Origin of the sequence: Stenotrophomonas cyclobalanopsidis (assembly GCF_008710035.1) — a bacterium.
Taxonomy (GTDB): domain Bacteria; phylum Pseudomonadota; class Gammaproteobacteria; order Xanthomonadales; family Xanthomonadaceae; genus Stenotrophomonas; species Stenotrophomonas cyclobalanopsidis.
In genome coordinates this window covers 1-51131 of sequence record NZ_VYKI01000020.1, presented here as the reverse complement: position 1 = coordinate 51131, position 51131 = coordinate 1, and the positions used below count along the sequence as shown (strand labels likewise).

The 51131-nt window shown below is 68.7% G+C and carries 33 protein-coding genes and 1 pseudogene; 13 read left to right on the top strand and 21 right to left on the bottom strand.

Features of this window, described 5'->3' with window-relative positions; genetic code table 11:
- Positions 1-153: 153 nt before the first annotated feature.
- Both FJU31_RS14475 and FJU31_RS14470 read right to left on the bottom strand, forming a co-directional pair.
- Entirely contained in the window at positions 154-897 is a 744-nt protein-coding gene (locus FJU31_RS14475) for a FadR/GntR family transcriptional regulator (protein WP_150455370.1), read from the bottom strand.
- Between the two features lie 102 nt (positions 898-999).
- Positions 1000-3891 (bottom strand): TonB-dependent receptor, encoded by a 2892-nt coding sequence (locus FJU31_RS14470; protein ID WP_150455369.1) that lies wholly within the window; start codon positions 3889-3891, stop codon positions 1000-1002.
- A gap of 240 nt (positions 3892-4131) precedes the next feature.
- On the opposite strand from FJU31_RS14470, the gene FJU31_RS14465 reads away from it, so the two are divergent.
- From FJU31_RS14465 to FJU31_RS14445, 5 genes are read left to right on the top strand one after another with little or no spacing between them, the layout of a single operon-like run.
- A complete protein-coding gene (locus FJU31_RS14465) occupies positions 4132-5571 on the top strand; it encodes a polysaccharide lyase 6 family protein (RefSeq protein WP_150455368.1) in 1440 nt (479 codons plus the stop codon).
- The gene (locus tag FJU31_RS14460) at positions 5568-7796 is read left to right on the top strand and encodes an oligoalginate lyase (RefSeq protein WP_150455367.1); all 2229 of its coding nucleotides are present in this window, start codon (positions 5568-5570) and stop codon (positions 7794-7796) included. The genes FJU31_RS14465 and FJU31_RS14460 overlap by 4 nt, the downstream gene beginning before the upstream one ends.
- Positions 7793-9097 (top strand): MFS transporter, encoded by a 1305-nt coding sequence (locus FJU31_RS14455; RefSeq protein WP_150455366.1) that lies wholly within the window; start codon positions 7793-7795, stop codon positions 9095-9097. The genes FJU31_RS14460 and FJU31_RS14455 overlap by 4 nt, the downstream gene beginning before the upstream one ends.
- Before the next feature lie 45 nt (positions 9098-9142).
- Positions 9143-9895, top strand: a complete 753-nt coding sequence (locus tag FJU31_RS14450; protein ID WP_079222850.1) for an SDR family NAD(P)-dependent oxidoreductase — start codon at positions 9143-9145, stop codon at positions 9893-9895.
- 18 nt (positions 9896-9913) lie between these two features.
- Positions 9914-11101 (top strand): GDSL-type esterase/lipase family protein, encoded by a 1188-nt coding sequence (locus FJU31_RS14445; RefSeq protein ID WP_150455365.1) that lies wholly within the window; start codon positions 9914-9916, stop codon positions 11099-11101.
- 309 nt (positions 11102-11410) lie between these two features.
- Here FJU31_RS14445 and FJU31_RS14440 read toward each other — a convergent pair whose 3' ends face one another.
- Genes FJU31_RS14440 through nudE form a run of 4 tightly spaced genes read right to left on the bottom strand, consistent with a single transcriptional unit; the run spans position 11411 to position 13944 of the window.
- Complete coding sequence (locus FJU31_RS14440; RefSeq protein ID WP_079222853.1) at positions 11411-11737, bottom strand: YnfA family protein; 327 nt, start codon at positions 11735-11737, stop codon at positions 11411-11413.
- Complete coding sequence (gene mazG, locus FJU31_RS14435; RefSeq protein WP_150455364.1) at positions 11734-12567, bottom strand: nucleoside triphosphate pyrophosphohydrolase; 834 nt, start codon at positions 12565-12567, stop codon at positions 11734-11736. The genes FJU31_RS14440 and mazG overlap by 4 nt, the downstream gene beginning before the upstream one ends.
- A gap of 13 nt (positions 12568-12580) precedes the next feature.
- Positions 12581-13384: a 3'(2'),5'-bisphosphate nucleotidase CysQ gene (gene cysQ, locus FJU31_RS14430; RefSeq protein ID WP_150455363.1), complete on the bottom strand. Its 804-nt coding sequence runs from the start codon at positions 13382-13384 to the stop codon at positions 12581-12583.
- Positions 13381-13944 (bottom strand): ADP compounds hydrolase NudE, encoded by a 564-nt coding sequence (nudE, locus tag FJU31_RS14425; protein WP_108769684.1) that lies wholly within the window; start codon positions 13942-13944, stop codon positions 13381-13383. The genes cysQ and nudE overlap by 4 nt, the downstream gene beginning before the upstream one ends.
- A 77-nt stretch (positions 13945-14021) precedes the next feature.
- Here nudE and bioA point away from each other — a divergent pair, with 77 nt between their 5' ends.
- Complete coding sequence (gene bioA / locus FJU31_RS14420; protein ID WP_223176415.1) at positions 14022-15413, top strand: adenosylmethionine--8-amino-7-oxononanoate transaminase; 1392 nt, start codon at positions 14022-14024, stop codon at positions 15411-15413.
- Positions 15404-16141, top strand: coding sequence for a 16S rRNA (uracil(1498)-N(3))-methyltransferase (locus FJU31_RS14415; RefSeq protein WP_150455361.1), 738 nt, complete (start codon positions 15404-15406; stop codon positions 16139-16141). The genes bioA and FJU31_RS14415 overlap by 10 nt, the downstream gene beginning before the upstream one ends.
- A gap of 141 nt (positions 16142-16282) precedes the next feature.
- Here FJU31_RS14415 and FJU31_RS14410 read toward each other — a convergent pair whose 3' ends face one another.
- The 7 genes from FJU31_RS14410 to pilG form a co-directional block, all read right to left on the bottom strand.
- Entirely contained in the window at positions 16283-16747 is a 465-nt protein-coding gene (locus tag FJU31_RS14410; protein ID WP_150455360.1) for a chemotaxis protein CheW, read from the bottom strand.
- Positions 16744-18096, bottom strand: a complete 1353-nt coding sequence (locus FJU31_RS14405) for a chemotaxis protein CheB (RefSeq protein ID WP_150455359.1) — start codon at positions 18094-18096, stop codon at positions 16744-16746. Before FJU31_RS14405 ends, FJU31_RS14410 begins: the two co-directional genes overlap by 4 nt.
- Positions 18083-24790, bottom strand: coding sequence for a hybrid sensor histidine kinase/response regulator (locus FJU31_RS14400; RefSeq protein ID WP_150455358.1), 6708 nt, complete (start codon positions 24788-24790; stop codon positions 18083-18085). Before FJU31_RS14400 ends, FJU31_RS14405 begins: the two co-directional genes overlap by 14 nt.
- 100 nt (positions 24791-24890) lie before the next feature.
- On the bottom strand, positions 24891-26927 hold the full coding sequence (locus FJU31_RS14395; protein WP_150455357.1) for a methyl-accepting chemotaxis protein: 2037 nt from the start codon (positions 26925-26927) through the stop codon (positions 24891-24893).
- 41 nt (positions 26928-26968) lie between these two features.
- Positions 26969-27499, bottom strand: a complete 531-nt coding sequence (locus tag FJU31_RS14390; protein ID WP_150455356.1) for a chemotaxis protein CheW — start codon at positions 27497-27499, stop codon at positions 26969-26971.
- Positions 27499-27861: a response regulator gene (locus FJU31_RS14385; protein ID WP_108769692.1), complete on the bottom strand. Its 363-nt coding sequence runs from the start codon at positions 27859-27861 to the stop codon at positions 27499-27501. The genes FJU31_RS14390 and FJU31_RS14385 overlap by 1 nt, the downstream gene beginning before the upstream one ends.
- Positions 27862-27879: 18 nt before the next feature.
- On the bottom strand, positions 27880-28281 hold the full coding sequence (pilG, locus tag FJU31_RS14380; RefSeq protein WP_005418455.1) for a twitching motility response regulator PilG: 402 nt from the start codon (positions 28279-28281) through the stop codon (positions 27880-27882).
- Between the two features lie 239 nt (positions 28282-28520).
- Between pilG and gshB the strand changes: the two genes are divergently transcribed.
- A complete protein-coding gene (gene gshB, locus FJU31_RS14375; RefSeq protein ID WP_150455355.1) occupies positions 28521-29468 on the top strand; it encodes a glutathione synthase in 948 nt (315 codons plus the stop codon).
- Positions 29468-30352, top strand: a complete 885-nt coding sequence (locus FJU31_RS14370) for an energy transducer TonB (protein WP_150455354.1) — start codon at positions 29468-29470, stop codon at positions 30350-30352. Before gshB ends, FJU31_RS14370 begins: the two co-directional genes overlap by 1 nt.
- Before the next feature lie 583 nt (positions 30353-30935).
- Here the strand turns inward: FJU31_RS14370 and tsaB are convergent.
- The 4 genes from tsaB to mrcB form a co-directional block, all read right to left on the bottom strand.
- Positions 30936-31649, bottom strand: coding sequence for a tRNA (adenosine(37)-N6)-threonylcarbamoyltransferase complex dimerization subunit type 1 TsaB (tsaB, locus tag FJU31_RS14365; protein ID WP_150455353.1), 714 nt, complete (start codon positions 31647-31649; stop codon positions 30936-30938).
- A 9-nt stretch (positions 31650-31658) separates the two neighbouring features.
- Entirely contained in the window at positions 31659-33713 is a 2055-nt protein-coding gene (gene yoaA, locus FJU31_RS14360) for a DNA repair helicase YoaA (RefSeq protein WP_150455352.1), read from the bottom strand.
- A 451-nt stretch (positions 33714-34164) separates the two neighbouring features.
- The gene (locus FJU31_RS14355; RefSeq protein WP_150455351.1) at positions 34165-34698 is read right to left on the bottom strand and encodes a hypothetical protein; all 534 of its coding nucleotides are present in this window, start codon (positions 34696-34698) and stop codon (positions 34165-34167) included.
- Complete coding sequence (gene mrcB / locus FJU31_RS14350) at positions 34698-37139, bottom strand: penicillin-binding protein 1B (protein WP_150455350.1); 2442 nt, start codon at positions 37137-37139, stop codon at positions 34698-34700. Before mrcB ends, FJU31_RS14355 begins: the two co-directional genes overlap by 1 nt.
- Positions 37140-37235: 96 nt before the next feature.
- On the opposite strand from mrcB, the gene FJU31_RS14345 reads away from it, so the two are divergent.
- Positions 37236-39335: a glycosyltransferase gene (locus tag FJU31_RS14345; protein ID WP_150455349.1), complete on the top strand. Its 2100-nt coding sequence runs from the start codon at positions 37236-37238 to the stop codon at positions 39333-39335.
- Here FJU31_RS14345 and FJU31_RS14340 read toward each other — a convergent pair.
- A complete protein-coding gene (locus FJU31_RS14340; protein WP_150455348.1) occupies positions 39332-40897 on the bottom strand; it encodes a hypothetical protein in 1566 nt (521 codons plus the stop codon). The genes FJU31_RS14345 and FJU31_RS14340 overlap by 4 nt on opposite strands.
- A gap of 30 nt (positions 40898-40927) precedes the next feature.
- A complete protein-coding gene (locus FJU31_RS14335; RefSeq protein WP_150455347.1) occupies positions 40928-43087 on the bottom strand; it encodes a RelA/SpoT family protein in 2160 nt (719 codons plus the stop codon).
- A gap of 177 nt (positions 43088-43264) precedes the next feature.
- On the opposite strand from FJU31_RS14335, the gene FJU31_RS14330 reads away from it, so the two are divergent.
- Positions 43265-43789, top strand: coding sequence for a hypothetical protein (locus FJU31_RS14330; protein ID WP_150455346.1), 525 nt, complete (start codon positions 43265-43267; stop codon positions 43787-43789).
- Between the two features lie 47 nt (positions 43790-43836).
- On the opposite strand, the gene hrpA is transcribed toward FJU31_RS14330, so the two are convergent.
- Positions 43837-47919 carry an ATP-dependent RNA helicase HrpA gene (gene hrpA / locus FJU31_RS14325; protein ID WP_150455345.1) on the bottom strand — a complete coding sequence of 1361 codons (4083 nt, stop codon included), beginning with the start codon at positions 47917-47919 and terminating at the stop codon, positions 43837-43839.
- 86 nt (positions 47920-48005) lie between these two features.
- On the opposite strand from hrpA, the gene FJU31_RS14320 reads away from it, so the two are divergent.
- Both FJU31_RS14320 and recQ read left to right on the top strand, forming a co-directional pair.
- Complete coding sequence (locus FJU31_RS14320; protein ID WP_150455344.1) at positions 48006-48554, top strand: Dps family protein; 549 nt, start codon at positions 48006-48008, stop codon at positions 48552-48554.
- A gap of 554 nt (positions 48555-49108) precedes the next feature.
- Complete coding sequence (gene recQ / locus FJU31_RS14310; protein WP_150455343.1) at positions 49109-50914, top strand: DNA helicase RecQ; 1806 nt, start codon at positions 49109-49111, stop codon at positions 50912-50914.
- Positions 50915-51027: 113 nt separating this feature from the next.
- Here the strand turns inward: recQ and FJU31_RS14305 are convergent.
- Positions 51028-51131: pseudogene (locus FJU31_RS14305) on the bottom strand (IS110-like element ISStma4 family transposase); the annotation flags it as partial.

Genomic DNA, 51131 nt, shown 5'->3' with positions numbered 1-51131 from the left:
TCGCGGGACCGTTGGCGCCATGGATGGCGCCATCGAGCCTCCAGGGACGGATTCACGGCGTGTCCCGCGAACCCAACCCGCCCGACCCAACACACAGACCCCGATGCATCAAGCGACCACCCCACGAGGGGCTGCGCCGTTGGCTGGAAACCCTCAGATGCGCGTGGTGGCCAGGAAGCGCTCGCGGTCCTGCTGGGTGCGCCGTCGGATTTCTTCCAGCGCCTGGCTTTCGGTCGCTTCCAGCATCGCCTCGAACAGGCGCTGGAAGTGGTAGCGCATGGCATTGCGCGCGGCCACCGGATCACGGCTGCGCAGCGCCTCGAAGATCGCCATGTGCTCGTCGGCGCGGCTGGCGCCGTCGTCGTGGCAGACCCGCGCGTAGACCTCGGCCACCCGCGGCAGATCGCTGCGCATGCGCCAGATCTGCTGGATGAAGTACTCCACCACCGGGTTGCCGGACAGGCGGGCGATGGTCAGGTGGAAGCGGCGGTCGAAGTCGCCGGCCTCCTCATCGGTCAGGTCGCGGCGGCACAGGGCCTGGGCCAGCACCTGCAGTTCGGCGATGCCGGCCTCGTCGACGTTGCTGGCAGCCAGCGCCGCGGCCTCGGCCTCGAACACCGCGCGGGCGGCAGTCAGATCGAAGGCGCTGACATCGGGCAGGCCACCGGCGGCCTGCGTCGGGCGCGGCTTGACGTACACGCCCGAGCCGATGCGTATGGCGATCCAGCCCTGGGCTTCCAGAGCGATCTCGGCTTCACGCACGGTCACCCGGCTGACGCCGAAACGTTCGGCCAGCTCACGCTCGCCCGGCAGGCGCGAGCCCGGCGGAAATTCGCCGTCCTCGATCAGCTTGCGGAGCTTGGCGGCGATGGTCTGGTAGAGGCGGTTGGCGGACATGCGGCTGACCCTTGGCGGTTCCCTCCAGGCCCGTCCCGGGCCACCGTGCGCGGTGCGGGTCCGGATGGAGCGACGGCGCGACCACTGGCCGCGCCGCCCTGTTCAGAACTTGTATCGTACACCGAAATACGCTCGCCGCCCGTAGGTCACCACTTCACGGAAATTGCCGTAAAGCGGCTGGTACGCCACGCGCGGTTCGTTGGTCAGGTTCATCAGCTCCAGCGACAGCGACAGCTGCTTGTTGACCTTGTAGCGCATGCGCAGGTCGACGCTGGTGTTGTCGTCGTAGTAGCGGTTCTGCTGCGCGGTGTTGCCGGTGAAGTCCTGGTAGTAGTGCGAGCGGAACTTGCCGATGGCCTGGATGTTGAAGCGGCCCACGTCCCAGTAGATGGAACCGGACAGCACGTGCCGCGAGAAACCGCTGAGACCGGCCGGCGGCACGATGGCCGGGATGACGGTGCCATCGGCGGCCAGCTGCTCGCCCAGTCGCGAATCCTGGGTCTCGTAGTCGGCATCGGCGTAGTTGTAGCTGACCTTGAAACCCAGCCCATCGAACGGCTTGGGCAGGTAGGACAGGCGATGGGTGACGCTCAGTTCCAGGCCGGTCAGGGTGCTGTCATCGTCGGTGGTCACCTGCTGGCGCACCGGCACGGTCACGGTCTGCCCGTTGATGGTGTAGGTCTCCGGCTCCAGCGCGGTGGCGGTGCCGCCGTTGAACTGCTTCCAGTACACCGCGCCGGCCAGCAGGGTGTCCGGGTTCGGGTACCACTCCAGCGACAGATCGCCGTTCCAGGACATCAGCGGCTGCGCGGCCGGGTTGCCGCTGGCGCTGATGTCGTCCAGCGCATCGGCCAGGTTGCCGTAGGTGGCATCGCTGCTGACATTGATGGTGCGGCCGGCACCGAGCGCCGCGATGTCCGGGCGCGACATCGCACGGTAGGCGCCGACGCGCAGCAGTACGTCCGGACGCAGTTCGAAGGCCGCGTTCAGGCTGGGCAGCAGCTTGTCGTTGCCGGCCTTGAACACCTGGGTGGTGTAGTTGCCGGTCGGCTGCAGGCGGATCGTGCCGTCGCCGTTGTCCTCGATCTGCAGGTCGGTGCGCACGCCTTCCGAACGTACATCGGTCTTGACCCAGCGCAGGCCGACGTTGCCGGTGACCGGCAGCCCGAACAGGCTGCTGCTGAACTCGCCCAGCAGGTACAGCGCGCGCGTTTTCTCGGTGATGTCGACGTTGTTGGGATCCTGGAAATCCGGATCCAGGCCGCTGTCGAGGCTGCCACGGAAGGACTGGTACAGGCAGTCCGGATCGAAGTAGGCCCAAGAGGAGATCGTGTTGCCGCTGGCGGCATCCATGAAATCGCTCTGCGGGAACGGTGCGCGGCAGGCCTGGTTGGCGGCGATGATCTTTGCCTTGTCGGCGGCGACGCGCTGGTCGTAGTCGGTCACCAGGGTATTGTCGCGCAGGCGGTAGTCGGCCTGGCTGGCGCGCACGCCGCCCTTGATGCGGGTGAAGAAGCCCGACTCCGGCATGAAGCTGGCGTCGAAGCGGCCGGCCTTTATCCTGTGGTCGTTCTCGGTCGCGCTGGAGGTGACGCGGGCCGCACCGGAGTACGCATCCCAGTTCTGCACGTTGAAGTTCGGCGCCAGGGCCACGCTCGGCACTTCGCCATGCCAGTCCCAGTCGTAGTCGACATAACCGGTGGTGCCGCTGCTGATGCCCGGCACGATGGCATTGTTGATGTCGCGCTGGTTGGCCCGCAGGCGGGTCATGCGCTCGCTGTCCAGGCGGTTGGTGTGCGAATAGGACAGATCGGTGGACAGTTCCCAGGCCGGGCTCGGGCGCACGATCAGGTTCAGGCCGCCACCGGTGTATTCCTCGCCGCGCCAGTAGCGGTTGGAGGTGGAATCGATCGAGGTACTGCCATGCAGGTGGCGGACGATGCCATTCTCGTCCACCTCGCGCTGGGTGATGCCACGGCGCGCGTTGGACAGGCTCAGGTCGCTGCGGTTTTCATACCAGTTGCGCTGGGTGTGCTCGAAGTCGACGTTCACTTCGACCACATCGTTGGGCCGCCACTGCACCGCAGCGAACTCGCTCTGGCGGTCGTTGCGTTCCTGCTTCAGGCGGTAGATGCGGCTGCTCGGCACCAGGTAGTACGGCGCACCGTTGGCGATGGCCTGCGCGCCCACTTCGGAACAGTTGGCGTTGGCCACGTTCTGGTTGCCATCGCAGGCATACCAGGTGGAACCGCTGGTGATGCTCTCTTCCGGGTCGGTGCCGTCCAGGCGCTGGAAGCCCAGCGAAACACCCAGCTTCTGGCCGTCGCCGAACTCGAACTGGTCGATGTAGCTGGCGGTGCCGCGGTAGCCGATGCCATCGTCATCGCGGTACTTCTTGTCATACTCGGCCCAGCTGCCGCGCAGGTCGAACTGCACCGAGCGCTTGCCGTATTCCAGCGGCTTGACCGTCTCCAGGCCGATGGTGCCGGCCACGCCGCCTTCGATGATGTCGGCGCGCTGGGTCTTGTAGATGGCCACCGTATTGATCAGCTCGGCCGGGAACATGTTGAAGTTCACCGAGCGGTCGCCGCTGCCGTTGGTGATCTCGCGGCCGTTGAAATTGGTGCTGCTGAGGAAGGCGCCGAGGCCGCGGATGGAAATCTCCGAAGCACCGGTCTTGTCGCGGGTCGAGGCGGCGCCGGTCAGCGTTTCGATCGCATCGGCCAGCGACGGCGCCGGCAGGTCGCCGATGTCATCGGCAGAGAGTACGTCGGCGACGACCGTGTCGTCGCGCTTCTTGTTGATCGAACTCTGCATCGATTCGCGGATGCCGGTGACCTGCACCTGGTCCAGCGTGGTGGCGTCCTGCCCGGCGCTGCCGGTGGTGGACTGTGCCTGCGCCAGCGGAGCGGCGGCCAGCGCGGCAAGCAAAGCCACGACGAGGGGGGTGGGTGACAGCGTGATGGTGCGTACAGCTCCGGCAGATTGCCGCATGGTTTCCTCCTCCCAAAGGATCGCCTGGTTGGCAGGCGTGGACGCAGCTTCGACATGCAGACACAGAAATGTCAACCAACTGGACTGGATTTTTCTTAATACCTTTGTTTCATACCACTTGGCCGTCATTAAATGTGCTGATGCAGCATGACTTTGCGCGAAAGCTGGCTTACAACAGGCCCCGCAAGTGGTATGCACACCCACCCGAAACGACGGCCCGGCCGTCCCTGGAAGGACTTCATGCGCACCGAATCGACTTCGTACCGCCCGTCCAACCGGTTTCCCGGATCATTCCTTGCAACTGGTCTGTCAATCTGCCTGACCACTTCGTCGGCACAGGCCACCAGCTGGCTGGTCTACGATGCCGCCGAGTTCACCACCGCCGCGGCTGCCCTGCAGCCCGGCGATGAAATCGTGCTGGCCGACGGCACCTGGACCGACACCCGTCTGTTGCTGAAGGGACAGGGCACCGAGGCCGCGCCGATCACCCTGCGCGCGCAAACCCCGGGCAAGGTGATCCTCAGCGGGCGTTCGGACCTGCGCCTGGCCGGCAGCTACCTGCAGGTCTCCAATCTGGTGTTCCGCAACGGCTACACGCCGGGCGATGCGGTGGTGGCCTTCCGCGAATCGAGCAAGGCGGTGGCCAGCCACAGCCGGGTGACCGGCCTGGTCATCGACGACTACACCAACCCCGATGCCAGCGACCAGGACTACTGGGTATCGCTGTATGGCAGCCACAACCGGTTGGACCACAGCCAGCTGCGCGGCAAGACCAACGCTGGCCCCACCGTGGTGGTGGTGCGCGATGCCACCCAGGGCCTGGACAACCAGCACCGCATCGACCACAACTGGTTCGGGCCGCGCCCGCTGCTCGGCGTCAACGGCGGCGAAACGATCCGCGTCGGCACCAGCGATACCTCGCTGAGCGATTCCAACAGCACCGTGGAAAACAACTGGTTCGAAAGCTGCGACGGCGAGACCGAGATCGTCTCCAACAAGTCAGGTGGCAATACCTACCGCGGCAACGTCTTCTATCGGTCGGCCGGCGCGCTGACCCTGCGACACGGCAACGGCAACCGGGTGCTCGACAATGTCTTCCTCGGCGACGACAAGGCCGGCACCGGCGGCGTGCGCATCATCAACGCCGACCAGACTGTCAGCAACAACTACTTCGAGCGCCTGGCCGGTTCCAGCAACCGCTCCGCGCTGGCAATCATGGACGCACAGGCCGATCCGCCGCTGTCCGGCTATGCGCCGGTGGTCAACGCCACCATCAGCCGCAACACCTTCGTGGATGTGGCGAAGATCAGCTTCGGCGTCGGCCATGACGTGGCCAAGGGCATCGAGGTGGCCGCGAGCAACAGCCGCTTCAGCGCCAACCTGATCGTCAACCGCACCAGCAAGAACCCACCCACCGCCGCCAGTTCACTGGCCGGCATCGCCTTCAGCGGCAACGTGCAGTCGCCGCAGGCAAGCACCGCGTTTCCCAGCGGCGTCGAAAGCCGCAGCGTGACCCTGCAGCAGGCCGCCAGCGGCCTGTGGACGCCCACCCCGGCCCTGCCCGCCACCGGTGCCGATCCGGCGCTGGCAATGACCGCGCGCGAGGCCACGGGGGTGGACTGGTATCCCAAGGTGGGCGAGGTTGCCCTGTCCCGCACCAGCACCGGAGTTGATCGATGAGGTTGCAGCCGCTGTTTGTTTCCCTGGCCCTGGCCGTCCCCTTTGCCCTGCTGCCGGCCGCACCGCTGCTGGCGGCCCCGGCCGCCGCCGCGCGCCAGGCCGACACCGCGCCGGTGCTGGTGACCGCTGCGCAGTGGCAGCAGATGGCCAGCGAAGGCAGCCGCTACCCGTGGTTCGCCAAGGAACAGGCGCGTACGGAAAAGTCACTGAAGAAGATGATGAAGGCCGGCATCGACGTGCCGGTGCCCAAGGACAAGGGCGGCGGCCGCACCCATGAACAGCACAAGCGCAACTACCAGGCGCTGCTGGCGGCCGGCACGCTGTATCGGCTGACCGGTGACAAGGCCTATGTCGACTACTCGCGCGACATGCTGCTGCAGTACGCCAAGCTCTACCCGACCCTGGGCCCGCACCCGGAAGGCCGCGGGCAGATTCCCGGCCGCGTGTTCTGGCAGGTGCTCAACGATTCGGTGTGGCTGGTCAACGCCATCCAGGGCTACGACGCGATCCGCGACGCGCTGTCCGCACAGGACCGGCAGACCATCGAGTCGCAACTGTTCCGGCCGATGGCCGAATTCCTGATCAGCGAGCCGAAGAACTACGACCAGATCCACAACCACGCGACCTGGGCGGTGGCCGCCACCGGCATGACCGGCTACGTGCTGCGTGACCAGGAACTGGTGGAGCAATCCCTGCGCGGCAGCCAGAAGGACGACAAATTCGGCTTCCTGCGGCAGATCGACCTGCTGTTCTCGCCCGATGGTTATTACGAGGAAGGCCCGTACTACCAGCGCTATGCACTGGCGCCGTTCCTGCTGTTCGCCAACGCCATCGAACGCAACGAGCCGCAGCGGAAGATCTTCGCGCGCCGCGACGGCGTGCTGCTGAAGGCCGTGGATGTGCTGGTGCAGACCAGCTACGACGGCCTGTTCTTCCCGATCAACGATGCGATCCTGGACAAGGGCATCGATACCGAGGAGCTGGTGGCTGGCATCGGCATCGCCTATGCACGCACCGGTGATGACCACCTGCTGTCGGTGGCCCAGCAGCAGAAACGCCTGCTGCTCTCGCCCGAAGGCCTGCAGGTGGCGCAGGCGTTGGCGGCCAACAAGGCCAAACCCTTCGATTACAAGCCGATGCTGCTGCGCGATGGTCGCGACGGCGACCGCGGCGGCCTGGCGATCCTGCGCATGAACGGCGAGGACGGCCAGGCGCTGGTGCAGAAGGACACCATGCAGGGCATGGGCCACGGCCACTTCGACAAGCTCAACTGGCTGTTCTACGACAACGGCAAGGCCGTGGTGACCGACTACGGCGCAGCGCGCTTCCTCAACGTGGAAGCCAAGCGCGGCGGCATCTACCTGGCCGAGAACCGCAGCTGGGCCAAGCAGACCGTGGCCCACAACACCCTGGTGGTGGACGAGCTGAGCCACTTCAAGGGCGACTGGAAACGCGGCGAGGAACATGCACCGCAGGTGCGTTTCTTCCAGGCCGACACCGATACCCAGATCGCCTCGGCGACCATGCGCGATGCCTACCCCGGCGTGGTGTTCACCCGCACCCAGGCGCTGCTGCGCCACCCCGAACTGGGCCTGCCGGTGGTGCTGGACCTGCTGCAGGTGCACGGTGACAAGGCCGCGCGCTACGACCTGCCGCTGCATTTCAACGGCCACATCGTCACCACCGGTTTCGAGGCCGAACACTTCACCAGCCAGCGCCCGGTGCTGGGCAAGGACAACGGCTACCAGCACCTGTGGCTGGACGCACGCAGCAAGCCCGGCAGCGAGCCGCGCACGCTGGCCTGGCTGCTGGATGGCCGCTTCTACACCTATCGCTTCGGCAGCAGCGCGCCTGCGCAGGCGCTGCTGGTGGAAAGCGGTGCCAACGATCCGGAATTCAACCTGCGCCGCGAACCGGCCCTGCTGCAGCGCGTGGAAGGCCAGAAGGACGTGACCTTCTTCAGCGTGCTGGAGCCGCATGGCGAGTACAACGGCACCGCCGAGTACGTGCACGGCGCCGACAGCCGCATCAAGGATATCGTGCGCACCCGCGGCAGCGATGCCGAGGTGATCGAGCTGCGCCTGGCCAGCGGCGCCCGCATCGCCCTGGGCGTGGCCGATGACAGCAACGCCAAGGGCGAGCACAGCGTGACCGTCGATGGCCACGCCTACCGCTGGAGCGGCAGCCACGCGCGCATGGACCGCAGCAAGGGTGACGCGAAATGAACGGCCCTGCGGTGTTGAGCCCGCTGCGCAAGGTGCCGGTGCGGTCGGCCGTGCGCTGGCTGATCGTCGGCCTGATCGCCGTGGCCACGGTCATCAACTACATCGACCGCAATGCACTGGCGGTGATGTGGCCGGAAATCGCCAAGGAAGTGGGCGCGACCAAGGATGACTACGCGCTGCTGGTGACGGTGTTCATGCTGTTCTACGCCGCCGGCCAGTTCCTGTTCGGCCGCCTGTTCGACATGATCGGCACGCGCCTGGGTTTCGCGCTGTCGATCAGCGTGTGGTCAATCTCCATCGCCCTGCATTCGGTCACCCATTCGATGCTGTCCTTCAGCGTGGTGCGGGCGATGCTCGGCATCAGCGAGGCCGGTGCCTGGCCGGGCGCGGTGAAGGCCAATGCCGAGTGGTTCCCGGCGCGCGAACGCGCACTGGCGCAGGGCGTGTTCAACGCCGGCGCATCAATCGGCGCGATCGTGTCCGCACCGGCCATCGCCGGCCTGTACCTGTGGCTGGGCTGGCGCGGCACCTTCGTGCTGGTCGGTGCCATCGGCTTCCTGTGGCTGCTGCCGTGGCTGTTCGTCTACCGCGCCGGCCCGGACAAGCACCCGTGGGTGAGCGATGCCGAACGCCGCCTGATCATGGAAGACCAGGCCGGGCAGCAGGATGCCGCCGCGACCAAGGTGAGCGTGCGTTCGCTGCTGACCCACCGGCAGAGCTGGGGCATGCTCGCCTGCCGCTTCCTGCTGGACCCGATCTGGTGGCTGTTCGTGTCCTGGCTGCCGATCTACCTGGCCGAGACCTTCGGCTTCGACATCAAGCAGATCGGCCTGTTCGCCTGGGTGCCCTTCGTGGGCGCGATGCTCGGCAGCCTCAGCGGCGGCTGGCTGTCCGGACGCCTGATCCGTGCCGGGCGGAGCGTTGACCGCGCACGCAAGCTGTCCATCACCCTGGGTTGCGTGATCATGGCCCCTGCCCTGCTGGGCGCGATGCTGGCCAACCAGCCGTTGTTCGCAGTGCTAGCGATTGCCGCGGTGCTGTTCGGTTTCCAGGTCGCCATCGGCAACATCCAGACCCTGCCGGGTGATCTGTTCGATGGCCGCTCGGTCGGCACCCTCGCCGGCCTCGGTGGCCTAGCTGCGGTGGCCGGCACGCTGATCACCACCTGGCTGGTGCCGGTGCTGACCCGCCATTCCTACGCTCCAATCTTCATCCTCGTCGCCGCGCTGGTGCCGCTGTCGCTGGCCGCGCTGTGGTGGTGGACCGGACCCATCCACAAGCTCGACCGCCGTGGCGGCTGAGCCTGCTTTTCCCTTCATTCCCCCGCAAGCCAAGGAGTTTCCCGCATGTCGTTCCAGGACAAGGTGGCCATCGTCACCGGTGGTGGCCGTGATATCGGCCGTGCCGTCTCGATCAAGCTGGCCGCTGCCGGCGCACGCGTCTGCATCAACTACGCCAACGATGAAGCCAGCGCCAACGAAACGCTGGCGCAGATCCAGGCCGCCGGTGGCCAGGCCATCGTGCACCGCGCCGACGTGACCGATGCCGCCGCCGTGGCCGGCCTCGTCGCCGCGACCCAGGCCGCGTTCGGCGAGCGCATCGACCTGCTGGTGAACGTGGCCGGCGGCATGGTGCAGCGCCGCCCGCTGGCCGAGATCGACCCGGCGTTCTTCCACACGGTGATGGACCTCAACCTGACCTCGACCTACCTGACCACCCACGCGGTGGTGCCGCACATGGGCGAAGGCGCAGCCATCGTCAATTTCGCCTCGCAGGCCGGCCGCGATGGCGGTGGCCCGGGCGCGTCGATCTACGCCACCGCCAAGGCGGCGGTGATGACCTTCACCCGCGCCATGGCCAAGGAACTGGGGCCGAAAGGCATCCGCGTGAACGCGCTGTGCTGCGGCATGATCGCCACCCGCTTCCATGACGAATTCACCAAGCCGGAAGTGCGCACCGCGGTCGCCGGCAACACCCCGCTGCGCCGCCAGGGCGTGCCGGACGAAGCCGCCGATGCGGCGGTGTTCCTGGCCTCCGATGCAGCGGCGTTCATCACCGGTGCGAACCTGGACGTCAACGGCGGCACCTACTTCTCCTGACCTGAGCGGACACCTGCCATGCAGCGCTGGATCACCCTGCTTTCGCTGGCCATCGGCGCTGCCGTGGCCGCACCCGTCGCCCAGGCCGCTCCGGTCTGGGTGACCGCCTGGACCGCCTCACCGGCACCGGACCGCAAGGACGGGAAGCCGGAGGCGCCGGTACAGTTCGCCGCGCAGACCGTGCGCCAGGACATCCGGGTCGGCAGCCGTGGCGAGGCGTTGCGCCTGCGCATCAGCAACGAGCTGGGCGATGCACCGCTGCACGTGGAGGACATCCGCGTGCGCCTGAAGGATGGCAGGGCTGCGGCGCTGTCGGTCACCGTCGCTGGCCGCCGTGCCATCGACGTACCGGTGGGTGCCGCGCTGCTGAGTGATCCGGTGGTATTGCCGGTGGGCGCACTGCAGGAGATCAGCGTGACCGCGTACTTCCCGCAGCCGGCCCGGCCGGCGGTGCGGCGTACCGTGGTGCGCGTGGTCGATGGCAGGCAGGAGGCGGTAGCCGACACGGTGCGCGTCAGCTACCAGCAGAATGTGTTTTCGGCGGTGATGGTGCAGCGTGAGCAGCGGCCGTCGGTCATTGTTGCGTTGGGTGATTCGATCACCGAAGGCGCGACCGCCACGCGCGGTTCGTTCAACCAGTGGCCGGAGCGGCTGGCGCAGCGCCTGCAGCAGGCCTGCCCGGACCGCTTCGTGGTGCTCAACCAGGGCATCAGCGGCAACAAGGTGCTGGACCATGGCCGCAGCCACAGTGCGCTGTCACGCCTGGACCGAGACGCGATCGCGGTGGCCGACGCCGACCAGGTGATCCTGTTCGAAGGCATCAATGACATCCGCCACGGCGGCGGTGCGCAGCCGCTGCCCGGGCGCAACGCACCGGACATGCTGCTGGGTTACCAGCAGGTGGCCGCGCGCCTGCACGCGCATGGCATCCGTGCCTACCTCGGCACGCTGACGCCGTTCGGCGGCTCCGAGCGCTATGAGCCGGTCTCGGCCACCACCCGTGCCTCGATCAACCAGTGGGCGCGCGGCAAGGACAGCGGCTTCGATGGGGTGGTCGATTTCGATGCGGCGCTGCGCGACCCGAAGCAGCCGGAATCGCTGCCGGCCAACATCACCCGCGACCACCTGCACCCGAACGATGAAGGCTACCGGCGCATGGCCGAGGCCATCGACCTGAAGATGCTGGGGTGCGAGGCCCCGCGCTGACGCGGTTTTGTAGAGCCGAGCCATGCTCGGCTGCCCGGGATTCGTGTAGAGACGAGCACATGCTCGGCTGCCCGGGATTCGTGTAGAGACGAGCACATGCTCGGCTGCCCGGGATTCGTGTAGAGACGAGCACATGCTCGGCTGCCCGGGATTCGTGTAGAGCCGAGCCCATGCTCGGCTGCCGTTGCTTCGTAGAGTCGAGCTTGCTCGACTGCCTCTGCCAAAAGCAGTCGAGCAAGCTCGACTCTACAGAAGATCGAAATCAGCCGAGCATGGCTCGGCTCTACAGGAAGCAACAGCCGCCGGGCATCACACCGGCTGGCGCGGCCCGAACATGATCACCGCCATGCCGGCCAGGCACAGGGCGGCGCCCAGCAGGTCCCAGCGGCTGGGACGGATGCCATCGACCAGCCACAGCCAGAACAACGCGGTGCCGATGTAGACGCCACCGTAGGCGGCATACACGCGGCCGCTGGCGGTGGGGTGCAGGGTCAGCAGCCAGGCGAACAGGGCCAGGCTGGCCGCGGCCGGCAGCAGCAGCCACACGCTGCCGCCCTTGCGCAGCCACAGCCACGGCAGGTAGCAGCCGACGATCTCGGCCAGCGCCGTCAGCAGGAACAGGGCGAGGGTCTTCACGCCTTTTCCGCGGCCTTGGCGTGCTGCCACAGCGCTTCCTGCGTATCCAGGTCCAGCGCGGCCAGGCTCTCACCCTGCGCGCCCGCCTGCGCTTCCATGGCACGGAAGCGGCGTTCGAACTTGTGGTTGGCAACACGCAGCGCCGCGCCCAGGTCGATGTCGGCATGGCGGGCCAGGTTGGCGCAGACGAACAGCAGGTCACCCAGCTCTTCCTGCAGCCGCGCCTTGTTGCCGGCGATGTCGCCGCGCTCGAATTCCTCGCGCAGTTCCTGCAGTTCTTCAGCGGCCTTGTCCAGCACCGGCAGCGGACCGGGCCAGTCGAAGCCGACCTTGGCCGCGCGCGACTGCAGCTTCACCGCTCGCTGCCATTCGGGCAGCCCACGCGAGATGCCGGCCAGCGCCGAGGTGTCCTGGTCGCCCTTGGCCGCGCGCTCGGCACGCTTGATCGCGTCCCAGTTGCGCATCACGCCATCGGCATCGTCCACGCTGACATCGGCGAACACATGCGGATGGCGGCGCTGCATCTTGTCGCTGATCGCGCGCGCCACTTCGGCGAAGGCGAACGCGCCCTGCTCTTCGGCCATGCGCGCGTGGAACACCACCTGCAGCAGCAGGTCGCCCAGTTCATCGCAGAGGTCGTCCAGATCGCCGCGGTCGATCGCATCGGCGACCTCGTAGGCCTCTTCTATGGTGTACGGGGCGATGGTGGCGAAGTTCTGCTCCAGGTCCCAGGGACAGCCATCCTGCGGATCGCGTAGGCGCGCCATGATCGCCAGCAGGCGCTCCAGTTCGGTGCTGGCGGCACTGCCGGCAGTGGGGGTGTCGCTCATGCGGGCTCCAGGGTCAGTCGGACAGCCAGTCCCGCCACGGCAGGCTGGTGTCGCCAAGGGCGATGAAATCGCCGTTCAGCAGGGTGCTGCGGCGGTTGTAACGGAACGGCTTGCCACTGCTCGCCGAGAGCACCGCGCCACCGGCCGCGTGCAACACGCACTGGCCGGCGGCGGTATCCCATTCGGAGGTCGGGCCCAGCCGCGGGTACACGTCCAGCCCACCTTCGGCGATGCGGCAGAACTTCAGCGACGAGCCCTGCGCCACCGTTTCGATCTCACCCATGCGCTCGAGCAGGGCGATGGTTTCCGGCGAGCGGTGCGAGCGGCTGGCAGCTACCCGCAGCGGCGCGGTAGCCGGCGTACGCGTGCGCAGCACGCTGTCGTGCAGGCCCTGGCGGCGGTAAGCCAGCTCGCCACGCATGGCGTGCCAGACGATGCCGGTCACCGGCGCCTGGACCACGCCGAAGGCCGGCGCGCCCTGGTAGATCAGCGCGATGTTGACGCTGAACTCGCCGTTGCGCTTGACGAATTCGCGGGTGCCATCCAGCGGGTCGACCAGCCAGTAGGCGCCCCAGTGCTGGCGCTGTTCCCACGGCACCAGCGCCGACTCCTCGGAGAGGATCGGCAGGTCGGGGGTGAGCTGGCGCAGGCCCTGCTGGATGACCCGGTCGGCGGCGAGATCGGCCGCGGTCACCGGGCTGTCGTCGGCCTTCAGGGTGACGTCGAAACCATCGCTGTAGACCTGCATGATCGCCTGCCCTGCTTGCTGGGCGATGGCGATCGTGGTCTCGCGCAGCTCGGTGGTCAGCTTGATCATCGGCGCCCCTGCAGCCACTGGCGCGCGATGAACAGCGCGGCCAGCGAGCGCCCTTCCGAGAAGTCCTCGCGCAGCATCAGCTGGTCCAGTTCGGCCAGCTTCCACGGCACCACTTCCAGCTCTTCCGGCTCGTCGCCGGCCAGCTTTTCCGGGTACAGGTCGCGTGCCACCACCAGCCACGACTGGTGGCTCATGTAGGTCGGGGCCAGGGTCATCGCGCGCAGCACGTCGACCTGGCGTGCGCCGTAGCCGGCCTCTTCCTTCAGTTCGCGGTCGGCAGCCTGTTCTGGCGTTTCACCGGCATCGATGCGGCCCTTGACCAGGCCCAGCTCGTAGCGGTGCACGCCGGCGGCGTATTCACGCACCAGCAGCACGGTTTCCTCGTCCAGCATCGGCACCACCACCACGGCGCCATGGCCACGGCTCACCAGGCGCTCGAAGCGCCGGTGTTCACCGTTGGAGAACTCCAGGTCCAGGTGCTGGCGCTGGAACGGGCCGTTCTCCTCGTCGGTGATCCGGTGGATGATCGGCAGGCGACGGCCGCTGCGGTCATCGTTCATGCGGAATCTCCGCGGCGGCCGGCGCGTGCGCCGGGGCCGATAGAATGTGCAGGCAGCAACATGTTCATGAGCCCGAAATGCTAGCAGACCCAACCCCCTCCCCGCTGGCCCGGCAGTGGCGGCAACGCGACCTGCAGGTGCTGTGGCACCCGTGCACGCAGATGCGCGAGCATCCGGACACCCTGCCGCTGGTGCCGATCGCGCGTGGCCAGGGCGCCTGGCTGATCGACCATGACGGCAACCGTTACCTGGACGCGGTCAGCAGCTGGTGGACGAATCTGTTCGGTCATGCCGAACCGCGCATCGGCGCGGCCATCGCCGCCCAGGCCGGGCAGCTGGAGCAGGTGATGCTGGCCGGGTTCAGCCATGAACCGGCGATCACCCTGGCCGAGCGCCTGCTGGCGCTGGCACCACGCCAGCCCGGACGCGCGCCGCTGGCCAAGGTGTTCTACGCCGACAACGGCTCGGCCGGGGTGGAAGTGGCGCTGAAGATGGCCTTCCAGTACTTCCAGAACCGCGGCGAGACCCGGCGCACGCGTTTCATCGCGCTGGAAAACGGCTACCACGGCGAGACCTTGGGCGCGCTGGCGCTGGGCGACATCCCGCTGTACCGCCGCGTGTACGCGCCGCTGCTGGCCGAGGGCCTGTTCGCGCCCTCCCCCGATGCCTACCTGGCCGAACCGGGGCAGAGCGCGGCCGACCGTGCGCGGCAGGCCGCCGATGGCCTGGCCACCCTGTTCGACCAGCACCCCGGCGAGATCTGCGCGGTGATCCTGGAACCGCGCCTGCAGTGCGCCGGCGGCATGCGCATGCATGACCCGGTCTACCTGCAGCGCGTGCGCGAGCTGTGCGATGCGCACGGCGCGTTCATGATCGCCGATGAGATCGCCACCGGCTTCGGCCGCACCGGTACGATGTTCGCCTGCGAACAGGCCGGGGTGATGCCCGACCTGATGTGCCTGTCCAAGGGCTTGACCGGCGGCTTCCTGCCGCTGGCCGCGGTGCTTGCCACGCAGGCGCTGTACGACGCCTTCCTCGATGATTCGCGCGAGCGCGCCTTCCTGCATTCGCACAGCTACACCGGCAACCCGCTGGCGTGTGCGGCGGCACTGGCCACGCTGGACATCTTCCGCGACGAGGACGTGATCGCGCGCAACCGTGGCACCGCCGCGGTGATGGCCACGCTGGCCGCGCCCTTCGCCGACCACCCGCACGTGGCCGATGTGCGCCAGGCCGGCATGGTGGTGGCCTTCGAACTGTCGCGCGACGGCAACCGGCGCACGCCGTTCAACCCAGCGCTGCGGCTTGGCCTGCACGCCTACAAGGCCGCGCTGAAGCGCGGCGTGGTACTGCGCCCGCTGGGCGACGTGCTGTACTGGATGCCACCTTACTGCGTGGATGACGAACAACTGGAGCTGCTGGCACATACCACGCTGGCAGCCATCGACGAGGCGATTGCATGCGCGTGACCCGCTGCCCCATCGACCTGGCGCTGCACAGCGGCCAGACCGTGACCCTGCCGGAAGAGACGGCCAACCACCTGGTACGGGTGATGCGCCTGCGCGAAGGCGATGCCTGCGTGCTGTTCAATGGCGATGGCCACGACTACAGCGCCACCCTGACCGTGGCCGGCAAGCGCGAGGTGCAGGTGCGCATCGACGCGGCGCAGGCGGTGGACAATGAATCGCCGCTGGCGATCACCCTGCTGCAGGGCATTGCGCGTGGCGAGAAGATGGACCTGATCCTGCAGAAGGCCACCGAACTGGGCGTCAGCGCCATCGTGCCGGTGAATGCCGAACGTACCGAGGTGAAGCTGGACGCGGCGCGTGCCGAGAAGCGCGTGGCGCACTGGAACAACGTGGTGACCTCGGCCTGCGGGCAGTCCGGGCGCGCGCGCATCCCGCAGGTGGGTTCGCCGCTGTCCCTGGCGCAGGCGGCGGCTGCGCTTCCGGCCGATACGCTGCGGCTGACGCTGGACCCGCAGGGGGTGCACCGGCTGTCGACGCTGGACGCCGCACCGGCGGGGGGCGTAGTCATCGCGATCGGTCCGGAAGGTGGCTGGTCACCGCGTGACCGTGACCAGCTGGCCGCTGCGGGCTTCCAGGGCCTGCAGCTGGGGCCACGCATCCTGCGCACGGAAACCGCCGGCCTGGCCGCGATCGCGGCGCTGCAGGCGCGGTTGGGGGATCTGGGGTAAGGGTCGGATCGCGCGACCGCTGCGATCGCCGGGCATGGCCCGGCGCTACCACCCGGAACCGAACCCTGTTACCGCTGCGCTCGCCGGGCATGGCCCGGCGCTACCACCGTCCGGTAGCGCCGGGCCATGCCCGGCGGATGGTCAGGCGGCCAGCGAATCCAGCGCCGATTCCAGCGCGTCCAGGTTCGGCAGCAGCGCGCTCTTTTCACCCAGCAGCACGCGCATGTGCACGATCTCCGGCAGGGTTTCTTCCGAAGCATCGGCCAGCAGGCCGTCGCGCGGCACCGAGATCAGCTGCGGGAAGTTCTGCGTCACCAGCGCGTAGTACGGGCGCTGCGCGTTGCCGCTGAGAGCCTTCAACACCACGACCTTGTTGTGCCCACCCACCACTTCTTCGCCCAGGCCGGACAAACGGGCGAAGGACAGCAGCGGCACCTGCCAGCCGTGCCAGGCGATCTGCCCGACCAGCCAGCGCGGCGCATCGGCCACCGGTTCCACCGCCACGCGCGACATCATTTCGGCCACCGTTGCATTCGGCAGCAGCACACGCTCGCCACCGGACTGGATCAGGACGCCACGGATCTCATCGTTGTTTGCGTAGCTCATGGCGTCTCTCCGTTGTCCTCGTCCACGGCCCAGCGCGCGGCGATGGCCTGCGCCAGTTCCTGCGGTTCACCGGCCACCATGCCAGCAGCGACCACGGCGGTTGCCGCGGCGGGGTCATAGCAGCCTTCACCCACCTGCCCTGCCACCCAGGCACCGGCCTCGGCCAGGTCCAGGGCCGGGCCGACATGGGCCAGGTCGGCGCCACTGAGCAGGACCAGGGCGCTGTGTTCGGCCGGCAGCGCGGCAATCGAGATACCCAGCGGGTCGGTCTGGAAATGCAGGCCATCGGCGGCGGCACGCACGCCGATGTCGTCGGACAGGATGTGGACCTCGCCCGGCGTCGCGCGGCGGCCGGCCTCGGCCAACTGCACCGGCAGCGGCGATACCCGTGCCATCTGCTTGACCAGGTTGCCGTAGCGGCCCCCGTCCAGGCGCATGTGGACCAGCACCGGCACGGCCAGCCCGGTCGGCAGCGCGCCCAGCAGGCGGCGCAGCGCATCGGGTCCACCGATGCCGGCCAGCACCAGCAGCGCCCCGGCGCGTGCACCGGCGGGCAGGCCGGCATCCAGGTCGACCAGGCTCAGGCGGCCGGTGTCGAATGACGGTGCGGCCGCCGGCCCGTCGCGCGTGGGCGCGGCGGCGGCCGGTGTGTCGGCGGCTTCGTCGACCAGCGACCAGGCAGTGTGATCGAAGGACACCGGAGGCGGCACGGGCGAATCGTCCGTTGCCGCCTCCACTGCATCGGCAGCGGGCTCCGGCGTCTGCGCCTGCAACGCGGCCAGGTGCTGTTCCAGCGACAGCGGTTCAGCGAACGTCGCCGGCGGTGCAGGTGTGGTGTACAGGCTGTCGGCCGGCACGTCGTCGGCCCAGTCCTGGGCCTGCTCCATGTGCGCGTGCAGGACCTCATCCTTCGGCGGTACCGGCGGCGGCGAAGGCCGGCCCGGTTCCAGCTGCAGGCTGGGTTCGGGTTCGGGTTCGTCTTCGGCGCCCGGCGGCAGCACCTGCTGGTGGCCGTGCAGCTTGGCCGACAGATGGCGGCCCCAGCGCTGCGCTTCCCAGCCGTCGCGACGCGCGGCCAGTTCGGCCTCGTCGAACACCAGGGTCAGGCCCGGCGCCGACAACGCGGGCTCCAGCCGCTCCAGCGCGTCCTCGATGGCCGCTTCCAGGGCGATCACCACGAACTGCGGATGCGCATCGGCCAGCGCCTGCGGCTCCAGCGTGATCGGGTCATCTTCCAGCACGATCTGCACATCGGCATGCGCCAGCGCCTCGCGCAGGCGCTCACGTGCAGCACCCGGGCGGGCCAGCAGGGCAACGGCCGGAACCGGATTGACGTCACTCACGGACACGGGCGATCCCCAGCAGGTCATACACGTTACGCATCAGGTCCAGCTCCTGGTATGGCTTGCCCAGGTAACGCTGCACGCCAATCTCGAAGGCGCGCTGGCGATGCTTGTCACCGCTGCGCGAGGTGATCATCACGATCGGCACGTCCTTGTAGCGCGGGTCGGCACGCATCGCGGTGGCCAGCTCGTAACCGTCCATGCGCGGCATTTCGATGTCCAGCAGCATCAGGTCGGGCACACGCTCTTCCAGCTGCTCGAGGGCCTCGACGCCGTCGCGGGCGACGCTGACCTCGAAGTTGTGGCGTTCCAGGATGCGGCCGGTCACCTTGCGCATGGTCAGCGAATCGTCGACCACCATCACCAGCGGAACCTGGCGCTCCTGGCGCGGCGCGTTGTCCTGCACCGGCGCGATCGGGTTGGCCAGATAACGGCGCACCAGTGGGGCCACGTCGAGGATGACCACCACACGGCCATCGCCGGTGATGGTGGCACCGTAGATACCCGGCACCGAAGCGATCTGCAGGCCGACCGGCTTCACCACGATTTCGCGGTTGCCCAGCACCTGATCGATCGCCACGGCGGCACGCAGGTCGCCAGCGCGGACCAGCAGCAGCGGCACCTGGTCCTGGCCGTCGGCACGCGCCGGGGCCTGGCCGACCAGGCTGCCCAGGTCGTACAGCGGATAGTCTTCGCCGCTGTAGCGGTAGCTGCTGTCGGCGGCTTCGAAACGCTCGCGCGACAGGCGGCCGATACCACTGACCGACGCCACCGGCACGGCAAACGTGGTTTCGCCGATCTGCACGAACACGGCCTGGGTGACGGCCAGGGTCTGCGGCAGGCGCAGGGTGAAACGCACGCCCTGGCCACGCACCGACTGGATGTCGACCGAGCCACCGAGCTGGCGCACTTCGTTGCGCACCACGTCCATGCCCACGCCGCGGCCAGCCAGCTGGCTGACCTGGTCGGCGGTGGAGAAGCCGGCGGCGAAGATCAGGCTGTCCAGCTGCTGCTCGTTCGGCGACGCATCGGCGGCCAGCAGGCCACGGTCAATGGCGCGGCGACGGATCGCCTCGCGGTCCAGGCCGGCACCGTCATCGGCCACTTCCAGCACGATTTCCGAGCCTTCGCGGTGCAGGCGGATGGCGATCTCGCCTTCTTCCGGCTTGCCGGCGGCGCGACGCTGTTCCGGTGCTTCCAGGCCATGGGCCACCGAGTTGCGCAGCATGTGCTCCAGCGGCGCGACCATGCGGTCCAGGACGTTGCGGTCCAGTTCGCCGTGGGTACCTTCCAGGGTCAGGTGCACCTGCTTGCTGGTGTCCATGCCGGCCTGGCGGACGACACGGCGCAGGCGCGGCACCAGGCCGTCGAACGGCACCATGCGCGCGCGCATCAGGCCATCCTGCAGTTCCGAGCTGACGCGCGACTGCTGCTGCAGCAGCGAATCGTACTGGCGCGACAGATCGTCCAGCACGCCCTGCAGGCCGCCAAGGTCGGCTGCCGATTCGTTCAGCGCACGGCTCAGCTGCTGCAGGGTGGAGAAGCGGTCCAGTTCCAGCGGATCGAACTTCTGGTCGGCCTGGTCCTGCTCGCGCTGGTAGCGGGCGACGATCTGCGCCTCGGTTTCCAGGTCGAGTCGACGCAGCTGGTCGCGCAGTCGCGCATTGGTGCGCTCCAGTTCGCCCATGGCGCCACGGAAGGCACCCAGCTGCTGCTCCAGGCGCGAGCGGTAGATCGCCACTTCACCGGCGTGGTTGACCAGGCGGTCGAGCAGGTCGGCGCGCACGCGCACCTGTTCCTGCTGCGGACGCGCCAGCGGATCTTCCTCGGGCGCGCCTTCCACGGGCAGCGGTGCCGACAGCGGCGCGTCGGCCAAGGCCAGCGGCGCGGTTGCCACCGGTGCCTCGTCAGCCTGGTCGGTGCTGGCTGCCACCGCCTTGGCAGCGGCGGCCGCATCGCTGCGGGTGCGCGCTTCAAAGGCGTCCACCAGATCCTGCGGCGGCTCGACCACGCGGTGGTCACCGGTGCGGGTCAGAAGCTGGTGCAGGCGATCGAAACCACGCTCCAGCAGCTGCACGTCAGGACGTTCGATTTCGGTGCGGCCAGCGGCCACGGCTTCCAGCAGCGATTCGATGCTGTGGCCGAGGTCGCCGATGGCATTGATGCCGGCCATGCGTGCACCGCCCTTGAGCGTGTGCAGGTCACGCTGCAGACCGGCCACGACCTCGCGGTCCTGCGGTGCATCGCGCAGTTCGCTGATCAGGCCATCGCAATGGTCGAGCAGGTCCTTGCCTTCCTCGACGAAGATGTCGACCAGCTCACGGTCGTAGACAGTGAAGTCGAGCTGATCGGCTTCGGCTTCGACGGACTCGGCTTCGATGGCTTCCGATTCAACGGCTTCGGCTGCGATGGCTTCAGGTTCAACGGCTTCGGCTGCGACGACCGCGACTTCGGCGGCGTCCTGGCTGTGGCCCGGCGCCTCTTCCATCTCGAACAGACGCACCGGTGCGGCTACCTCGGCCACCTCATCGGTCGACGGGTCGTCAACCAACACGTCGTCATTCACCGTCGCCGGGGACGGCAGGTCGGCGCTCTCTCCTTCACCGACCGCCGCCTCCCCGCCGACGTCCGCATCCTCGGCAAAGGCTTCCGCCTCGCCCGGCGCGAGTTCGCTGGCCTGCAGACCGAGCACGGGCCACTGGCCATCCTCGTCCTGCGCCTGTTCGTCCTCGATCACGTGCAGGCCGGCTTCGAGCGCGGCCTCCAGCGTGACCGGTTCTGCGAAGCCCGGCACAGCCATTTCATCCTGAAGGCTGGTTGCGTCGCTGTCGAGCGCCAATGCCTCGATGTCTTCGTCAACCGCTTCTACGACCGGCGCCTGCGGCAGCGGGCTCAGGTCAATTGCGTCATCTTCCGCCGCAACTCCGGCGTCTTCCAGATCACGGTCATCCACCGGCAGCGCGCTGGCGTCCAGGTACGGCGACAGATCGTCGACGGCGGTCAGGCCGGCGGCGTCCACATCGATCGCAACTGGCGCGACTTCAGCGGTGTCCTGGTCGGCTTCAGCGGTTTCAGCAACGCCATCGGCTTCGATGCCTTCAACGGCAGCGTCCGCTTCGATCACCGTCGGCAGCGAGACAGCGGCCTCCGGCATCGACGGCCAGCCGGCGTCGAAGTAGCGCGACAGGTCTTCGCCCCCCGTCAGTTCGGCAGTCTCCAGGCCGGCCTCGGGCACGGCGGCGTCAGCAGACGCTTCAACATTGGTCGCGACCTCCGCTTCAACCTCGACATGGCGCTGCACATCGACCACGTCGATGTCGGCGGCACTCGCCTCGGCCTCGGCCTCGGCTTCGGCTTCGTCGAAATCTTCGTCGTCCATTTCCAGACCGACCATCGGCCAGCGCGCTTCCGGCAGTTCACCGGCCAGCGCCTGCAGGCGCTGTGCCAGCTCGGCCTGCGGCACGATGCGCGGCTGTTCGGCCTGCAGCGCGTCCATGGTGGTGCTGATCGCCTGCGCGGTGGCTTCCAGCGCACCCAGCGCCTCGGCACCCGGCACCACTTCGGCGGCCAGCGCACGCTTGATGTAGGACTCGGCGGCACCGGTAACGGCGGTGATCTCCGGCACTTCGGTCATCGCGAAGGCGCCGTTCATGGTGTGCACGGCGCGCAGCAGCGCATCGTTCACCGGCTGCTCGGCCTGCTGCGCCGACTGCAGCCACTGCTGCAGGGTCGCCAGGTGGACTTCCACCTCGGCTTCCAGGATCTCGCGCAGCACGCTGTCGATGTTGGCTGGCGTACCGGCCAGCTCGGCCACGGTGTCGGCGGCAAGCGCCTCTTCCACGGCAGCGGCGTCGTCCAGCACCGGCACGTCGGCCACGGCTTCGGCCGGCGCCACCGGCTGCGGCGCGGCGGCCACCGGCAGCGGCACGTAGAAGGTTTCCTCACCGGCGGCAACGCGGTCGGCGATGGCCTGCATTGCCTGCAGGTCCACGGTGACGCGCTGGCCATCGCGCAGCGCGGCATTCAGCTGCGGCAGCGCGGTGTTGGCATGGTCGACCATCGCCAGCACGGCCGGGCTGGCCGCACGGCTGCCATCGAGCACGCGGTTGAGCATGCCCTCGATCTTCCAGGCGAACTCGCCCAGGGTGCGGGCGCCGACCAGGCGGCCACTGCCCTTGAGGGTGTGGAAGATGCGGCGGATCGGACGCAGCCGGTCCATGTTGTCCGGCTGCATGCGCCAGGCCGGCAGCAGCATGGCGAGATTGCCCATCTCGTCATCGAACTCTTCCAGGAATACCTCGCGGATGTCCTGGTCGATGTTCTCGGCATCGTCGTCGAAGCCCGCCTCGAAGCCGGTGGCTTCGGCAGCCACGGCAGCGACGTCCGGTGCCGGGGTGGCCGGCGCGGCCTGCGGATTGAACTCGGCGGCAGCCGCACCCAGTTCGGCGAAGAACTGCGCATCGGCCTCGCTGAAATCGATCGGCGCGATGGTATCGACATCGACCAGGGACACGGTCGCGGCAGGCGCGGCGGCAGTGGCCAGGACCTCGTCCGCGCCGGTCTCGGCGGCGGCCAGGGCCTCTATCATTTCAACCGGTGCCGCTTCGGCAACCACATCGGCCAGGTCGATCTGCTCGACCGGCTCGATCGTCGCGGTGGACTCCAGCTCCAGTACCTCGACCGGCGCGGCTTCAACGGCGTCGGCGATCTCAAGCACCGGCAGCTCCGCGCCGTCTTCCTCGTCCAGCGACAGCGTTTCCATCGCCTGCAGCGACAGCACGTCGTCGGCGTTGTCCAATGCGCTGTTGTCGAAGTGGAACACCACCTCGTCGGCCAGCACGGCCGGGCCATCATGCTCGGCAGCCACCGGATCGAACCCGGGCACGGCCGCCAGCTCCAGCGAAGCGCCTGCGGCGTCGTCCAGCGCGGCAACGCCGAAGTCCTCGACGCTGTCTTCCAGCACCAGCGCGTGCCCATCATCGGCCTGCGCCGCTGCGACGTCGGACAACGACCACTGCGCGGCCACGTGCTGGGCCGCGCCGTTGTGTTCGAAGCTGACCGGATCGAAGCTGTTGAAGGTCGGCGCGAGCTCATCGGCGACGGGGGCGGCGTCATTGCCACCCAGCTCCCACTGCGGCACGCTCGGCACCGGCGCGGTGGAGGCGGCGAACAGCAACGGTGCCGGTTCGGTCTGCTCCGGCGTGGATGCGGCGATGTCCTGCCCGCCCAGCGCGCCGAACATCAGGCTGTTGTCGGCCAACGGCGCAGCCGGCAGCGGATCGAAGGTGAAGTCCGGCAGCAGCGGCGGGATCGCGCCTGGCGCCGGTGCGGCAGGCTGCACGGCGATCTCCACCGGCTCCAGCTGCAGCGCAGCGGCGGCCAGCGGCACGCTCTCGCGCTCGATCGGCTGCAGCGGATCCGCGTCGCCCCCGGTCTCGGCTGCGGTGCTGCTGCGCTCGGGCAGCGGCCAGTAGCGCAGGGTTTCCAGGCTGCTGCGGGTGATGTCGAGGATGTCCTCGCGACCCGGGCGGCGGTCACGCAGCGCTTCCAGGTAGTACTCCAGGCTGGCCATGGCATCGGCCAGCGTGTCCAGCTGGCGGCCACTGGGCACGCGCTGGCGGCCGATCAGTTCGGCTTCGATATACTGCTGCACGCCGCGCAGGTAATCGGCGGCGGTGCCCAGGTCGAGCATGCGCAGCGCACCGGACACGTCGCCCAGCAGGCGCGGTACGTCCTGCAGTTCGGCGTGGTTCCAGCTGGTTTCGATGAAGGCAACGAAATGCTCGCGGGCAGCAGCGAAATTGGCGATCGCCTCGTGCGCCAGCACTTCCACCGTGCGCCGGTTCTCCACCGCGCCCGGGTCATCCTCGCCACTGCCGCCGGCGCCCAGGTGGGCGACCTGGTCGTCCAGCGAAGCATCGACGTACAGCAGCGCGCCGGCGATATCCAGCAGCATGTCTTCGTCGATCTGCTGGCGGCCTTCGACCACGGCCAGCAGCGCATCGCGCTGCTGCGCGACCACGCCGCGGGCAGCGCCCAGGCCCATCATGCCCAGCGTGTCGCCGACCGCGCCCAGCTTGGTCACCTGTTCCTGCAGCTGCTGCGACGCACCGCCGGTACGCAGGTGCAGGTCCAGGGCATCCTTGACCTGCAGCAGTTCTTCCTTGACCGCGCTGCCGACAGTATCAAGCAGCTCGCGGTTGCGGCCGCTCAGACTGCCACGGGCGTGGTCCAGTTCGGCCTCGGTGGCGCTGACGCTGTCCGGCGCGAAAGCGAACAGCACGCTGTCATTGACGCCTTCTTCGCCACGCGCGGCACGGATCTCGTTCAGCAGCGGCATCAGCACGATCGGAATATCGCGGTGGCCGTTCTGCAGGCGTTCCAGGTAATCGGGCAGCAGCACGCTGCCACGCATCAGCGTGGCGCAGGCTTCATCGCGGTCGGCCACGCGGCCTTCGCCGACGGCCACGGCCAGCTGTTCCAGTTCCTCTGCCACCATCGCCGGGGCATACAGCTCGACCATGCGCAGGGTGCCCTGCACCTGGTGCAGGTAGCCGGCGCAGATGCGCATGCGGCTGCCGTCAGCCGGGTCCTCGGCGAAGTACTCGACCTCGTGGCGCACCTGGCGCAGGGTCTCGTCCAGCTCCGGCTTGACCCAGCCCAGCGCTGCATGGCTCATCGCATCGCGCAGGCTGCTCATGGACGCGCTCCGGTCGCCACCGCGCGGAGGTCGCGCGTGTTCTGGCGTGGGAAATGGAAATGCTTCATCGAATGATTCCTTGCTCGCCGCCCTGCCCGCGTCACGCCGGCAGCTTGAAGTCGGCGACCGAACGACGCAGGTCGGCCGCCAACTGCGCCAGGTGGCCGATCGACTCGGCGGTCTGTCCGGCACCCTGCGAGGTCTGGCCGGTGATCTGGCGGATCACGCCCATCGTGCGGGTGATGTCCGAGGCCGCAGCGGACTGCTGCTGGGCGGCGATGGAGATGTTCTTGATGAGGGTGTTCAGGGCGTTGGACACCCGCTCGATCTCGGTCAGTGCGGTACCGGCGTCCTCGGCCAGGCGCGCACCGGAGACCACTTCGGCGGTGGTCTGCTCCATCGAGGTCACCGCTTCGTTGGTATCGGCCTGAATGGCCTGAACCAGGTTTTCGATGCGTCGGGTCGCACCCGAGGTACGTTCCGCCAGGCGCTGCACTTCGTCGGCCACGACCGCGAAACCGCGGCCGGCTTCACCGGCCGACGCTGCCTGCACGGCCGCGTTCAACGCCAGGATGTTGGTCTGCTCGGAAATGTCGTTGATCAGTTCCACGATCGAGCCGATCTCCTGCGAGGACTCGCCCAGGCGCTTGATGCGCTTGGAGGTTTCCTGGATCTGGTCGCGGATCTGGTCCATGCCCTGGATGGTCTCGCGGACCACGCCGGCACCCTCGGCGGCGATGACCACCGAGCGCTGTGCCACGTCGGCCGACTCGGCCGAGTTGCGCGACACCTGCTCGATGCTCGCTGCGATTTCGCCGATGCGGTCCGAGGCCGAGGTGATCTGGTTGGCCTGGTGGCCGGCGGCCTCCGCCAGCTGCATGGCGGTGGCCTGGGTTTCCTGGGTGGACACCGCGACCTTGGCCGAGGTGTCGTTGATGGTGGTCACCAGGTGGCGCAGTTCGTCCACGGCGTAGTTGATTGCGTCGGCGATGGCGCCGGTCATGTCCTCGGTCACCGAAGCCTTGACGGTCAGGTCACCCTCACCGAGCGAGGAGATTTCGTCCAGCAGCCGCATGATCGCCTGCTGGTTGCGGCTGTTGAACTCCACCTGGGTCTGGTAGCGCAGTTCCTGTTCGCGCGAACGGCTACGCACGCTGGTGGAAACGAAGCCGATGATCGCGATCAGCGACAGCGCACCGGAGATGACGCCGATCCAGAAGTTCGGGAACAGGCGGGTATCGGACACCGAGCCGAACGAGGAGAACGCCTCGAACAGCTTGCGGCTGTCGTCCAGCATGCGCGAGGAGCCCTGGCCCAGCGCGTTGGCGGCGGACTGCGCGGCGAACAGCTGGCGCGAGCTGGCCAGGATCGCGTCGGCGTCCTGCTTCATCGCTTCCCACTTCTGCTGCGACTGTTCCAGCGCAGCGACCGCACCGGCACCGCGCACGGCGGTGATGCCGAGGTCTTCGTTGCCGTTGCGCAGGCCATCGAGCACCTGGGAGAACACGGTGATGTCGCGGGCCAGCGCGTCGCCCGAGGCGGCCGCGGCGGCGCCACCGGCGCGCATTTCGGTCACGCGGCGGGCCATCGAACCGGCCACCACGACCTGCTGCAGGGCGCTGTACACCTGTGATGCGGGCGCACCGGAAGCGGACATCGCGCGCACCAGCTCGTTCAACTGGGCCTGCAGGCCCGGCACCGCGCCGGTGAAGTTGTTGGCGTTGCCGGCCAGCGCCAGCACCGCCGGCTCGCTGGCGACCAGCTGGCCGGCCTGCTTGCCCAGCGGCGCCCAGGTGTCGGACAGCGTGGTGATCGCCTTGGACACGCCCGGCTCGTTGCCGTAGCGGCCCTGCAGCGTGGACACGTTCTCTTCGATGGCGTTGCGGGTGGCCTTGAAGGCGGTGAACGCCTGCGCGTTGCCGCCCACGGCATCACGGCCCTGGTTGGCCAGCTGCTGCGAGAGCACCTGCAGGTCGGCGGCCTTGGAACCGGCATCGGCCAAGCGGCTGCCCTGCCAGGTGGAGACGCCGGTGTTCACACCGAACAGGATCATCGACAGGGCCAGCAGGGCCAGCCAGAGGTTGCTGCCGCCCAGCCGCAGCTTGCCGGTCTTGGGGGCGTCCGAAGCAGTACTCATCGTTCAACCTCGATCTTCAATGCAGGGGGCGTTGCCCGGCCTCAGGCCGCGGCTTGCCGGAATTCAGGGGTGCGCGACAGCAACGAGAGCGAGAACACGCCCCAGTCATGGCCGTCGGCATGGAAGGCGCGATCGACGAAATGACCGTAGCGGCCTTCGGCCAGGGTGCCGGCCTGGACCTGCTGGCCCAGTTCGAAACTGCGCTGGCCGAACAGCTCGTCGATGGTCAGGGCGACGTCGCCGCCGGCCTGGCGCATGATCAGCACGCGCTGGCCTTCCTGCTGCACGGTGCGCGTGCCTTCCAGGAAGTACTTCAGGTCGACCACCGGGAACAGGTTGCCGCGCAGGTTGCCCACGCCCAGCAGCCAGGGCTGCGCGCAGGGTACCGGGGTCACCGGCGGCATCGGCACGATTTCCACCACTTCGCGGAAATCGGACACCAGCCGGCGCTGGCCCACGCGGAAGCCGACGCCACGCCAGAGGTCCTCGGCGAACTGCCGCCCGGGCAGCTGCACTGCATGGGACAGGCTGCGCCGTTCGTAGGCTTCAAGAATGTCGAAAGGCGAACGCATCAGGCCACCAGTTCGTTGATCCGCGCGATCAGGTCTTCCTCGCGCGGCGGCTTGACGATGTAATCGGCCGCGCCCTGGCGCAGGCCCCATGCCTTGTCGGTTTCCATCGCCTTGGTGCTGACGATGATCACCGGGATGTGCTTGATCGCCGCATCGCGCGACATCGCGCGGGTGGCCTGGAAGCCGCTCATGCCGGGCAGGACCACGTCCATCAGCACCAGCTGCGGAACCTGGTCACGCACCAGCTGCAGGCCATCCTCGGCGTTGTCCGCTTCCAGCACCTCGTGGCCGGCACGGCGCAGCCACTGGGTGAACACCGCGCGGTCGGTCGGTGAATCCTCGATCAGGACGATACGAGCCATTGTGCCTTTCCCCCCTGGTCAGGCGTTGACGTATGTGCGGATGGCACCCAGCAGTTCTTCCCGCGTGAAAGGCTTGGTCAGGTACTGTTCCGAGCCGACGATGCGTCCGCGGGCCTTGTCGAACAGGCCGTCCTTGGAGGACAGCATGATGACCGGCGTTGCCTTGAACAGCTGGTTGCCCTTGATCAGCGCGCAGGTCTGATACCCGTCGAGACGGGGCATCATGATGTCCACGAAGATGATCTGTGGCTGCTGGTCGGCGATCTTGGCCAAGGCCTCGAAGCCATCGGTCGCGGTCACCACTTCGCAGCCTTCGCGCTTCAGCAGCGTTTCCGCAGTCCGGCGGATGGTCTTCGAGTCATCGATGACCATCACCCGGAGTCCTGCGAGCTCCCCGCCCGCAGTCGTGTTTTCAGTCATTGCCGTTCCCCAAGCGCGCGACCCTTCTGTGCTGGGGGCCGCTACGAAGGCGTATCTATATCGCACTTCCGCCGCCCGCTTCAAGCGGCATCCACGGCGCATGGGGCCGCGGCCGACTGAACGTGACCGGATTGGCAATGACTGCGCAGGCGGCGGAGCGACGCAGCGTTGCAGCACCCCGGGCAGGCACGCGGGGGGCGTTGCCGCTACCATCAACGCCTTGCCTGACAGGTGCAGCCATGCCGTTGAACGTCATCGTGGTGATGGACCCCATCGCCCACATCAAGATCGCCAAGGACACCACGTTCGCCATGCTGCTGGAAGCCCAGCGCCGCGGCCATGCCCTGCACTATGTGCGGCCGGGCGGCCTGGCCCTGGAAGGTGGCGTGGCGGTGGCCCAGACCGCCCCGCTGCAGGTCCGCGACGACCCCGCCGGCTGGTACGAACTTGGCGCATTCAGCCGCACCGCGTTCGGTCCAGGCCAGATCGTGCTGATGCGCAAGGACCCGCCGGTCGATGCCGAATACGTCTATGACACCCAGGTGCTGGACGTAGCCGCCGCCGCCGGTGCCTGCGTGGTCAACAACCCGCAGGGCCTGCGCGACTACAACGAGAAGCTGGCCGCCCTGCTGTTCCCGCAATGTTGCCCGCCGACCCTGGTCAGCCGCGACGCCAAGGCGCTGAAGGCCTTCGCCCTGGAACACGGCCAGGCCGTGCTGAAGCCGCTGGACGGCATGGGTGGCCGCTCGATCTTCCGCAGCGGCCAGGGCGATCCGAACCTGAACGTGATCCTGGAAACCCTGACCGACGGCGGTCGCAAGCTGGCGCTGGCCCAGAAGTTCATTCCCGACATCACCGCCGGCGACAAGCGCATCCTGCTGGTCGACGGCGAACCGGTGGACTACTGCCTGGCGCGCATCCCGCAGGGTGACGAGTTCCGCGGCAACCTGGCCGCCGGTGGCCGCGGCGAAGGCCGCCCGCTGAGCGAGCGTGACCGCTGGATCGCTGCCCAGGTCGGGCCGGAGATGAAGCGCCGCGGCATGCGTTTCGTCGGCCTGGACGTGATCGGCGATTACCTGACCGAAGTGAATGTGACCAGCCCGACCTGCGTGCGCGAGCTGGACGCGCAGTACGGCCTGAACATCGCCGGCACCCTGTTCGACGCGATCGAGGCCGGCCTGCGCTGATGGACGCCGCGCCCGCCGTGCCTGCCCCACCGCCGCGCGAAGCGCGGCGGCTGGGGGCCACCCTTGCCCTGTCGGTCATCGTCCACGCCCTGCTGATCCTGGGCGTGGGCTTTGCCGTGAAGGGCGAGGCACCGCTGGTGCCGACGCTGGAAGTGATCTTCAGCCAGACCCGCACGGCGCTGACGCCGAAGCAGGCCGATTTCCTGGCCGCGGCCAGCCAGGAAGGCGGCGGCGAGCATGACCGCGCGCAACGCCCGCGCGACAACCAGACCGGCATCGTGCCGCAGGCGCAGAGCGGGCTGAGCCCGGTGCCGCAGCAGCAGCAATCGGCCGCGCCGGTGCCACCGCCGCAGGCGCGGGTGGTCAGCAGCCGCAATGGCGAGGACACCGTGGCGCAGGCGCAGGCCCGCCCCACCCCGCTGGAGCCGACCCCGGACGCGGCGCAGACCGCGCGCGAGCAGCGTGATGCGGAAATGGCCCGGCTCGCCGCCGAGGTGCACCTGCGCTCGGCGCTGTACGCCAAGCGCCCGAACCGCAAGTTCGTCTCGGCCAGCACGCGTGAATATGCCTATGCCAACTACCTGCGCGCGTGGGTGGACCGCGCCGAGCAGGTGGGCAACCTGAACTACCCGGACGAAGCGCGCCAGCGCCGGCTGGGGGGCCAGGTGGTGATCAGCGTGGGGGTGCGCCGCGATGGCAGCGTGGAAAGCAGCCGTATCCTGAAAACCAGCGGCACGCCGTTGCTGGATGAGGCGGCCTTGCGGGTGATCGGGCTGGCGCAGCCATTCCCGGCGCTGCCGAATACGGATGATGGCGTGGATATCCTGCAGGTGACCCGCACCTGGGTATTCCTGCCGGGTGGCGAACTGCGCGACGACCGGTAGGGGTTTTTTTCACCCGGGACTGCGGCCCGGGACCCGCTGGACGTCAACGTCAAGGTCAAAAGCGGCGGCTGGACTGTTGGTCTGGCGGGGCGGTGTGGCCCACCTCTGACAGATCGCGGCGCGTATTCGCTCTTGGTAGGTGTCGACCTTGGTCGACACACATCCACGCAACGCGTGGATGGGAGCGAAGCGATCGGCTTCTGACTTTGACTTTGATTATTCTTTTTTCGATTTCCCGTGGCGGACGCGCACGGAAACTCTCAGAGGTCGGGCGGGTGGGTTGCGCAGGGGCGTGAGCCGCATGGGCCCGAGGCATGCCTCGGGCGGGTTGGGCAGGACGCCCAGCCCCGGTCTTGCCGTGTGCGCAGGACAGCGCACACGAGCAAGCGGCGACCGAGCTTACAGGGGTGAGGGCGCTTTGCTTGCGAAGCACTGCTTCGCGAGCGACCGAACGCACAGCCGCCAGCGGCTGGGCCGGGCCCTGGAGGGGGACTTGCAGCGTCCCCTGCGCAGCCCACCCGGCCAGGCGCGGCTGTTGCAGTCGACTGACAGTCGACTCTACCGATCCTCTGCCACAAGGGGCTCAGCCGTTGGCTTTCGCCTTCGCCTCGCGGGCGGCCTGCTGCTCGACCAGAGTCAACGCCACGTTGTCACGCAGGTAGGCCGGCTCGACCCGCTCCGCCGCTACGCCTTCGCCTCTGGCAAACGCCGGCACCGCCAGCGCCAGCACGTCCGATGCGCGAGGCAACGCTGCTGCATCGAAGCCACGCAGGCCCGCACCCAGCTGCGCCACCAGCGCGCCGTCGGCTGCGCCGAAACCGGTGCCGATACCGTAGGCCTGCAGCCCCTCAGGCAACACCACCGCCGCCGGTGCGCACACGCGCTCGGCATCGCGGGCCACCGGCAGGCCATCCACGCGCTCGAAACGCGCCACGTACAACTCACCCATCCGCGCATCGATCGCCGACAGGATCTGGGTTTCCTCGGCCGGCGCGCGCAGCGCCAGCACCTGCAGCGTCGACACCGGCAGCAGAGGCCGGTCCAGCGCCAGGGCGATGCCCTGCGCGATCGCAATCGCCAGGCGCACGCCGGTGAACGCACCCGGCCCGCGGCTGAGGGCGATGCCATCGAGCTGGCGGCGGCTGATGCCGGCCTCGGCCAGCAGCGCTTCGGCCCACGGCAGACTCAGCTCGGCATGGCGGCGCGGGGCGATCTCGAAGCGCTCCAATACCTGCCCATCGACATGCAGGGCAACGGAACAGGCTTCGGTGGCGGTTTCAAAGGCAAGCAGTTTCATCGGAGGGAATCAGAACAGGGGGAACGTGGCGCCGGGGGCCGGCTGGGGGCCCGGCGCGGAGGCCGGGACGGTCGGGGCGGCGGCGTCGTCAGCCACAGGGGCCCATTGTGGCGCAAAGAAGGCCTGCACATCGGCCAGTGCGCGGGTGCGGCGGAACGGCGGCAGCGAATCGAGGAACACCCGGCCATAGCCGCGGTTGAGCAGGCGCGGGTCGCACAGCACCAGCACGCCGCGGTCGGTCTCGCTGCGGATCAGCCGGCCCACGCCCTGCTTGAGGGCGATCACCGCCTGCGGCAGCTGTTCGTCGCGGAACGGATTGCCGCCCTCGCTGCGGATCGCCTCCAGCCGCGCCTCGTAGACCGGGTCGTCCGGCGCGGCGAACGGCAGCTTGTCGATCACCACCACGCTCAGCGCCTCGCCCACTACGTCCACGCCCTCGCGGAAGCTGGCCGAGCCAAGCAGCACGCCATTGCCGGAATCGCGGAAACGCTGCAGCAACGTGGCGCGCGGCGCCTCGCCCTGCACGAACAGCGGCCACGGCCCGTCGCGCAGGGCCTCGGCGGCCTCGCGCAGCGCACGGTGCGAGGCGAACAGCAGGAACGCCCTGCCCTGCGAGGCCTGCAGCACCGGCTGCAGAGCCTGGATGAGAGCGGTACCGAAGCCACGCGCGGCGGGATCAGGCAGGCCCTCGGGCAGGTAGCACAGCGCCTGCTCGGGCCAGTTGAATGGACTGGGCTGGACCAGCGTATGCGGATCATCCAGGCCCAGGCGGGTGGCGATGTGATCAAAGCCACCGCCCACGGTCAGCGTGGCCGAGGTGAAGATCCATGCGGCGCGGCTGCGCTCACGGTGCTCGCGCAGCGGTCCGGACACATCCATCGGCGTGCGCTGGCAGCGGAACCCGCGCGGGGTGAGTTCGTACCAGAGCACGTCGGCGGCACTGGCCGCGTCGGCCGGGTCGGTATCAAAATCCAGGGTCGGCTCGTCGTCGCCCAGCCAGCGCGACAACCGCGAAACCGCTTCGCGCGCACGTGCATGGCAGGCGTCCAGTCCTGCAGCGGCTTCGCGAAGCGGCTGCAACGCCTGTTCCAGCACCACCAGGCAGCTCATCGCCGTATCGAAACCCTCGCGCACCTGCGGCATCGCCAACGCGCGCCACTGGGTACCGCGTGACGGCAGCCCTTCCATGGCCAGGCGCAGCGCCAGCAGCGCCTGCTGCAACTGGTCGACCGGCTCCTGCAGCGCCGACTGCGCACCGCCGACGCTACGCGCCTCGGCCAGGCAGTCGCGGGCCAGCTCCTGCCACGGGCGCATGCCGAAGCCCTCGCCGAAGAACTGCGCGGCGAGTTCGGGCAGCTGATGTGCCTCGTCGATGACGAAGGCCTGCGCACCGGGGAGCAGCTCGCCGAAGCCATCCTGCTTGAGCGCCAGGTCGGCCAGCAGCAGGTGGTGGTTGACCACCACCACGTCGGCCGCCTGCGCGCGTTGCCGCGCGTGCACGACGAAGCAGTCGTCCCAAAACGGGCAATCGGTGCCCAGGCAGTTGTCGACGGTGGAAGTCACCATCGGCAGCAGCGGCGAATCGTCGGCCAGGCCGTCCAGTTCGGCGATATCACCGAACTGCGAACGGCCGGACCAGGCGAGGATGCGCTGGAACTGCGCGGCCTGTTCGGGGCCGGAAAAACGCGGCTCGCCCCGCGCCTGCTGCAGGCGGTAGCGGCACAGGTAATTGGCGCGGCCCTTCAGCAGCGCACTGCGCAGGCCCACGCCCAGCGCCTGGCGCACGCGCGGCAGATCGCGGTGATAGAGCTGGTCCTGCAGCGCGCGGGTGCCGGTGGAGATGATGGTGCGCAGGCCGGACAGCAGGACCGGCACCAGGTAGGCGAAGGTCTTGCCGGTGCCCGTTCCGGCCTCGGCCAGCAGCAGGTCGCGCTGCTGCAGCGCGTCGGCGATGGCCTCGGTCAGGCGCAGCTGTGCGGGACGCGGGTTGAAGGCATCCAGGTGCGAGGCGAGCGCGCCGCCTTCGCTGAGGGCTTCGCGGCTGGCATGAACGAGGTCGGACATCAGACAGGAAGGATACCCGGCCGGGCGCTGCCCGGCACCCGTTTCAAGCCAAGGCGTAGGCAAAGGCAACAGCAACAGCGGTGTTCATGGCTCTGGGTTGCTGCGTGTTTGGCCGGGCGGGTGGGCTGCGCAGGGGCGTGAGCCGCATGGGCCCGAGGCATGCCTCGGGCGGGTTGGGCAGGACGCCCAACCCCGGTCTTGCCGTGTGCGCAGGACAGCGCACACGAGCAAGCGGCGACCGAGCTTACAGGGGTGAGGGCGCTTTGCTTGCGAAGCACTGCTTCGCGAGCGACCGAACGCACAGTCGCCAGCGGCTGGGCCGGGCCCCGGAGGGGGACTTGCAGCGTCCCCTGCGCAGCCCATCCGCCCGGCCCACCTCGCAAGGCCAGTCGACTAACAGTCGACTCTACCGACCGGCCAGCCACGAGGGGCTGCGCCGTTGGCTGGAAACTCAGTACCGCTTGATCCCCGGCACCGTGCACCCTTCAATCTGCGCATGCGCCGACACCGCATTCTCCTTCTCGCCCCGCGCCAGGCGCGACTGCTCGATCGTCGCCCAGTGCCGGCGGCACAACGGCCCCGTCTTCGAACCCAGGTCCACCGCCTTGCGCGCGAACGTCTCCGCCTCGGCCCACTGGCCCTGCAGCAGAGCAATCTCCGCGCGTTCCTGCAGCACCGCAGGGTCGCCCGCCACGATCTGCAGCGCCTGGTCCAGGCTGCCGGCGGCGGCGGCCAGGTCGTTGCCCTGGCGCTGGGCCAGTGCGGTCTGGCGCAGGTCTTCCACCTGCGAATCACGCAGCGGCTGCACCGACAGTTCCTTGTCGTCCGGGCCAGCGGCGCCTTCCACGTTGGCCAGGCGCTGTGCCGGCGTGGTGGTGTCCACCGGCTTGGGTGCCGGCGGCGGGCTGCTCACGCAGGCGGCCAGGGCCAGGCTCAGGCTGGTCACGGCCAGCAGCGGATACGGGGATCGAAGAGTCATCGGCATCACCGGCTGGGAGGAGGAGTGGCGGCAGCGGGCGCTGCGGCAGGTTCGGCGGCAGGCGGTTCCTGCTTGCGGTCCAGGCCGAACCAGCTGCGCCAGCCACCGCCTCCGCTTTCACCGCCCTGCTCGTCCGGCAACGCGGCCGGGGCGCAGGGGGCGTAGGCCGGCGCGTAGCCGACCACGAACGGGAAGCGACGGGCGTCCGGACAGCCTTCATCGGTGCTGTTGGTACCGGTGGCGGCCACCGACTGCCAGTCCAGGCCCTTGTTGCTGACCTTCAGCGGCGCACTCGGCAGGCGCTGGAAGATGCCCGACCACACACGCATCGCACCGGTGGCGCCGTACAGGCCAGCCTGTTCGTTCTGGTCGTTGCCCATCCAGATCACCGCCAGGTGGTCGCCGGTGTAACCGGCATACCAGCTGTCGCGGCCATCGTTGGTGGTGCCGGTCTTGCCGGCCGGCTGCAGGCGGCCCAGGCCATCGGCGTTCAGGCGCTGCGCGGTGCCGCTGGCGACCACCTGCTGCAGGCCGATGCTGATCAGGTTGGCGGCAATCGAATCGCCTTCCTGGGCCGGGGCCGGGGTCTTGTCGTAGCGCTTGAGCAGCTTGCCCTGCGGATCGAGCACGCCGCGCACCGCATGCAGCGGCTGGATCTCGCCACCGGAGGCCAGGAACTGGTACAGCTGGGCCATCGCGTACGGGCTCTGGTCGGTCGAGCCGAGGATCACCGCCGGGTTCGCCTCGGCCTTGATGCCGGCCAGCACGTGGATCAGCTGGGTCACCCGTTCCGGACCGACCTGCATGCCCACGCGCACGGTGGCCTGGTTGTAGGAATGGGCCAGCGCGTCGATCAGCCGCACCGTGCCGTGGCTGCGGTTGTCCGCGTTGCCGGGGCTCCAGTTGCGGCCACGGCCGAGCTGCACCGTCACCGGTGAATCATCCACCCAGCTGGCCAGCGAATAACGGTCCGGCTGGGCAAGGGCCAGCAGGTACACGAACGGCTTCAGCAGCGACCCGACCGGGCGCTGTGCCTCGATGGCGCGGTTGAAGCCGACCTCGGACACTTCGCGGCTGCCGATCACCGCCACCACGTCGCCGTTGTGCACGTCGGTCATCACCATGCCGGCCTGCAGCTCGGGACGACGCTTGCTCTCCAGCGACTTGATGGTGCGGGTGACCGCGCCTTCGGCGTAGGCCTGCGCGGACGGCGACATGCCGCTCATCACGCTCAGGCCGGCGCCCTGCAGCGCCGTTTCGGGGTAGTCATGGCCGAGCTGGCGACGCACCAGGTCCACATAGGCGGGGAAGCGGTTGGCCGCCACCAGGCCCGGGCTCTTGGGCACGCCCAGCGGCGCCTTCAGCGCACGCTGGTACTCGGCGTCGTCGATCAGGGTTGCTTCGTGCAGCTTGCCCAGCACGAAGTTGCGGCGGTCGGTCGCGCGCTCCGGGTTGCGACGCGGGTCGTAGTAGGACGGGCCCTTGACCAGGCCGATCAGCAGCGCGATGTGCTCGGTATCCAGCGAGGAGAGGTCGCGACCGAACCAGAACTCGGCGCCGGAGGACATGCCGTGGATCGCCTGGCTGCCGCGCTGGCCCAGGTATACCTGGTTGAGGTAGGCCTCGAAAATGGTGCGCTTGTCGTAGCGCGCTTCCATGATCAGCGCGTACAGCACTTCATTGAACTTGCGGGTGAGGGTCTGTTCCTTGCCGATGCCGAGCAGGCCGCTGCGGGCCAGCTGCTGGGTCAGCGTGGACGCGCCCTGGCGGCTCTGCCCACCGGAACGGATGGTCACCCACACCGCGCGCGCGATGCCGGACAGGTCGATGCCGTGGTGGCGGTTGAAGTCCTTGTCCTCCACCGCCTGCAGGCCGGTCACCAGCAGGTCCGGCGCTTCGTTCATGCGGATCAGGCGGCGCTCTTCCTGCTTCTGCCCGTACAGCGTCGCGATGCGCGCCGGATCCAGGCGGGCGGCCTTCAGTGCCTTGCGCGAATCGGGGTCACGCAGCGACGCGATGCTGCCGCCTGACAGCGACAGTTCCACGCGCTTGGCAGCGACGTGGCCATCGACATCGTTGTAGCCGCGGCTGGAAATGGTGAAGCGCCCGCCCTGCACCGCATAGGTGGCCGGGTCTTTGCCCTGGCCATCATCGCGGTAGGCCGAGGCGGCCAGTTCGGTCTTCAGCGTGGCCGCGTCCATGGCCTTGCCGGGCACCAGCACCAGCGGGCGCGCGTAGACACGTGTCGGAATCTGCCAGCGCAGTTCGCCAAAACGCTGAGTGACCTGTTGGTTCAGGTACAGCGTATAGGGAATGAGGAAACCCAGTCCCAACGCGACCGCCGCCATGGTCCAGGTGATCATCCGGCGGCGCCACAGGGGACCGGAGTCCTGCTGGTCGTCGTCGTCGAAATCGTCGATGTCGTCGGAATCGTAGCGTCGGGGCACGGGAATGCGAGAATGTAGGGTCAGGCGAGTCTACCCCAGCCACCGTGGCTGGCGGATTCCCCCGTGTTCCCCCGCTTAAGCTGGAGTTGCAACCGGATGGCGATGTCTTTGGCCGAAATCCGCTACCTGATCAATCGCCTGACGGGCCTGGCCCGGCGCAGCCTGGCCAGCCTGCGGACCCGTGGCTGGCGCGCCACCTGGCAGCGCATCCGGGTGCACAGCCAGCGTGCCGTGCCGGCCCCGCGTGCCCCGCTGTACCTGCCGCCCGCACAGGCGTTCGCGCCGTTCAGCGTGCCTTTCAGCGAATCGCCGGTGGTGAGCATCATCATCCCGGTCTACAACCACGCCGATCACACCCTGGCCTGCCTGCGGGCGCTGGCCGCACATCCGCCGGCGGCCGCCTGCGAGATCCTGGTGGTGGACGACGGCAGCAGCGACGCCACCGTGCAGTGGATGCCGCAGATTGCCGGCCTGCGTTACGAGGTGCGTGAGCGCAACGGCGGTTTCATCGACGCCTGCAATGACGGCGTGCAGGGCGCGCGCGGCCAGTACGTGGTGCTGCTGAACAACGATACGGTACCGCAGCCGGGCTGGCTGGACGCCCTGCTGGACACCTTCACTGCGGTGCCGGAGGCCGGCCTGGTCGGCAGCCAGCTGCTCTATCCCGATGGCCGCCTGCAGGAATCGGGCGGCGTGATCTTCGCCGACGGCAGCGGCTGGAGCTATGGCCGCTTCGAGGCCGCCGACGACCCGCGCTACGCCTGCCTGCGCGACGTGGACTACTGCTCCGGCGCGGCGCTGATGCTGCCGCGCGCCCTGTGGCAGCAGCTGGGCGGCTTCGATACCCGCTACCGGCCGGCCTACTACGAAGACACCGACCTGGCCTTCAGCGTGCGGGCGCTGGGCCGCCGCGTGCTGGTGCAGCCGGCGAGCCGGGTCATCCACGATGAAGGAACCAGCAACGGCACTGATACCGGCAGCGGGGTGAAGGCCTACCAGGTGCGCAACCAGGCCATCTTCGCCGCCAAGTGGGCCACCGAACTGGCGCGCCACCCGGCCGTGGGCGAAGTGCCCTCGCCTGCCCTGCTGTACCGCGGCCGCCGCCAGGTGCTGATCCTGGACGAGGAAGTCCCGCGCCCCGAGCGCGATTCGGCCTCGCTGCGCCAGGTCAACCTGATCCGCCTGCTGCTGCAGGCCGGGGCCCACGTGGTGTTCGTGCCGACCCGGCGCGAGCACGGCGGCGCGGCCACCGAAGCCCTGCAGCGGATGGGCGTGGAAGTCTGGTACGCACCGTTCATCGAGGGCGTGGCCGGCTGGCTGCGCAGCCATGCTGCGCGCTTCGACGTCGCCCTGCTGGTGCGCCACCACGTGGCCAACGAATGCCTGCCCCTGCTCAAGCGCTATGCGCCGCAGGCACGCAGCGTGTTCGACACGGTGGACCTGCACTACCTGCGCGAGCGCCGCGGGGCCGAGGTGGCCGGTGATGCCAGCCTGCTGCGTGCGGCCGAACGCACCCGCAGCAGCGAACTGGCGGTGATGGAGCAGTGCGATGTCACCGTGCTGGTCAGTGCCGCCGAGCGCGAACAGCTGCAGGCCGATGCGCCGGGCGTACGGGTGGAACTGATCTCCAACCTGCATGAAGTGGCCGGCGCGGGTGCGCCGTATGCACAGCGCCACGACCTGGTGTTCGTCGGCGGCTTCCGCCACCCGCCGAACCTGGATGCGATGGAATGGTTCATCGGCGAGGTCTTCGCCGGCATCCGCGCGCAGCTGCCGCAGGTGCGCCTGCACTGCATCGGCGCGGCCGCGCCGGACAGCCTGCTGGCGCTGGCCGCCGGCCAGCCCGGGGTGGAGATGCACGGCTTCGTCGAGGACATCGTGCCGTACATGGACGGTGCGCGCATCGCCATTGCCCCGCTGCGCTTCGGCGCCGGGGTGAAGGGCAAGATCAACCTGAGCATGGCCCATGGCCAGCCGGTGGTCGGCACCACGTGTGCGGTGGAAGGCATGCACCTGCAGCCGGGCCAGGACGTGCTGGTGGCCGATGACGCCACCGCGTTCGCGGCCGAGGTCGTGCGCCTCTACCAGGACCCGCAGCTGTGGCAGCAGCTGTCCGATGCGGGTCTGGCCAACGTCGCCCGGCACTTCTCGCTGGATGCGGCGCGGGCCACCGTGCAGCGGGTGTTCTTCGACTAATCCAGCCGCCCTCCGGCCTGCCGCAGGCGCTGTTCGAACGCGGCCAGCTCCGGCAGGTCCGGCTGCAGCTGGCGCACCTGGTCGACGGCGGCCGCGGCGAAGGCCACGTCGCCGCGGCCCAGCCGCTCACTGCCGATGGCCAGCCATCGCTGTGCCAACCGCACCCGTGCCGACGGCAGGCCCGCCGCGGTCGGCGCCAGGGTCTGCCAGGCCTGCAGGCAGGCGCCCGCGGCCTGCACCCGGTTCTGCCGCAGGTTGTCATCGAAACACTGTCGGCTGGCCGGCAGCAGGCGCGCGGCAGCCGCCCTCACCCGTGCGTCGCGCGGCGCCAGCGCCTGTGCCTCTCGCAGCGCGTCGAACGCACTGTGCCCGGGCGGGCTGATCCAGCGTCCTTCACGCTCGGCGCGATCGATCTGCCGCAGGTGGTCGCGCAGTTTCCGCTCGCGCTGGGCCGTGCTCAATGCCGGCTGCTGCTGCGCCTGCCGTGCCTGCTGGGCGCGCTGGATGCGTTGCGCCGCCTGCTGCAATGCGGCCTGCGATGCGCCCAGTGCAGCGGCACGCGCACGGTCGGTCTCGGCGGCTTCGAACTGGAAATCGGCGGCGTGGCGCTGGCTGCGTGCCAGCAGCGCCTGCGCCGTCTGTTCGCGGCCGCGCGTCGCATTGGGATCATCGGGCGCCACTGCCAGCACGGCGTCGAAGGCGTTGGCTGCGGCGTCCAGCGTCTGCTGCTTCAGTGCACGCTGGCCCTGCCGCAGGCGCTGGTCGACCGCGCGCGCCAGCGCTTCCTGGCTGGCCGGCAGATCGCTGTGACCGGCATCGAACTGGCGCGCACGCTGCAGCAGGGCCGCACTCTGCGCCAACTCGCCGCGTGCAGCCAGCGCGCGGGCGCGCTGCAGCAGGTCGCTCAGGGCATCCTCGCGCCCTTCCAGCGCCGGCAGGTGGTCCGGCTGCAGGGCCAGGATGCGCTGGAACAGCGGCAGTGCGCTGCTGTCCCCCTCATCCAGGCGGCCGGCCGCGAAGGCATTGCGCGCCTGCGCCAGCAAGGCGCCGATCCCCGCGCCCGCGCTGCGCCGTGCCTGCAGCTGCCGCGCCACGGCATCGGCCTGGCCCTGCGGCACCTGCAGTTCGCGGGCCAGCGCGAGCGCCTGCGCGCTTCCGTCAAGGTCATCAGCCTGCAGCCGCTCATACGCCTGCCGTAACGCCGCCACGCCGGTGCTTGCCAGCCCCTGTCTCGCCTGCAGGCGATCGTTGTCGAGGGCCAGCGCGGCCTGGTAGCGTTCGCGCGCGCCGCTGCCATCGGCTGCGGTCAGCCGCCCCTCGGCCAGCGCGCGATCGCCCTCGGCCAGCAGCTGTTCAATCTGCGGTTCGTCCCAGAACCAGTCGGCCAGCGGCTTGCGCAGCAGCACCAGCGCCACGAACACCACCACCGCCGCCAGCAGTGCCCAGCGCCAGACCCGGCGCGCGTGGCGTGCCTGCAGCCACCACCAGCGGCCCTCGCGGCGAACGCGGTCCAGCGCGGGGTGGTCGGCGCCGTGGCGGCGATGCAGGGGCTCGCGTTCCATGCGTGCAGGGTAGCCGGGGCAGCGTGAAGCTCAGCCCAGACGACGCGCCTCGCTCACGCCCGGCAGTGCGTCCAGTTTGCCCAGCAGATTCGAAAGCTGGCCGTAATCGCTCACCTTCAGGCGCAGGCGCAGGTGCGCGCGGCCGCTGTTGCGCACGTTGTCACTGTGGATATCGAGCACGTACGCGTCTTCCTGTGCGATCAGGTTGGTGATGTCCTTCAGCAGCCAGCGGCGGTCGACCGCGTCGACCACCACATCCACTTCATAACCGTTGCCGGCCTGGCCCCATTCCACCGGCAGGATGCGCTGCGGGCTGGCGGCAGACAGGCGCGCCAGCGACGCGCAGTCTGCACGATGCACGGTGACACCGCGGCTGCGGGTCAGGTAACCGACGATGGGCTCGCCGGCCACCGGCTGGCAGCAGCGCGCCAGCTGCACCAGCAGGTTGCCCACGCCCTGCACGGTGAACTTGGATTTGCCCAGGTTCTCGCGACGCGCGGTCGGCCGCGGCAGGGTCGGAGCCGGCGCCGGCTGGCTGGCCGCACGCTCGGCTTCCAGCAGCGCACGGCTGACCTGGTTCGGCCCGGTATCGCCCAGCGCCACCTGGATGTACAGGTCGTCGACGCTGTCGGCATGGAATTTCTTCGCAGCCACGGCCAGGTCCGAATGCTGCAGGCCCAGCCGCTTCAGTTCGCGCTCCAGCAGCTCGCGGCCGGCCTGCACGTTGCGCGCGCGGTCCAGCTTGTGGAACCAGCTGCGCACCTTTTCGCGCGAACGGTTGCTGGCCAGGAATCCCAGTGCCGGCATCAGCCAGTCGCGGCGCGGGTCGGCCTCCTTGCCGGTCAGTATCTCCACCCGGTCGCCGCTGCGCAGGCGGTAGGTGAGCGGCACGATGCGGCCGTTGACCTTGGCGCCACGGCAGCGGTGGCCGACCATGGTGTGCACCTGGTAGGCGAAATCGAGCGGGGTGGCGCCCTGCGGCAGGTCCAGCACCTCGTCCTTCGGGCTCAGCGCGTAGACACGGTCTTCGGTCAGCTCGGCATCGAGCGCGCCGGCCAGTTCGTTGCCCTGCCCTTCCTGCGCCTGCTCCAGCAGCTGGCGCATCCAGGTGATCTTGCGATCGAAGGCCTTTTCGGCGCCCTTGCTGCCTTCCTTGTACTTCCAGTGCGCGGCCACGCCCAGCTCGGCCTGCGCATGCATGTCGTGGGTGCGGATCTGCACTTCGATGGTGCGCCCTTCCGGGCCGACCACGGCGGTATGCAGCGACCGGTAGTCGTTGGCCTTGGGGCGGGCGATGTAATCGTCAAACTCGCTGGGCACCGGCGCCCACAGCGCATGCACCACGCCCAGCGCGGCGTAGCAGGCGGCCACGTCGTCGACCATCACCCGCACAGCACGGATGTCATACAGCTGGTCGAAGGCCAGCCGCTTCTTCTGCATCTTCCGCCAGATGCTGTAGATGTGCTTCGGCCGCCCGCTCACTTCGGCATGGATGCCCTGTGCGGACAGCTCGCGCGACAGCGTCTTCTTGACGTGCTCGACGTAGCGCTCGCGGGCGATGCGCGTCTCGTCCACCTCGCGTGCGATGCGGCGGTAAGTGTCCGGCTCCAGGTGGCGGAACGCCAGGTCTTCCAGCTCCCATTTCAACTGCCAGATGCCCAGGCGGTTGGCCAGCGGGGCATGGATGTCACGGGTCAGCTGGGCCAGTGCGCGACGCTGCTCTTCGTCAAGTTTGTCGGCTGCACGCATGCGCGCCAGCTGGCGGGCCAGCAGGATCGGCACCACCCGCAGGTCGTGGATGATGGCCAGCAGCAGGCGGCGCAGGCCTTCGCTGTTGCGCCCCGCCTCGCGGCCGGCATGCAGCGCCCAGACCGGGTCGGCAGCGTCCTGGCCGTCGAGCAGGCCGATCACCGCCGTCTTGTGGCCGCCCAGCGGCAATGTATCCAGATGCGCGCGCAGGCCCGGCAGGTCGAACAGCAGCGCCGCGAGCACCGCGCCTTCGTCGGCCGACAGCAGGGCCAGCGCGTCCAGCGTATCGGCCAGCACCGACCAGCTGCTGCCGCGCATCTCGTGCGAGGTATCGGCAGCTTCCCACAGCTGCAGCAGGGCTTCGCGCAGCGGCGCGGGCAGCACCGCCGCCGCAGGGCGGTTCAACAAGGCTTCCAGGCCGGGGACAGACGCGCGGTTCACAGCAGTCGGACATCAAAGGCAGAGGGCTCTACGGTAACGCTCCGCCCGTTCAGGAACAATCGCCAAGGCCACCATCGGCGCTCATGTGTTCATGCCCGGGCGCGGCGCGGAGGATGGGGTGGGGATGTTGCACGGCGCGCCCTGCTCTACACTCGGCCCACATCCAGGAGAAACGCCATGCCCCTGCGTCTGCTGCGCCCGCTGTGTGTCGCCCTTGTTCTGTGCACCGTCGCGTTGCCGGCCCTGGCCCAACGCGTTGTCGATGGCGATCTGCAGCAGCAGATGAGCCCGCAGGAGTTCAAGGCCGCCGGCCTGGACAAGCTCACTGCCGCCGAACTGGCCACGCTCAACCGCTGGCTGCAGGGCAAGGTCGAAGCAGCCACCACCCAGGCCGTGGCCGCCGTGCGCGAAGAAGCGCGTGAGGAAGGCCGCCAGGAAGTGATCGTGAAGAACCGCGGGTTCTTCGACTTCGGCAGCAGCGAACCGGTCACCGGCGTGCTGCAGGGCGAGTTCCGCGGCTTCGGCAAGGGCCGCACCTACACCCTCGACAACGGCCAGATCTGGGAACAGGTCGACGCCACCAGCGTGTCCGGCGTGCGCAAGCCATCGCCGAAGGTCAGCATCAAGCCGGGCCTGCTGGGCGTGTGGTACATGAAGGTGGACGGCGTGAACATCCAGGCCAAGGTCCGCCGCACCAAGTAACGTTTCGACCCATGCGATGACGCCGGGCATGGCCCGGCGTCACCTGGTCACAGCTGGCGCAGCGCGGTTACCCGCTGTGCCAGTTTCTTCGCCGAGATGCCGGTGCGCGCACCCAGCTCCTGCGCGAACAGCGAGACCCGCAGTTCCTCCAGGTCCCAGCGCAGCGCCTGCCACTGCGGACGCTCGCGCAGGCCCTGCGCATCCCCTTCGCGCAGCGCATCCAGGAACGGCGTCAGTTCCAGCATGCGCGCCTGATCGCGCGGCGGATCGCGCTTGGCGCGTTCGGTACGCAGGATCATCGCCTTCAGGTAGCGCGGATACTGCGCCAGCGCATCGGCCGGCGTATCGCGCAGGAAGCCGGGATGGATCAGTCCGACCAGCTGCGCTTCCATGTCATCCAGGTTGCCGCGCGCCCAGCCCATCAGCGGCGCTTCCAGCAGCGGCTTCAGTTCAGCCACCAGCGCCAGGATGGTCTCGGCCAGCTTCAGCCGCGACATCGCCTCGCCGAACAGCGCCTTGGCCGCATGGTCGCGACGCTGTTCGAAGGCCGCTGCATCGCGGATGCCTTCCAGGCCCTCGGCCAGCACCGCGTTCATCGCTGCATCGACCAGATCGCCACGCAGGCGCTCCTGCGATTCGATGGCCGCGTACAACAGGCCGATCTTGGGGGCGACCGGCAGCTGCTTGCGTGCCTGCTTCACCTTCTCCGCGAGGGCGATTTCCAGCAGGCGGCGCACGCCCAGCGGATGGGCCTCCTGCGCCTGCTGGCGGTCGGCGAAGATGCGCAGCGCCACGCTCTCACCCTCGTCCAGCAGCGCCGGGTAAGCGGGCACGCCGGCTTCGCCGGGCACCTGCAGCAGAATCGGCGTGGCCGGGAACGTACGCAGCCCGTCGGCCGCCATCTCGCGTCCGGCACGCGCAGCGAACGCATCGCCGGCACGGCCACCAAACTTTGCACGCAGCGCATCGAGGTCACGCGAGGTGGCCAGCACCTTGCCGTGCTCGTCGCGCAGGCGCAGGTTCATGTGCAGGTGCGGTTCGATCGAACCCGGCTCAAAATCGAGCGCGGTCACCGTCGCACCGGTCGCGCGTGACAGGAAACGCGCCAGTTCACCGGTGATGGCATCGGCGCTGGGTTGCGGGAACGCCTCGAAGAAGGCACGACCGAAGTCCGGCGCCGGCACGTAGTTGCGGCGCATCGCCTTGGGCAGGCTGCGGATCAGCGCCGAGGCCTTGTCGGCCACGAAGCCTGGCGCCAGCCAGCCCAGCTGCACCGGGTCCAATGCGTTCAGCAGGTGCAGCGGCACGTCCAGGGTCACGCCGTCATCGTCGGCACCTGGCTCAAAGCGGTAATGCAGCGGCAGCCGCGCCTGGCCCAGCGGCAGGTACTTGGGGTAACGCTCCTGCTCGCTGCCCTCGCCCGGCAGCAGGTCGACCAGCGACCAGTGCAGGGTCCTGCGCTGTTCCGGCGGCAGCGCCTTCCACCAGGTGTCCAGCCCGGCCGCCGAATGGATCTGCGGCGGCACGCGGTCCAGGTACCAGCGCGCCTGCCAATCTTCGTCAGCCACGATGCCGGCACGGCGCAGCTTGGCCTCTTCCTCGCGGGCCAGTTCCAGCACCTTCTGGTTGTCGGCCACGAAACTGGCGCGGGTGTTGATCTCACCGGTCACCAGCGCCTGCCGCACGAAGATGTCATGCGCCTCGCCCGGCTCGATGCGGCCGTAGTGAACCGGCTTCTTCGGTGCCAGCACCAGACCGAACAGGCTGATCTGCTCGGAGGCCAGCACCTGGCCCTGCGCGCGCGACCAGTGCGGGTCGAAGTGCTTGCGCAGCAGCAGGTGCGGCAGCTCGGCAATCACCCAGTCCGGCTCAATCGCGGCCAGGGTCATGCCCCAGACCTTCTGCGTGTCCAGCAGGTTGGCCACCAGCAGCCACGGCGGCGGACGCTTGGACAGCGCCGAGCCCGGGAACGGCAGGAAGCGGCGCTGGCGCGGCGCCTGGAAATCGCCCTTCTCGGTGCGGTGGCCGATCTGCGTCGGCAGGCCCGCCACCAGTGCACGGTGCAGGGTCTGGTAGGCCGCCGCGCGCACACGCTCGCTGAAGCCACCGCCGGCCGGCGCCTGTTCCTTCTGCGCGCGCACGGCCACCGGGGTCGGAGCGGCTTCGGCCTTGCCTTCGCGGGCCAGGCGCGCGGCGCGGTGCAGCTGGCCACGGGTGGCCTTCACCGCCACCGCGTCATCACGCGCCGGGGCCGGCGCACTGCTGCCGGCCAGCAGCGGTGACATCGAGGCCTCGGTGGTTTCTTCCTTCCAGCCCAGTTCCTCGCACAGCAGACGCAGCTGGCGATGCAACTCGCGCCACTCGCGCATGCGCAGGAAGCCAAGGAAGTGGCGGCCGCACCAGTCGCGCAACTTGGACTGGGTCAGATCTTCGTGGGCCTGTCGGTAGCCATCCCACAGGCGCAGCACGCCAACGAACTCCGAGCGCCCATCGGCAAACTGCGCATGCGCGGCGTCGGCCGCACCGCGCGCTTCGGGCGGGCGTTCGCGCGGGTCCTGGATGCCCAGGAACGAGGCGATCACCAGCATCGGCCGCAGGCAGCCAGCAGCCTGCGCGGCCACCAGCATGCGCGCCAGCTTCACGTCCACCGGCAGGCGGGCCATCTGTTTGCCGATGGTGGTCATGCGCCGCTCGGTATCGATCGCGCCCAGCTCGGTCAGCTGCTGCCAGCCATCAGCCACGGCACGCTCGTCCGGCGCTTCCAGGAACGGGAACTCCTCGATGCGGCCCAGGCCCAGCTGCAGCATGCGCAGGATCACCCCGGCCAGACTGGAACGGCGGATTTCCGGATCGGTGAATTCCGGCCGTGCCTGGAAATCCGCTTCGGCATACAGCCGGTAGCAGATGCCCTCGGCAATACGGCCGCAGCGGCCCTTGCGCTGGTTGGCGCTGGCCTGCGAGATCGGCTCGATGTGCAGGCGGTCCAGCTTGTTGCGCGGGCTGTAGCGCTTGACGCGGGCGAAACCCGGATCGACCACGTAACGGATGCGCGGCACCGTCAGCGAGGTTTCCGCCACATTGGTGGCCAGCACGATGCGCCGGTTCGGGCCCGGGTTGAACACCCGGTCCTGGTCCTGGTTGGACAGCCGCGCGTACAGCGGCAGCACCTCGGTATTGCGGTATTTGCGCCGCTCCAGCGACTGGTGCGCATCGCGGATCTCGCGTTCGCCGGGCAGGAAGATCAGCACGTCGCCGCGCGAATCCAGGCGGGTGATCTCGTCGATGGCCGACACGATGGCATCGTTGACGGTGCGCTCGCCCTGCTCTTCGCCCTCGCCTTCCAGCGCGCGGTAACGCACCTCCACAGGATAGGTACGGCCTTCCACACTGATCACCGGCGCATTGTCGAAATGCTGGGCGAAGCGTTCGGTGTCGATGGTGGCCGAGGTCACGATCAGCTTCAGGTCCGGGCGCTTGCGCAGCAGCTGCTTCAGGTAGCCCAGCAGGAAGTCGATGTTGAGGCTGCGTTCGTGCGCCTCGTCGACGATGATCGTGTCGTAGTTCGACAGCCAGCGGTCACTGGCGATCTCCGCCAGCAGGATGCCGTCGGTCATGAACTTGATGCGGCTGTCTTCGCTGACCTTGTCGTTGAAGCGCACCTGGTAGCCGACCAGCTGGCCCAGCTCGCTCTGCAGTTCCTGCGCCACGCGGCTGGCCACCGCACGTGCGGCAATCCGTCGCGGCTGGGTGCAGCCGATCATGCCGGCCTGGCCACGGCCGGCGGCCAGGCACAGTTTCGGCAGCTGGGTGGTCTTGCCCGAGCCGGTTTCGCCGGCGATCACCACCACCTGGTGGTCGCGGATCAGGCCGATGATCGCCTCGGCTTCACGCGCAATCGGCAGCTGCGGGTCCAGAGTAATGGCCGGCTGCTGTTGCGCCCGCACCTGCCGGCGCTGCACCGACGCCTGCAAGGCCTGCTCGAAGGCAGCGGCCAGCGCCGCATCCTGCGGTTTGGCCTGGCAACGCGAGAGCATTCCCAGCAAACGGCCCCGGTCGCGGCTCATGGCGCCGTCGATGGCGGCACGCTGTTGGCGCAGGCGGGGCGACGGATTTTTATCGATAGCATTCATCAATCGGTTCGTTCAAAACTTTGAAAGCGACCAGTCATCGAGACTGATCTACTGTGAAGGCCAACGATTCCACAAGGAGGAACCCCATGGCGAAGACCAAGAGCACGACCAAGCCGGGCACCGGCAAGCAGAAGCTTGCAGCGGCGGCACCGTCGGCACCCAACATCGATATCGGGATCACCCAGGGCAACCGCAAGAAGATCGCCGACGGTCTGTCGCGGTTCCAGGCGGACGCGTTCACGCTCTACCTGAAGACCCACAACTTCCACTGGAACGTGACCGGCTCGATGTTCAACTCGCTGCACACCATGTTCGAGACGCAGTACACCGAGCAGTGGGCGGCGCTGGACGATGTGGCCGAGCGTATCCGTGCGCTGGGTTTCAATGCCCCGGGCTCCTACCGGGAATTTGCTGCGCTGACCTCGATCGCCGAGGAGCCGGGCCTGACCGACAGTGCGGACTGGCGGGAAATGGTACGCCAGTTGGTGGTCGCCAACGAAGCGGTGTGCCGTACGGCGCGTGAAGTGCTGGATGTGGCGGACGATGCCGACGACGCCCCGACCGAGGATCTGATGACCCAGCGCCTGCAGACCCACGAGAAGTACGCCTGGATGCTGCGCTCGCTCCTCCAGTAGGAGTTTGGGGGCTCGGCAGGGCTGCGCCCTGCACCCGCAGAGGCCACTGCAATGGCAACCGCCGGAGCAAAAGCTGGTTTCCCGTGGGTTGGCGGGGTGGGTCCGGATGCGGGGGACGCCGTAAATACGTCCATGTAGGCTCGGTCGCCGCATCCATGCGGCTCACGCCCCCGCAACCGGACCCACCCCGCCTTCGACAGTTTTCCGCGATCTGCCGGAACAGCGTCCGCTCTGGTAGGTGTCGACCTTGATCGATACGGATGAATTCATTCAGTATCTGACAGAGGTGTCGACCAAGGTCGACACCTACCAACAGCACACGGAATCTGTCGAGGGTGGGGCGGTGTGGGCTTGCAGGACCGCAGGCGCCATGGATGGCGCCTACGAGCCCCCATGGACCGGTTTACGGCGTGTCCTGAAAGCCCACACCGCCCCGCCCAACCAGCAGACACCCCAGAGCCGGCTGTTGCCTTTGACGTTGCTCTGGCTTCAAGGCTTCTGCAGGTGCAGGGCGCAGCCCTGCCGAGACTCCCCCGCCGGGGTAAACTAGCCGGATGGCTTCCCGTCCCGCGCACGATCTGCTCCAACGCGTCTTTGGTTACGACGATTTCCGTGGTCCCCAGCAGGACATCGTGGAGCACGTGGCTGCCGGACATGACGCACTTGTCCTCATGCCCACCGGCGGCGGCAAGTCGCTGTGCTACCAGGTCCCGGCCCTGCTGCGCGATGGCGTCGGCATCGTCATCTCCCCGCTCATCGCCCTCATGCAGGACCAGGTCGAAGCCCTGCGCCAGCTCGGCGTGCGCGCCGAATACCTGAACTCGACCCTGGATGGCGAAACCGCCGCCCGCGTCGAGCGCGAGCTGCTGGCCGGCGAGCTGGACATGCTCTATGTCGCTCCCGAGCGCCTGCTGACCGGCCGCTTCCTGTCCCTGCTCTCGCGCAGCCACGTCGCCCTGTTCGCCATCGACGAGGCGCACTGCGTGTCGCAGTGGGGCCACGATTTCCGCCCCGAATACCGGCAGCTGACCGTCCTCCACGAGCGCTGGCCGGACATCCCGCGCATCGCCCTCACCGCCACCGCCGACCCGCCCACCCAGCGCGAGATCGCCGAGCGCCTGGACCTGGCCGACGCCCGCCACTTCGTCAGCTCGTTCGACCGCCCCAACATCCGCTACACCGTGGTGCAGAAGGACAATGCCCGCAAGCAGCTGACCGATTTCCTGCGCGGCCACCGCAGCGAGGCCGGCATCGTCTACTGCATGTCGCGGCGCAAGGTCGAGGAGACCGCTGAATTCCTCTGCGGCCAGGGCTTCAATGCCCTGCCCTACCACGCCGGCCTGCCGCCGGAAGTGCGCGCCAACAACCAGCGCCGCTTCCTGCGCGAGGACGGCATCGTCATGTGCGCCACCATCGCCTTCGGCATGGGCATCGACAAGCCGGACGTGCGCTTCGTGGCGCATACCGACCTGCCCAAATCGATGGAAGGCTATTACCAGGAAACGGGCCGCGCCGGCCGCGATGGCGAGGCCGCCGAGGCATGGCTGTGCTATGGCCTGGGCGACGTGGTGCTGCTCAAGCAGATGATCGAGCAGTCCGAGGCCAGCGAGGAACGCAAGCAGCTGGAGCGGTCCAAGCTGGACCACCTGCTGGGCTACTGCGAATCGATGCAGTGCCGCCGCCAGGTGCTGCTGGCCGGCTTCGGCGAGACCTACCCGCAGCCCTGCGGCAACTGCGACAACTGCCTGACCCCGCCCGCCGCCTGGGATGCCACCATCCCAGCGCAGAAGGCGCTGAGCTGCGTCTACCGCAGCGGCCAGCGCTTCGGCGTCGGCCACCTGATCGACATCCTGCGTGGCAGCGAGAACGAGAAGATCAAGCAGCAGGGCCATGACAAGCTGAGCACCTACGCCATCGGCCGCGACCTCGATGCGCGCACCTGGCGCAGCGTGTTCCGCCAGCTGGTGGCCGCCAGCATGCTCGAAGTGGACAGCGAAGGCCACGGCGGCCTGCGCCTGACCGATGCCAGCCGCGACGTGCTGACCGGCCGCCGCCAGATCAGCATGCGACGTGATGCCGCCAGCACCACCGGCGGCCGCGAGCGCAGCGCGCAGCGCACCGGCCTGTCGGTGCTGCCGCAGGACCTGGCCCTGTTCAACGCCCTGCGCGGCCTGCGTGCCGAACTGGCCCGCGAACAGAACGTGCCGGCGTTCGTGATCTTCCACGACAGCACCCTGCGCAACATCGCCGAACAGCGGCCGGCCAGCCTGGACGAACTGGCCCGGGTCGGCGGCATCGGTGGCACCAAGCTGAGCCGCTACGGCCCGCGCCTGGTGGAGATCGTGCGCGAGGAAGGCTGACCGTTCTGCCGTGCCGCGCTGCGCGCTCGCCGGGCAAGGCCGGCGCTACCGCAAGCCGTGCGCCGCGTCGCCTGTCGTGGTGAATGCCTTTGTAGATACCGTGTTGTCCTTGCCTAGGCAAGGACGACTTCAGGCTCAAACGGTCGGCCGCTTTTCAGTACTCCCCAGACCAGGTGTATGAGCTTGCGCATCAGCGCACAGATGATGACCTTGAATG

Coding starts and splice junctions, on each gene's coding strand:
- FJU31_RS14475 (WP_150455370.1), bottom strand. CDS start 897: ATGTCCGCCAACCGCCTCTACCAGACCATCGCCGCCAAGCTCCGCAAG.
- FJU31_RS14470 (WP_150455369.1), bottom strand. CDS start 3,891: ATGCGGCAATCTGCCGGAGCTGTACGCACCATCACGCTGTCACCCACC.
- FJU31_RS14465 (WP_150455368.1), top strand. CDS start 4,132: ATGCGCACCGAATCGACTTCGTACCGCCCGTCCAACCGGTTTCCCGGA.
- FJU31_RS14460 (WP_150455367.1), top strand. CDS start 5,568: ATGAGGTTGCAGCCGCTGTTTGTTTCCCTGGCCCTGGCCGTCCCCTTT.
- FJU31_RS14455 (WP_150455366.1), top strand. CDS start 7,793: ATGAACGGCCCTGCGGTGTTGAGCCCGCTGCGCAAGGTGCCGGTGCGG.
- FJU31_RS14450 (WP_079222850.1), top strand. CDS start 9,143: ATGTCGTTCCAGGACAAGGTGGCCATCGTCACCGGTGGTGGCCGTGAT.
- FJU31_RS14445 (WP_150455365.1), top strand. CDS start 9,914: ATGCAGCGCTGGATCACCCTGCTTTCGCTGGCCATCGGCGCTGCCGTG.
- mazG (WP_150455364.1), bottom strand. CDS start 12,567: ATGAGCGACACCCCCACTGCCGGCAGTGCCGCCAGCACCGAACTGGAG.
- cysQ (WP_150455363.1), bottom strand. CDS start 13,384: ATGATCAAGCTGACCACCGAGCTGCGCGAGACCACGATCGCCATCGCC.
- nudE (WP_108769684.1), bottom strand. CDS start 13,944: ATGAACGATGACCGCAGCGGCCGTCGCCTGCCGATCATCCACCGGATC.
- bioA (WP_223176415.1), top strand. CDS start 14,022: ATGCTAGCAGACCCAACCCCCTCCCCGCTGGCCCGGCAGTGGCGGCAA.
- FJU31_RS14415 (WP_150455361.1), top strand. CDS start 15,404: ATGCGCGTGACCCGCTGCCCCATCGACCTGGCGCTGCACAGCGGCCAG.
- FJU31_RS14410 (WP_150455360.1), bottom strand. CDS start 16,747: ATGAGCTACGCAAACAACGATGAGATCCGTGGCGTCCTGATCCAGTCC.
- FJU31_RS14400 (WP_150455358.1), bottom strand. CDS start 24,790: ATGAGCAGCCTGCGCGATGCGATGAGCCATGCAGCGCTGGGCTGGGTC.
- FJU31_RS14395 (WP_150455357.1), bottom strand. CDS start 26,927: ATGAGTACTGCTTCGGACGCCCCCAAGACCGGCAAGCTGCGGCTGGGC.
- FJU31_RS14390 (WP_150455356.1), bottom strand. CDS start 27,499: ATGCGTTCGCCTTTCGACATTCTTGAAGCCTACGAACGGCGCAGCCTG.
- FJU31_RS14385 (WP_108769692.1), bottom strand. CDS start 27,861: ATGGCTCGTATCGTCCTGATCGAGGATTCACCGACCGACCGCGCGGTG.
- pilG (WP_005418455.1), bottom strand. CDS start 28,281: ATGACTGAAAACACGACTGCGGGCGGGGAGCTCGCAGGACTCCGGGTG.
- gshB (WP_150455355.1), top strand. CDS start 28,521: ATGCCGTTGAACGTCATCGTGGTGATGGACCCCATCGCCCACATCAAG.
- FJU31_RS14370 (WP_150455354.1), top strand. CDS start 29,468: ATGGACGCCGCGCCCGCCGTGCCTGCCCCACCGCCGCGCGAAGCGCGG.
- tsaB (WP_150455353.1), bottom strand. CDS start 31,649: ATGAAACTGCTTGCCTTTGAAACCGCCACCGAAGCCTGTTCCGTTGCC.
- yoaA (WP_150455352.1), bottom strand. CDS start 33,713: ATGTCCGACCTCGTTCATGCCAGCCGCGAAGCCCTCAGCGAAGGCGGC.
- FJU31_RS14355 (WP_150455351.1), bottom strand. CDS start 34,698: ATGCCGATGACTCTTCGATCCCCGTATCCGCTGCTGGCCGTGACCAGC.
- FJU31_RS14345 (WP_150455349.1), top strand. CDS start 37,236: ATGGCGATGTCTTTGGCCGAAATCCGCTACCTGATCAATCGCCTGACG.
- FJU31_RS14340 (WP_150455348.1), bottom strand. CDS start 40,897: ATGGAACGCGAGCCCCTGCATCGCCGCCACGGCGCCGACCACCCCGCG.
- FJU31_RS14330 (WP_150455346.1), top strand. CDS start 43,265: ATGCCCCTGCGTCTGCTGCGCCCGCTGTGTGTCGCCCTTGTTCTGTGC.
- hrpA (WP_150455345.1), bottom strand. CDS start 47,919: ATGAATGCTATCGATAAAAATCCGTCGCCCCGCCTGCGCCAACAGCGT.
- FJU31_RS14320 (WP_150455344.1), top strand. CDS start 48,006: ATGGCGAAGACCAAGAGCACGACCAAGCCGGGCACCGGCAAGCAGAAG.
- recQ (WP_150455343.1), top strand. CDS start 49,109: ATGGCTTCCCGTCCCGCGCACGATCTGCTCCAACGCGTCTTTGGTTAC.